Source organism: Nocardioides psychrotolerans, assembly GCF_943371775.1.
Classification (GTDB): Bacteria; Actinomycetota; Actinomycetes; order Propionibacteriales; family Nocardioidaceae; genus Nocardioides; species Nocardioides psychrotolerans_A.
This window is the reverse complement of sequence record NZ_CALRWD010000030.1, coordinates 1-45,822: the sequence shown is the minus strand read 5'-3', so window position 1 is coordinate 45,822 and position 45,822 is coordinate 1. Positions and strand designations below refer to the sequence as shown.

The 45,822-nt window shown below is 71.2% G+C and carries 36 protein-coding genes; 5 read left to right on the top strand and 31 right to left on the bottom strand.

Annotated features, from left to right (window positions below):
* Window positions 1–61: 61 nt before the first annotated feature.
* The 11 genes from AAG827_RS10710 to AAG827_RS10660 form a co-directional block, all read right to left on the bottom strand.
* Entirely contained in the window at window positions 62–3,250 is a 3,189-nt protein-coding gene (locus AAG827_RS10710) for a M12 family metallo-peptidase (protein ID WP_341925945.1), read from the bottom strand.
* Window positions 3,251–3,360: 110 nt separating this feature from the next.
* Window positions 3,361–3,669: a helix-turn-helix transcriptional regulator gene (locus tag AAG827_RS10705; RefSeq protein WP_309648046.1), complete on the bottom strand. Its 309-nt coding sequence runs from the start codon at window positions 3,667–3,669 to the stop codon at window positions 3,361–3,363.
* 44 nt (window positions 3,670–3,713) lie between these two features.
* Entirely contained in the window at window positions 3,714–4,223 is a 510-nt protein-coding gene (locus tag AAG827_RS10700) for a CinA family protein (RefSeq protein WP_341925944.1), read from the bottom strand.
* Between the two features lie 81 nt (window positions 4,224–4,304).
* On the bottom strand, window positions 4,305–7,181 hold the full coding sequence (locus AAG827_RS10695; RefSeq protein WP_341925943.1) for an ExeM/NucH family extracellular endonuclease: 2,877 nt from the start codon (window positions 7,179–7,181) through the stop codon (window positions 4,305–4,307).
* Window positions 7,182–7,277: 96 nt separating this feature from the next.
* A complete protein-coding gene (locus AAG827_RS10690; RefSeq protein WP_341925942.1) occupies window positions 7,278–9,653 on the bottom strand; it encodes a 5'-nucleotidase C-terminal domain-containing protein in 2,376 nt (791 codons plus the stop codon).
* Window positions 9,654–9,789: 136 nt separating this feature from the next.
* Complete coding sequence (gene pgsA / locus AAG827_RS10685) at window positions 9,790–10,404, bottom strand: CDP-diacylglycerol--glycerol-3-phosphate 3-phosphatidyltransferase (protein WP_341925941.1); 615 nt, start codon at window positions 10,402–10,404, stop codon at window positions 9,790–9,792.
* Complete coding sequence (locus AAG827_RS10680; protein ID WP_341925940.1) at window positions 10,401–11,882, bottom strand: radical SAM protein; 1,482 nt, start codon at window positions 11,880–11,882, stop codon at window positions 10,401–10,403. The genes pgsA and AAG827_RS10680 overlap by 4 nt, the downstream gene beginning before the upstream one ends.
* An 87-nt stretch (window positions 11,883–11,969) precedes the next feature.
* Window positions 11,970–12,386 carry a universal stress protein gene (locus tag AAG827_RS10675; protein ID WP_341925939.1) on the bottom strand — a complete coding sequence of 139 codons (417 nt, stop codon included), beginning with the start codon at window positions 12,384–12,386 and terminating at the stop codon, window positions 11,970–11,972.
* Entirely contained in the window at window positions 12,383–13,915 is a 1,533-nt protein-coding gene (locus AAG827_RS10670; RefSeq protein WP_341925938.1) for a tripartite tricarboxylate transporter permease, read from the bottom strand. Before AAG827_RS10670 ends, AAG827_RS10675 begins: the two co-directional genes overlap by 4 nt.
* Window positions 13,915–14,424 (bottom strand): tripartite tricarboxylate transporter TctB family protein, encoded by a 510-nt coding sequence (locus AAG827_RS10665; RefSeq protein ID WP_341925937.1) that lies wholly within the window; start codon window positions 14,422–14,424, stop codon window positions 13,915–13,917. The genes AAG827_RS10670 and AAG827_RS10665 overlap by 1 nt, the downstream gene beginning before the upstream one ends.
* Window positions 14,421–15,431: a tripartite tricarboxylate transporter substrate-binding protein gene (locus tag AAG827_RS10660; protein ID WP_341925936.1), complete on the bottom strand. Its 1,011-nt coding sequence runs from the start codon at window positions 15,429–15,431 to the stop codon at window positions 14,421–14,423. The genes AAG827_RS10665 and AAG827_RS10660 overlap by 4 nt, the downstream gene beginning before the upstream one ends.
* A 104-nt stretch (window positions 15,432–15,535) precedes the next feature.
* On the opposite strand from AAG827_RS10660, the gene AAG827_RS10655 reads away from it, so the two are divergent.
* Window positions 15,536–17,161 carry a sensor histidine kinase gene (locus tag AAG827_RS10655; RefSeq protein WP_341925935.1) on the top strand — a complete coding sequence of 542 codons (1,626 nt, stop codon included), beginning with the start codon at window positions 15,536–15,538 and terminating at the stop codon, window positions 17,159–17,161.
* Window positions 17,158–17,826, top strand: coding sequence for a response regulator (locus AAG827_RS10650; RefSeq protein ID WP_341925934.1), 669 nt, complete (start codon window positions 17,158–17,160; stop codon window positions 17,824–17,826). Before AAG827_RS10655 ends, AAG827_RS10650 begins: the two co-directional genes overlap by 4 nt.
* 39 nt (window positions 17,827–17,865) lie before the next feature.
* On the opposite strand, the gene AAG827_RS10645 is transcribed toward AAG827_RS10650, so the two are convergent.
* Together AAG827_RS10645 and AAG827_RS10640 are read right to left on the bottom strand one after the other, a co-directional pair.
* A complete protein-coding gene (locus tag AAG827_RS10645; protein ID WP_341925933.1) occupies window positions 17,866–19,428 on the bottom strand; it encodes a helix-turn-helix transcriptional regulator in 1,563 nt (520 codons plus the stop codon).
* Window positions 19,425–22,085, bottom strand: a complete 2,661-nt coding sequence (locus AAG827_RS10640) for a DNA translocase FtsK (RefSeq protein ID WP_341925932.1) — start codon at window positions 22,083–22,085, stop codon at window positions 19,425–19,427. The genes AAG827_RS10645 and AAG827_RS10640 overlap by 4 nt, the downstream gene beginning before the upstream one ends.
* A 243-nt stretch (window positions 22,086–22,328) precedes the next feature.
* Here AAG827_RS10640 and AAG827_RS10635 point away from each other — a divergent pair, with 243 nt between their 5' ends.
* Entirely contained in the window at window positions 22,329–25,418 is a 3,090-nt protein-coding gene (locus AAG827_RS10635) for a M4 family metallopeptidase (RefSeq protein ID WP_341925930.1), read from the top strand.
* 126 nt (window positions 25,419–25,544) lie between these two features.
* Here AAG827_RS10635 and AAG827_RS10630 read toward each other — a convergent pair whose 3' ends face one another.
* Genes AAG827_RS10630 through hisD form a run of 10 tightly spaced genes read right to left on the bottom strand, consistent with a single transcriptional unit; the run spans window position 25,545 to window position 34,668 of the window.
* Window positions 25,545–27,230, bottom strand: coding sequence for a ribonuclease J (locus AAG827_RS10630; protein ID WP_341925929.1), 1,686 nt, complete (start codon window positions 27,228–27,230; stop codon window positions 25,545–25,547).
* Window positions 27,231–27,246: 16 nt separating this feature from the next.
* Window positions 27,247–28,155 carry a 4-hydroxy-tetrahydrodipicolinate synthase gene (gene dapA / locus AAG827_RS10625; protein WP_341925928.1) on the bottom strand — a complete coding sequence of 303 codons (909 nt, stop codon included), beginning with the start codon at window positions 28,153–28,155 and terminating at the stop codon, window positions 27,247–27,249.
* Between the two features lie 58 nt (window positions 28,156–28,213).
* Complete coding sequence (locus AAG827_RS10620) at window positions 28,214–29,140, bottom strand: LLM class F420-dependent oxidoreductase (protein WP_341925926.1); 927 nt, start codon at window positions 29,138–29,140, stop codon at window positions 28,214–28,216.
* Between the two features lie 19 nt (window positions 29,141–29,159).
* Window positions 29,160–29,921: an imidazole glycerol phosphate synthase subunit HisF gene (gene hisF, locus AAG827_RS10615; RefSeq protein ID WP_341925925.1), complete on the bottom strand. Its 762-nt coding sequence runs from the start codon at window positions 29,919–29,921 to the stop codon at window positions 29,160–29,162.
* Entirely contained in the window at window positions 29,918–30,658 is a 741-nt protein-coding gene (gene priA, locus AAG827_RS10610) for a bifunctional 1-(5-phosphoribosyl)-5-((5-phosphoribosylamino)methylideneamino)imidazole-4-carboxamide isomerase/phosphoribosylanthranilate isomerase PriA (RefSeq protein WP_341925924.1), read from the bottom strand. The genes hisF and priA overlap by 4 nt, the downstream gene beginning before the upstream one ends.
* 40 nt (window positions 30,659–30,698) lie before the next feature.
* On the bottom strand, window positions 30,699–31,028 hold the full coding sequence (locus AAG827_RS10605; protein WP_341925922.1) for a hypothetical protein: 330 nt from the start codon (window positions 31,026–31,028) through the stop codon (window positions 30,699–30,701).
* A gap of 13 nt (window positions 31,029–31,041) precedes the next feature.
* A complete protein-coding gene (gene hisH / locus AAG827_RS10600) occupies window positions 31,042–31,683 on the bottom strand; it encodes an imidazole glycerol phosphate synthase subunit HisH (protein ID WP_341925946.1) in 642 nt (213 codons plus the stop codon).
* Window positions 31,680–32,288: an imidazoleglycerol-phosphate dehydratase HisB gene (gene hisB / locus AAG827_RS10595; RefSeq protein ID WP_341925921.1), complete on the bottom strand. Its 609-nt coding sequence runs from the start codon at window positions 32,286–32,288 to the stop codon at window positions 31,680–31,682. The genes hisH and hisB overlap by 4 nt, the downstream gene beginning before the upstream one ends.
* On the bottom strand, window positions 32,285–33,370 hold the full coding sequence (locus AAG827_RS10590) for a histidinol-phosphate transaminase (RefSeq protein ID WP_341925920.1): 1,086 nt from the start codon (window positions 33,368–33,370) through the stop codon (window positions 32,285–32,287). Before AAG827_RS10590 ends, hisB begins: the two co-directional genes overlap by 4 nt.
* A complete protein-coding gene (gene hisD, locus AAG827_RS10585; RefSeq protein WP_341925919.1) occupies window positions 33,367–34,668 on the bottom strand; it encodes a histidinol dehydrogenase in 1,302 nt (433 codons plus the stop codon). Before hisD ends, AAG827_RS10590 begins: the two co-directional genes overlap by 4 nt.
* Window positions 34,669–34,773: 105 nt before the next feature.
* Here hisD and AAG827_RS10580 point away from each other — a divergent pair, with 105 nt between their 5' ends.
* Both AAG827_RS10580 and ybaK read left to right on the top strand, forming a co-directional pair.
* Entirely contained in the window at window positions 34,774–35,439 is a 666-nt protein-coding gene (locus tag AAG827_RS10580; protein WP_341925917.1) for an LON peptidase substrate-binding domain-containing protein, read from the top strand.
* A gap of 13 nt (window positions 35,440–35,452) precedes the next feature.
* Window positions 35,453–35,944 carry a Cys-tRNA(Pro) deacylase gene (gene ybaK, locus AAG827_RS10575; RefSeq protein ID WP_341925915.1) on the top strand — a complete coding sequence of 164 codons (492 nt, stop codon included), beginning with the start codon at window positions 35,453–35,455 and terminating at the stop codon, window positions 35,942–35,944.
* Between the two features lie 16 nt (window positions 35,945–35,960).
* On the opposite strand, the gene AAG827_RS10570 is transcribed toward ybaK, so the two are convergent.
* The 8 genes from AAG827_RS10570 to AAG827_RS10535 form a co-directional block, all read right to left on the bottom strand.
* Window positions 35,961–37,796, bottom strand: coding sequence for a DUF3352 domain-containing protein (locus AAG827_RS10570; RefSeq protein ID WP_341925914.1), 1,836 nt, complete (start codon window positions 37,794–37,796; stop codon window positions 35,961–35,963).
* A 98-nt stretch (window positions 37,797–37,894) separates the two neighbouring features.
* Window positions 37,895–38,428, bottom strand: a complete 534-nt coding sequence (locus tag AAG827_RS10565; RefSeq protein ID WP_341925913.1) for a hypothetical protein — start codon at window positions 38,426–38,428, stop codon at window positions 37,895–37,897.
* Complete coding sequence (gene dnaE, locus AAG827_RS10560; protein ID WP_341925911.1) at window positions 38,425–41,976, bottom strand: DNA polymerase III subunit alpha; 3,552 nt, start codon at window positions 41,974–41,976, stop codon at window positions 38,425–38,427. The genes AAG827_RS10565 and dnaE overlap by 4 nt, the downstream gene beginning before the upstream one ends.
* A gap of 146 nt (window positions 41,977–42,122) precedes the next feature.
* Window positions 42,123–42,986 carry a DMT family transporter gene (locus AAG827_RS10555; RefSeq protein WP_341925909.1) on the bottom strand — a complete coding sequence of 288 codons (864 nt, stop codon included), beginning with the start codon at window positions 42,984–42,986 and terminating at the stop codon, window positions 42,123–42,125.
* A gap of 16 nt (window positions 42,987–43,002) precedes the next feature.
* A complete protein-coding gene (locus AAG827_RS10550) occupies window positions 43,003–43,698 on the bottom strand; it encodes a GNAT family N-acetyltransferase (RefSeq protein WP_341925908.1) in 696 nt (231 codons plus the stop codon).
* Window positions 43,688–44,626 carry an RluA family pseudouridine synthase gene (locus AAG827_RS10545; protein ID WP_309649384.1) on the bottom strand — a complete coding sequence of 313 codons (939 nt, stop codon included), beginning with the start codon at window positions 44,624–44,626 and terminating at the stop codon, window positions 43,688–43,690. Before AAG827_RS10545 ends, AAG827_RS10550 begins: the two co-directional genes overlap by 11 nt.
* Window positions 44,623–45,216, bottom strand: coding sequence for a signal peptidase II (lspA, locus tag AAG827_RS10540; protein WP_341925907.1), 594 nt, complete (start codon window positions 45,214–45,216; stop codon window positions 44,623–44,625). Before lspA ends, AAG827_RS10545 begins: the two co-directional genes overlap by 4 nt.
* The coding region (locus AAG827_RS10535) for a TraR/DksA C4-type zinc finger protein (RefSeq protein ID WP_341925906.1) at window positions 45,189–45,822 on the bottom strand (634 nt) is incomplete at its 5' end. The genes lspA and AAG827_RS10535, both read right to left, overlap by 28 nt.

Sequence of the window (45,822 nt, the reverse complement as noted above, 5' to 3'; positions counted from 1 at the left end):
ACGACACCACGAGAGGGCTGTTACGGACCGGGGAACGCGCAGACTCGTGGCCCCGGCAGGGTCAGCGGAGGAAGACCCCGAGGCCCTCGATGCGGACCTGCTTGCCGTCCAGCGTGCGGATCGTGATGGTGCCGTTGCGCGGTGGGGAGAACCGCTCGATCGGGATCAGCACCCGCCGCGTGAGCCGTGCGGAGTCGAGCGACACGCGGCCGATGCGACGCTCGCCGAGGAAGACCTCGACGCGGCCGAAGCCGGGACCCGTGGTCGCCACGAGCGCCACCCGGGTGGTGCGCTTGACGGCGTAGCGCAGCTCGAGGCCTGCCTTGCGGGTCACGACGTAGACACCCCGGTGGGCGCGGGCGTCCTGCTTCAGCGCCCACCCGGCGTCGCGCTTGAGCGTCGTGGCGCTCAGCGGGACGGAGAAGAGCCGCTTGGCGGGGGTGCGGTCCACGGCCCCCGTCGAGCTGGTGGCCGCCACGGCGAACTGGTGCATCCCGGGAGCCAGCTTCGTCAGCGCGACCTCCGCCCGGCCGCAGTCGAGGGCCTTGCGGTCCAGCGCGCACCGGAAGGTCGAGCCCGCGGTCGAGGAGGCGTAGCGCACCGTCGTGCGGTCACCCACGAGGAAGCCGTTCTGCGCCACCCCACCGGTGATGGTGGTCTGCGGCGCGGATCCACCCGGAGGCGGAGGCGGCGTGGCGCCACCGGTGATCGCGAAGTCCGCGTCGCTGAGGTCGAAGAAGTAGTTGTCGACGGCCTCGACCTTGATCCGGGCCTTGGTGGTCGACACCGACGGCCAGGTGATCTCCTCGGCGCCGTCGTTGGGCGTCGAGGCGGCGAGCACGGTCGGGAAGGTCAGACCGCCGTTGGTGGACAGCGAGATCTTCACGTTGGGCGCCAGGGTCTCGGCGTCGGTGCCGGCGACGTCCCAGGTGACCTCCTCCTTCTCCCCGGCCTTGGCTGCCACGCTGTCCGCGGCAGCTCGCGAGGTCACGAGGAACGGGCCGGCAGCCGGGTCGAGGGTGAGCGTGATGTCGTCGAAGGACGCTCCACCACCGCTGGGGTTGCCGTCTCGCGCCGTCAGGCGGAAGTTGAGGGCGCCGGAGAACTGCGCATAGGCCGCCGTCGGCAGGAACTCGGAGAAGCAGTCGAGAGTGTCTCCCGTGAGCGCATCGATCGGCAGGCCGACCGGGGGTGGGCACGCGCCCGTCTCCGCGTTGGTGGCGCCGGCCAGGATCTGCTGCACGTCGGGGAAGGTGCGCGAGGGGTTGCCGTCGGCGAGGTTCTGCCCCGGGGACGGAGACTCGAGCGCCGCCTCGGCGCTGACGTCGGCATCACGGCCGAACACCCGGAAGAGCGGGCCGTCCACCTTGAGGTTGTCGCCCAGCAGCGTCCCGAACAGCGGATTGATGCCCGGGTCGTTCTGCTCCCACAGGTAGGTCAGCGACGTGCCGGCATCCGCGTCCGTGCCCGAGCCCGTCAGCGTGAAGGGCGTCTGCACGGGGATCGTCTTGTCGGCCGGGGCGACGACCGTCGGAGCACGGTTCGTCGTGACCACGCGGGTGCCGCCGTTGGTCTCGGGACCGCCGTTCTGGATGACGCCCACGAAGCCCGTGACGCCACCGGTCGTGGTGCCGATGCCGAGCCGCTGCACGTCGGCGGTGCCCACGAAGTCGACGGTGAAGCCCTCGGGCCCCACCGCGCTGGCGCCGTCGTAGCCCGTGACCGTGCTGGCCTTGCCGGTGAGGGTCAGGATCGCGGCCTGCAGGCCGGCCGCGTTGTACGTCGTGCCCTGCGTGATCGTCACTGGCGTGACCCCGGGGTAGGTCAGCTGGAAGGTGTCGCCGGCGTCGAGCCCCTTGAGGTTGACGACCTGCTGCTCGGCGAGCATCCCTGGAGCGGCCGTCGCGACGGCCGTGATCTCGTCGATGCTGCGCTGGGAGAAGTAGGGGTCGGTGTGCGGCTGCAGGTCGTCGTTGAAGCAGATGCCGGCGTAGGCCTGGACCGACGAGCCGGAGCCCGGCTCGACCGAGGTCTCGGCGTTGCGGTTGATCCCGGCGCAGCTGCCGTTGGTGCCGTTGAAGGTGTGGTTGCCACCCATCTGGTGGCCGACCTCGTGGGCGAAGAAGTCGACGGCGTAGAAGTCGCCGTCGGGGGTGTCGAGGGCCGTGCAGCCGCCGGCCTTGTCGGCGCCCCCGACGACGCCGAGGTAGGCCACGCCGCCCGAGCCGGCACCGCTGCCGAAGTGGCCGATGTCGAAGTTGTCAGCGCCGACGATCTGGCCGGTGACGAACTTGTTGCGGTCCAGCACGTTGCCGCCGCAGGACTCGATCTCGTCAGCCGCGAAGCAGGCGTTGGCACCGCAGGGGCCGTTCACCCCGGTGGCCTTGGCCAAGGTGTCGAGGTTGAGCTTCTCGCTGCCGTTGACGAGGACGAACTTGATCGCCATGTCGTCGTTGTAGAGGTGGCTGGCCCGGTTGATGACCGTGACCTTCTCGGCGAGGACCCCGACGCCCTTGTCGGTGAAGTACTTGGCATAGCTCGGCTCGGTCACCCACGCCATCCGGTAGACGCGCTGCGCGACGACCTCTCCGGCTGCGGCCCGTTGGGCTGCCTCACCGGCAATGGCGTGAGCGCTCTCGTTGACGCCGATCTCGTTGTAGGTCTCCTCGTTGCGCGGCAGGTCGCGCGCGAAGTAGCTCACGTGCTCGGTGACCCCGCGGCCGTTGAAGGCCGGGTCGACGTACCAGGCCCGGTTGTGGTCGAGGTCGCGCACGGAGGCGTGGAAGCCGGCCGGGGTGAGGTCCATCCGGATGGTGCGGCTCGGGTCGACGGTGCTGCGCCCGGCGTAGGTCGTCAGCTCGGGGTGCCGCGCGGCGAGACCCGCCTCCATGACCGGGTCGGCGACGACCTCGAAGACCTCCACGGCCCCCTGGGGCGTGGGTACGCCGAAGCGCAGGGCCGGTGCGCCACCCACGGCCGCGCGGGCCGACGGCGCCCGCGAGAGCTCACGACGCGCCAGGTCGGTGTCAAGGCGCACCGCAGCGAACGCAGTGGGCGCCACACGGACCCGGTCGCCGGTCAGGTCGAGGTCCCGCAGCGTGGAGAAGACGCCGTCACCGGGAGCCAGTGGAGCCGCGGTCGGGCCCGGCCTCGCGGCCGAGGCCAGTGCTGCGGGCAGCAGCGCGAGGACGGCGGCCACCAGAGCCAGCACGAGGGAGAGGGCGATCGAACGGATGCGACGTGTGGACACGAGATGCTCCCAGGCAGGGCACGGAGGACGGACCTCGACGACCAAGGGGCCGTCGGGTGTCCAAACGACCCCGACCCGGAGCGGTTACGCGCAGGTGCTGGTGGACCTCGTCACGCAGCGGAGGCGACGACGTCGCCCTGGGCGGTGCGCACGTTGACCGAGATCGGGGTGGCGGCGAGTGCTGCCTCCTCGACGGCGACCGCCAGCGAGACCTCGCTCAGGACCTCTGACAGCGGGGCGTCGAGCGCTGTGCACAGCGAGGCGAGGAGCTCGGAGGAGGCTTCCTTCTGGCCGCGCTCGATCTCGGAGATGTAGCCCAGGCTGACCCGGGCCTCGGCGGAGACCTCGCGCAACGTCATGCCGCGCTGCATGCGGCGTGCGCGAAGCACGTCGCCCAGGAGCCGACGAAACAGCACCATGCGGGTCCCCTTCCCAGATCTGTGGCCGGTGAGTAGCCCCAACGCTACCGGAGAGGCGTTTCTTCCTGACGGAGGATCTCAGCAAGCGCCGACAATCCCTCCTCGCAGGTGCGTCGCTGCACGCTCGCACGCTCACCGGAGAGCTCCAGGGCGAGCACCTGGACCAGTCCAGGTCCGGCGACCGCGACGAAGACGGTGCCCGCGGGCTTGCCCTCCTGCTCCCCCGGACCGGCGACCCCGGTCGTCGCGATCGCGTAGTCCGCACCGGTCAGGCCGCGCACCCCGTCGGCCATCGACCGCGCACACTCCGCCGACACGACGCCGTGCCGGTCGACCAGCTCCTGCGCGACGCCGAGCAGCCGGACCTTGAGCTCGGTGGCGTAGGTGACCACGCCGCCGACGTACGTCTCCGAGGCGCCGGGGACCGCCGTGAGGCGGGCCGCCAGCTGACCGCCGGTCAACGACTCGGCGGTGGCCAGCGACGCGCCGCGCTCGCGGAGCAGCTCGTGCACGAACGCCGCGTCGTCCGTCCCTGTCCTGCGTCCGCGTGCCATGTCCTCGATCGTAGGAGCCGCGGAAGCACGGCGGGAGCCGACCCCGCAGGGCCGGCTCCCGTCGTACGTCGGGTGGTGCGGTCAGCGGACCACGCGGACCACGTGGGTCGTGGTGGTCTCCTCCACCTCGTCGTCACCGCTGTAGGTGATCGTCAGCTCCTTGTCACCCGTGCTGGCGAACTCCGGGAGCCGGACGGTGGCCGTGCCGCGCTCGAGCTGCACGGTGATGGGGTCGCCCTCGACCCCGCTGACCGTGATCGTGCCGGTGGGCCGGACACCCTCGGCAGCGACGGTGATCGTGAGCTTCGTGCGGGTCTTGTCGACCTTGACCTTCGGGGGCGTCTGCTTCACCGAGACCGTGGCGGGCAGCAGGACGGGCTCGTCGACCAGGTCCAGGCCCACGACGACGGGGTCGTGGTCGGAGGACCGGTAGGGACCGGGCTGGTGGAAGTTGGTCGCGTGGTAGTCGAAGCGGCTGTACTCCAGCGCCACGGACTCCCCCGAGTTGATGTTCCAGATGTCGGAGCCCGTGAAGCTGGCCTGGGCCGCGGTGTTGAGCAGCACGTGGTCGAGCGAACCCGAGAGACCGGAGAACGAGTACGAGTACTCGTCGTTGCCGCTCAGCACCTCGCTGTCGGCGTAGCCGGCGTCATAGAGGACCTGCATGGGGTCCTCCTGCGTGTAGGCGTTGAAGTCGCCCACGAGCAGGACCGACTCGGTGCCGGTCTCGTCCTGGACGGTCGGGACCCACGCCGCCAGGGCGGTGGCCTGCGCGACGCGGTCGGGGTTGGCGTTGCCCTGGCCGGTGCCGTCGTCGGCGCCGGAGCCCTTGGACTTGAAGTGGTTGACGACGACCATGAAGTCCTCGCCACCGCCCACGGGTGTGAAGGCCTGGGCGATGGGCTCACGGGCGTTGCCGAAGGCCTGGCCGTCCGCGCTCAGGGTGCCGAGCGCGCGCGCCTCGCCGAGCCGGGTGACCGCCGCCGTGCGGTAGATGATCGCGTTGGTGATGACGTCCTGCTCGGCGGGAGCGGGCAGCTCGGTCGAGGACGGGTTGGCCGCCCAGACCTGGGAGCCGGCCGCAGCGTTGAGCGCCGCGACGAGCGTGTTGGTGGCCTCGTCGGGGGTCTCCCCGAGTGCTGCGGAGTTCTCGATCTCCATCAGGCCGATCACGTCGGCGTCGAGGGCGTTGATCGCCGCCACGATCTTCTCCTGCTGGCGCTGGAGGTCGGCGGGGTCCCAGGCACCGCGCTGGTCGCAGCCACCGGCCACGTTGGTGCCGTCGCCGTCGCGGCCGTAGTAGCCCTCGCAGCCGGCGTCACCGACGTTGTCGTCGTCGGCGTCACCCAGGGTGGTGAAGTAGTTGAGCACGTTGAACGACGCGACCTGGATGTCGCTGGCGCCCTGGGCGTTCACCAGCGCCGTGTCGGGAGCTGCCGTCCGGGTGTCGGTGAACGTCGCGGGCGAGGTGGCGTTGTCCGGGCCGACGACGGTGGCCGTCGGCTGGAAGCGGTAGGTCGGCGCGGACGGCGAGCCGCCCTGGCTCAGGATCACCGGCGCGGTGATGGTCGTGGGGGCGCCCACGCGGACCGGCTCGGTGGTCGAGACGTACGGCGGCGTCTGGTCGCCGTTGAGCAGGCAGGGCGTGGGGCGGGTGCCACACGCGGCGGCCGAGAACGACTGCGCGGTGAAGTTGGTCGACGCGCCGTCGTCGAGCGTGATCGCCCGGGCGGCGTTGTCCGCGGCGACGGCTGCCGCCTCGGCGGAGCCCGCGTCGGCGACCTCGGTCGGCTGGATCAGCGGCTTTTCGCCGAGCGCCAGCCCGACCTCGCCGAACTGGTTGGTGGAGAAGGTGTTGGTGACCGTGAAGCCCGCGCCGGGGGCGTAGAGCATGCCCTCCAGCGACTCCTTCTGCGCGTTGCTGGCGGGCCATGCGGCGGTGGTGGCCGGGCTCGGCGCGACGGCCGGCTCGGTCAGCTCGACGATGTCGGCCGCAGCGCTGACGGTGACCTGCGTCAGGCCGGCGTACTCACCGGCGACACCGGTGACCTCGACGTGATCGCCGGGGGTGACGGTGACCGGACCGGCGGTGCGGTCCTGGTAGACGAAGAGGCCGTCGGAGGCGGTCTGCGTCGCGAGGTCGCGCGCGCCACCGGTGCCGGGGGTCTGCAGGTAGAACCCGAAGAAGCCGCCCGAGGGGTAGGCCGCGGTGACGACACCGCTGGTGATGACCGGGTCTCCGGCCAGCGGGGTGGTCGCTCCGGTGCCCTGGATCTCGGGGATCGTCTGCTCGGTCGGCTCCGCCGGGGGCGGCTCCTCGGCACCGGAGCCGCTGTTCTGCGGCGCGGGTGCCCCGACGGTGAACTCGGTGCTGTTGTCGTCGGCGTCGGCCTTGGTGCGGGCCGCCGAGGTCGTGCTGCCCAGACCGGCGGTCGGCGCCTTCTCGAAGGACGCCGCGCCACCGAAACCGACGAAGTCGACGATGCCCGCGCCCGTCGGCACGCTGCCGCCGGGAGGGGTGAGCGGCGCGGTCCCGTTGGAGAGCCACACCTGACCGGCGGAGCCGCTCATCGCGATGGTGCCTGTTGCGTCGGGGGTGGGCAGCGCCTGGGTGCCACCGGCGCCCTTGGCCTGCTGCACGAGGTAGTAGCCGCCGGGGGCGACAGAGCCCGACAGGGTGGTCACGGCGCCGGCGCCGGTCCCACCGGAGGAGCGGTACTGCACCGACCAGCCGTCCACGGAGACGGGAGCGCTGGTCGGGTTGTGGAGCTCGATGAAGTCGTGGGTCAAGGTGGCGCCGGAGTTGCCGCCGCCGCCGTAGACCTCGCTGATGACGAGGGAGGGGCTGACGGCCTGGGCCGGGGACGCGATCGCGAGGCCGGTGACGGCGACCGTGAGGCCGACGGCCGCGCCGAGGGCGCGGTGCGCAGTGGTCCTGCGCCTGAAGCTTTCGGGCATGACGAAGCCTTCCGAGGGAGATGGGGGGAGGTGCTCACCGACGAGGTGAGCAGGCCGAGGGGCCCGCCGGATCTCCGGCGAGCCCCTCGGGTGGTGCTACTTCCTGATGACGCGGATCTTGATGCCTTGGAACGAGCTGGACGTCGTGGCGTTGCCGAGGTACTTGATCGCGACCGTGACGACACCCGGCTGCTTGAAGATGCCGAGCTTGGCCGTGAGCACGCCGTCCTGGAGCTTCTTGGTGATCGACGTGCCGCGGTAGGTCATGCGCACGTTGCCCTCGGCCGGCATGCCGGCGGCCTTCACGACCACCTTGACCAGCGCGGCCTTGAACTGCTGGACGCTGCTGGGCGCGGTGACGGTCATCGTCGGCTTGGCCTGAGGAGCGGCCGCGACCGTGATCGGGACCTCCACCTCGGTGCCGGTGGCAGCGCCCTCGACGACGAGCTGGCGCACGCCGGCACCGACCGAGGCGGGCAGCGTGACGCTGACCGAGGCCGTGCCGACCTCGTCGAAGATCGTCGTCTTCGGGTCCTGGCCCTCGGCGAGGGCGGGCAGGGCGCTGTCGACCGGGAAGGTGCCGAGCGTGGTGCCGCCCAGGGAGACCGTGACGTTCTCGTCCTTGACGTCGGTGGCGTTGCTGAACGACAGCGACGACAGCTCGAAGGCGACCGTGTCACCGGGCAGGTAGGACGCCGGGGCTGCATCGCCGAAGTCGACACCGACGGCGCGCTGGTCGTAGTCGACCGCCAGCGGGGCGTCGGCGGCGAACTCCTCGAGGTAGTCGACCATCGTCTGCAGGTCGATCTTGCCCGTGTCGCGGCGCGCGGTGCCCTGGGAGAAGGCACCGAAGTTGTCGCCGCCGGATGCGAGGAACGAGTTGACCGTCACCGAGAAGGTCTCGGTCGCACCGATCGGGTCACCGTCGAGCGTCATGCTCGTGACACGGCTGCCCTCGGGGGCGGTCGGGTCGTAGGTGTGCTCGAAGCCCTTCGAGGCACCCAGGCGCAGGAACGGGCGCGAGGACGCGGCCGGCTGCCACTGCTGCTCGAGCGCGGACTTGATCTGCGCGCCCGTCATGGTCATGTTGACCAGCGTGTTGGCGAAAGGCTGCACGTTGGCGGCCTGGCGGTAGGTCAGCGCCGCCGGGTAGCCGTTCGTGTTGTTGCCGAGCAGGTCGGCACGCAGGCCACCGGGGTTCATGAACGCGATCTGCGCGTCGGTCTCCGAGCGCTGCACCTCGGCGACCAGGTTGCCGACGGTGGACTCACCACCGCGGTTGTCGACGAGGGCGGGGGCACCCTGGGCGTTGCGGCCGTTGGCCTTGGCCCGGCGGAAGTCACCGGCGAGGTCACCGAGCTCGACGGCGCCGAGCACGTTGGCCTCGGTGACCGCGGCCGAGACGATGTCGGTGGTGGGCTGGTCGGCGTCGTAGAGCGGCGTCCAGACGACCGTGCTGGCGTTGCAGGTCGTGCCACAGGTCGTGAGCGGCAGGATCTCGCTCTCGAGTCCGTCGATCGAACCGTCGGCCGGGTCGATGGAGTAGGTCAGCTGGTTGAGGTTGTAGCCGTACTGCCCCGCCGACACCACCGGACGCTCCTTGACGGCACGGTCGGCCCACCCTGCGACGGGGAAGGAGCAGTCGTAGGACAGGTGCGTGTGACCCGAGATGATCGCGTCCACGTTGGTGTTGACGCCGTTGATGATGCTGCCGAAGGCCGAGGTCGGGTCCGCGGCCATCGTGGCGCAGTCGGCGTTGGGCGCGCCCTCGTGCACGAGCAGCACGACGAGGTCGGCGCCGTCGGCGACGAGCGCGTCGGCCTCGGTGTTGGTCGCCTCGACGATGTCGGAGACGGTGATGTCCTGGATGCCCGCGGGCGAGACCAGGGAGGGCAGCTCCTCGGTCACGGCACCGACGAAGCCCACCTTCACGGCGCTGTCGCCGGTGCCGAAGGTCTTGGTCCAGCTGGGCTCGAGCACGGGGGTGTCGGCGGGCGCTGTGGGCTTGACCTCGACGTTGGCGCCGATGTACTCCCACAGGGCTCCGCCGTTGGCGGCCCCGTCGGGGATCACCCGCTCCATCAGGTCGTCGTAGCCCTGGTCGAACTCGTGGTTGCCCACGGCCGAGACCTCGAGACCGGCCTCGTTGAGAGCGTCGATCGTCGGCTTGTCCTGCTGGATGAACGAGTCGAACGTCGAGGCGCCGATCAGGTCACCCGCGGCGGCGAAGACGGTGTTGGGCTGCGCCGCTCGGATCTCGTCGACCGCCCCGGCGAGGACGGCCGCGCCGGCCTCCTGGCCGTTGGCCGCGATGCGGCCGTGGAAGTCGTTGATGCCGAGGATGTTGATGCTGACCGGGTCGGCGGCGTTGGCTGCGGGGGTGGCGAACGCGAGAGGCGTCGCCACGAGCCCGAGACCGACACCTGCCGCCAGCGCGCGCGAGCTCAGACGAGCCCGAGAACTGAAGAGCACGGGGTGACCTTTCGAAGGTGTTCAAGAGTGACCTTCAGCACCCTAGCCCTCCCAAGGAAGCACGACACCCCCCCGATCCGGCCCGCACGTTAACTCGAGGTGAAGTCCCCGCACGGGAGATCCTCCGGCGGGACGGTCAGGAGGCGGTTGCCGACGCACGCTGGCGTCGGACGTCGCGGAAGAACTCGTAGCCCGACCACATCGTCATCGCGACGGCACCGGCGAGCAGCACCTGCGAGACGTAGAAGAGGATCTCGCCCGGCACGTCCAGGGCTCCGTCGACCTGGCGCAGCGGGAGCGTCAGCCCGCCCAGGGCGAGGGCCTGGAGCGTCGTCTTGATCTTGCCGCTCTGGGCGGCCGCGATCACGACGTGCTTGAGGATCGAGAGGCGCAGGATCGTGACGCTCCACTCGCGCAGCAGCACGATGATGGTGACCCACCACCAGATGTCGCCCACGATCGAGAGACCGATGAAGGCCATGCCGGTGATCGCCTTGTCGGCGATCGGGTCGGCGATCTTGCCGAAGTTGGTCACCAGGTTGCGCGCCCGGGCGATGTCGCCGTCGATCTTGTCGGTGATCATGGCCAGCGCGAAGATCACGTAGGCGATCGTGCGCCAGAGCACGGAGTCGCCGCCGTCGACGAGGAGGGCCCAGCCGAAGAACGGGACCATCACGATCCGCAGCGTCGTGAGCGCGTTGGGGAGGTTCCAGTTGGAGCCGGTGGACATCTGCGGGTCGACGGCGCTCATCGGGTCTCCCCCTCGGCGATCAGGTCCACACCGTCCGTGGCCACCACGACCGCCGCGACGAGGTCGCCGACCTGGGTGCCCGGCGGGAGCTCGGTGACCGTGGTCGTGCCGTCGACCTCGGGGCCCTGGTGGGCACCGCGTCCCTCGGCCACGTCGCCGTCGAGCGACTCGACCAGCACGACGACCTGCTCGCCGATGCGCTCCTCGGCCCGCTGGGCGTTGAGCTCCTCGACGAGGCCGCTGACGTGCTCCACGCGGGCGCGCACCTCGTCCTCGTCGAGCTTGCCGTCGTAGGACGCGGCCTCCGTGCCGTCCTCGTCGGAGTAGCCGAAGACGCCGGTCACGTCCATGCGGGCAGCGACCAGGAAGTCGCAGAGGGTCTCGAGGTCGTCCTCGGTCTCGCCGGGGAAGCCGACGATCACGTTGGAGCGCACGCCGGCCTCCGGCGCGTGCGATCGCACCTGGTCGAGCAGGCCGAGGAAGCTCTCGGGGTCACCGAAGCGGCGCATGCGACGCAGCACCGTGGCACTGGCGTGCTGGAAGGACAGGTCGAAGTAGGACGCCACCCCGGGGGTGGTCGCGATCGCCTCGACCAGGCCGGGACGGGTCTCGGCCGGCTGGAGGTAGGACACGCGCACGCGGTCGATGCCGTCGATCGCGGTCAGCTCGGGCAGCAGCGTCTCGAGCAGCCGCAGGTCGCCGAGGTCCTTGCCGTAGGACGTGGAGTTCTCGCTGACGAGGAACACCTCGCGGGCGCCCTGCTCGGCCAACCAGCGCGCCTCGCTGATGACGTCGCTGGGGCGGCGGCTGACGAACGAGCCGCGGAAGGCTGGGATGGCGCAGAAGGAGCAGCGGCGGTCACAGCCGCTGGCCAGCTTGAGGGCCGCCATGGGGCCGGCGTCGAGCCGACGGCGTACGGCGCGCGGGCCGGTCGCGGGCCCGCCCAGGCCGACGGTGGTGACGTCGGCGACGTCCCCGTGGCCGGGGACCGCGGCGGTCGACGCCGCGCGCTCGACCGGGGAGATCGGGAGCAGCAGGCGACGGTCCGACGGCGTGTGGGGGTGGTGGACCTCCCCCGCGACGATCGAGCGCAGCCGCGCGGCGATGTCGGGGTAGTCGTCGAAGCCCAGCACGGCGTCGGCCTCGGGCAGCGACTCGGCGAGGTCCTTGCCGTAGCGCTCGGCGAGGCAGCCGACGGCGACGACGGCCTGCGCGCGTCCGCCCTGGTCGGCGGAGGCCTTGAGGTCGGCGGCCTGGAGCAGCGTGTCGACGGAGTCCTTCTTGGCGGCCTCGACGAAGCCGCACGTGTTGACCACCACGGTGTCGGCCATCGCCGGGTCGTCGACCAGCAGGAACCCGTCGGCCTCGAGGCGGCCGGCCAGCTCCTCGGAGTCGACCTCGTTGCGGGCGCACCCGAGGGTCACCATCGCCACGGACAGCAGGGGCGGGGTGGCAGCGGAAGTCGTCTCGGTCGTCATAGTCGCCTCCGAGTATGACGACCGGGCGGGGGCGACGCGAAATGCGCCGCCCCCGCCCGTGTCGTCATCAGCAGGCCTGCGGGGTCGTCAGTGACGAGCCACACGCGGTCGACTGCCCGGCTTGACCGCCAGGACGGGGCACTCGGCGTCGAGCAGCACCCGCTGCGCGACGCTGCCCATGAGCAGCTTGCCGACCGGCGAGCGGCGCCGGATCCCCAGCACCACGAGCGTCGCGTCGACCTCACGAGCAACCGTGAGCACGGCCTGGCCGACGTCCTGGGCCACGACCTGGCGCACCTCGACGGTGACGCCGCGACCCTCCAGGTCGGCGCGGACCTCGTCGAGCTGCTCGGGGCTGGCCCACCGCTGGTCGACGTAGGCGTCGCCCTTGGACCCGTTGACCAGGATCACGCTGCTGCCGGCCAGGGCGGCCTCGGCAGCCGCGTGCTCGACCGCCACGGCGCCGTACTCGTCGGGCGTCCACCCGACCACGATCCCGGTCATCGCTGCACCATCTCCTCGTCGCGCTCCTCGGTGTCGACCGGCTCGGTGCCCGTCGGGCTCATCCTGGACATCACGACACGGCCGACGAGCGCCAGCGCCAGGATCACGTAGACGATGACCGCGAGCGGCTCGTCGAGCAGCCCGGTCCAGTCGCCGCCCGAGATGGCCAGCGCCTCGCGGAGCTTGGTCTCCAGGATCGGGCCCAGGATGACGCCGAGGATCAGCGGCAGCACCGGCAGCCCGAAGCGGCGCATCGCCAGCCCCAGCAGGCCGAAGACCAGCAGGAGCGCGACGTCGAAGGGATCCAGGTTGGTGCTGTAGGCACCCAGGCAGGCGAAGAACAGGATGCCGGCGTAGAGCTGCGGGCGCGGGATGCTCAACAGCTTGGCCCACAGCGGCGCCAGCGGCAGGTTGAGCACCAGCAGCAGCAGGTTGCCGATCAGCAGGCTGGCCAGCAGCGTCCACACCAGGTCCGACTGCTCGGTCATGAGCTGGGGGCCGGGCTGGATGCCATAGCCCTGGAGCGCGGCGAGCATGACCGACGCGGTGGCCGTCACGGGCACGCCGAGCGCGAGCATCGGGACGAACATGCCGGCGGCCGAGGCGTTGTTGGCGGCCTCCGGACCGGCGACTCCCTCGATCGCGCCCTCGCCGAACTTCTCGCCGCCCTTGGCCAGCTTGCGCTCGGTCACGTAGGACAGGAAGGTCGGGATCTCCGCCCCACCGGCCGGGATCGCCCCGAACGGGAAGCCCAGCGCGGTGCCACGCAGCCACGGCTTCCACGAGCGGCGCCAGTCGTCTCGCCCCATCCACGGACGGCCGACCGGGATGATCTGGAGCGGCTGGCGGCGCAGGTGCGCGGCGACCCAGAGTGCCTCGCCGAGGGCGAAGATGCCCACGGCGATCACCACGATGTCGAGGCGGTCGACCAGCTGCGGCACGCCGAAGCTGAGCCGCGGCTGACCGGTGTTCAGGTCGAGACCGACCAGGCCGATGGTGAGGCCGAGGAACAGCGCGATCAGCCCGCGCAGGCGGGAGCTGCCGAGCACGGTCGAGGTCATCACCAGGGCCAGCACGATGATCGCGACGTACGACGGGGCGCCGATCTCCACGGCGACCCGGGCCAGCGGCGGCGCGAAGAGCGCCACCAGGACGGTGCCGATGGTGCCGGCCACGAAGGAGCCGATCGCGGCGGTGGCCAGTGCCTGGGCGGCCCGGCCGCGCTTGGCCATCTTGTTGCCCTCGAGCGCCGTCATCACCGACGCCGACTCACCCGGCGTGTTCAGCAGGATCGACGTCGTCGACCCGCCGTACATGCCGCCGTAGTAGATGCCGGCGAACATGATGAACGCCGAGGTCGGCTCGAGGCCGAAGGTCACGGGCAGCAGCAGGGCCACGGCCATGGCCGGGCCGATGCCGGGCAGGACGCCGACGAAGGTGCCGAGGACGACGCCGATCGCGGCGTACATCAGGTTCTCGGGGGTGATGGCGGCCTGCAGGCCGCCCCAGAGGAGGTCCAGGTCGCCCATCAGAGGATCCCGTCCAGGACTCCGGGGGCCAGCGGGATGCCGAGGCCGACGTAGAAGGCGTACCAGCTGCCGACGGCGAGCACGAGCCCGACGATGGCGTCGCGCACCTGGGTGCGGCTGCCGAGGGCCCAGGCGGAGCCGGCGAAGAGGATCGCGCCGGTGAGGGCCCAGCCCAGCCAGCTGACGGTCGCGATGGTCAGGACCAGGACACCGACCAGGCGGGCGACGGTGAGCCAGTCGGCGGCCACGCCGAGGTCGACGTCCTCGCCGCCCTCGACCTCGCCGCGGTCACCCGCGAGCGCCGAGATCGCCAGTGCGACGGCCAGGACGAGCATCACGGTGCCGATGACGTAGGGGAAGACCTTGGGACCGACGGGGTCGGCGAAGCCGACCTCCAGCCGGCTGGTGTCCCACAGGGTCACCAGGCCGATCAGGCCGAGCACGGCCGCGAGGCCGAGCTGCGCGAGGTCGCGGTCAGCGCCGACCTCCTTCACGTGGTGGGTGCTCACAGCAGCCCGACCTCCTCCAGCGTCGAGGCGACGCGGGCGTCCTGCTCTTCGAGGAACGCTCCGAACTCGTCGCCGGTCTTGAACTCGTCGATCCAGCCGTTCTTGGCGAGGATCGCCTCCCACTCGGGGGTCTCGTGCATCTCCTCGACGTAGGCGATCAGCTCGTCGCGCCGCTCCTCGGAGATGCCCGGGGGCGCGAGGACTCCGCGCCAGTTGGTGAAGACCAGGTCGATGCCCGACTCGGTCAGGGTCGGGGCATCCTTGACGGACTCCCCCGTGAGCCGCTCGTCGCCGGAGACCGCGAGGACCCGCAGCTTGCCGGCCGCGATCTGCGCCTCGAACTCCCCCAGCCCGGAGAAGCCGACCTGGATCTTGTTGCCCAGCAGGGCCGTCGTGAGAGGGCCACCGCCGTCGTAGGGCACGTAGGTCACGTCCTCGGGGTCGACGTCGACCGCCTCGGCCAGCTGCATCGGGAAGAGGTGGTCGGGACCGCCCGGGCTCGAGCCGCCGCCGACGACGACGCCGGTGGGATCGGCCTGCCAGTCCTCGACGAAGTCGTCGATCGTCTTGTACGGCGAGTCCGCCGGGACGAGCACGCCCTCCTGGTCCTCGATCAGCTGGGCGATCGGGGTGGCGTCGGTGAGCTTGTAGGGCAGCCCGAAGGAGTACGCCGACCCCACGACGCCCAGGCCCATCGTCATCAGCAGGTGCTCGTTGCCCTCCTCGCCGATGAGGCGGGTGAGCGCGACCGACCCGCCGGCGCCGAGGATGTTGGTGACGTCCATCGTGCCGCCGGTGATGTCCTGGGCCTCGAGCACGCCGACCGCGGCCCGACCGGTCTGGTCGTAGCCGCCGCCGGGGCTGTTGGGGATCCACATCGCGATGTCCTGGCTGTCGTCACCGCGGGTGACCCCGCAGCTCGACACCGCCAGGCCCAGCGCGACGACCGCAGCGCCCAGCGCGGGCCGGGACCCGATGCACCTGCGCCTCGTCAGTGCCGCCAGCATGTCTCTCCTGTGTCCGTCGGGCCCGGTCGTCCCCGGGCTGAGCACACCCTCGCGCGATGATGTGGCGTCGGTCACGCTTGGGTAAGCAAAGGAGGTTGTGCAACTTGTGGTCACGGCTGCGCCGCCCGTCCCGGATGAGTCTCGCCGGGCAGTTCCTGCTGCTCCAGCTGGCCGTCCTGGTCGTCGTGGTCGCCGTCGGCAGCGTGGTCTCGGTGCGCCAGAGCGACGCCGACTTCCGCGACACCCGCGGCGCCCGGCTCGCCGCGACCGCGGAGAGCCTGGCCAGCACCGACGCGGTCCGCGAGGCCATGGAGCAGCTCGACGGACGCGCCGAGATCGCGTTCTACGCCCAGCAGCGGTCCGACGACGTGGGCGCCTCGGCCGTCTACGTCACCGACCCGACCGGTGTCGTGGTCGTCGGCACCGACCCCACCCGCACGGGCGAGAGCGTCGACCTCGGCGACGGCGACGTGCTCGAGGGCCGGTCCTGGACCGGCGACGTCACCGACCGCGGCCGGCCCGCCATCGCGGCCATCGTGCCGATCCTCGCCGACAACAGGCCCGTCGAGGGAGGGCCACCTGCCGGCACCCTGGTCGGGATCGTGGTCGTGACCGAGGACTACCCCGCCCTCACCGAGCGCCTGGGGCGGACCCTCGACGACCTCGTGCTCTACCTCGGGATCGGCCTGGTGCTCGGCATCGCGGGATCCCTGTTGCTCTCCCGGCTGATCCGCCGCCAGACGCGGGGATTGGAGCCCGCCGAGATCGCCGCGCTGGCCGACCAGCGCGAGGCGGTGCTCACCTCGCTGCGCGAAGGACTCATCGCGCTCAACGCCGAGGGCCGCGTCACGCTGGTCAGCGACAGCGCACGCCACCTGCTCGACCTGCCGGAGGACACCTTCGGCCGCTCGGTCGAGGACCTGCCGCTCCCGCCCCGTGTCCTGGACCTGCTGCTCGGCGAGGACGACGTGCTCGATGCGCCCCTCGTGGTCGGCGGCCGTGTCCTCGTGCTGAACCGCAGCCAGGTCGTCCAGGACGGGAGGGTCGTCGGCACGGTCACGACGCTGCGCGACCGCACCGAGCTGCTGGCACTGCAGAGCCAGCTCAGCGCCCGGGAGAGCGTCACCGAGACCCTGCGCGCGCAGACCCACGAGTTCAGCAACCAGCTGCACACCATCTCGGGGCTGCTCCAGCTCGGTGAGCACGAGGAGGCCCAACGGGTGATCGGCACGCTGTCGCGCCGGCGGGCCGAGATCAGCGACGCGGTGCGGGCACGGGTGCAGGACCCGGCCGTGGCGGCCCTGCTGGTCGCCAAGGTCAGCCTGGCGTCCGAGCGGCGCGTCGAGCTGGCGCTGCACGTGGACAGCGGCCTGCCCCGTCTCTCCCCCGACCTCTCCGCCGACGTCGGCACGGTCGTGGGCAACCTGGTCGACAACGCGGTCGAGGCCGTGGCCGCAGGAGGCCGCGTGGACGTCCTGCTGACCTCCGAGGAGGGCGTGGTCGTCGTCCAGGTCGCCGACACCGGGCCCGGGGTCCCTGCCGGACGTCTCACCACCGTGTTCGAGCGCGGCTTCACCACCAAGCCGAGCGATGCCAGCGGCCGGGGTGTCGGGCTGGCGCTGGTGCAGGTGGTCTGCGAGCGGCGCGGCGGGTCCGTCTCGGTCCACAATGACCACGGCGCCGTCTTCACCGCACGGCTGCCCCACGACGAGCAGGAGACGGACCGATGAGCGACCTCCGTGTGCTGGTGGTCGACGACGACTTCATGGTCGCCTCGATCCACTCCCGCTTCGTGGAGCGGGTCGAGGGCTTCGAGGTCGTCGGCGTGGCCGCCACGGCCGCCACCGCGATCACCGAGGTCGAGCGCCTGTCCCCCGACCTGGTGCTGCTCGACGTACACCTCCCGGACGCCAGCGGCATCGACGTCCTGCGGCACCTGCGGGGGGCCGGCAACGACGTCGGCGTGATGGTCGTGACCGCAGCCCGCGAGGCCGACACGGTCCGCGCAGCGGTGGCCGGCGGTGCGGCGCACTACCTGGTCAAGCCGTTCGACTACGACGACCTCCGCACCCGCCTCGAGGCCTTCGCCCGCTCCCACCGGGCGCTGGCCAACGTCGGGTCGGCCGACCAGGAGGACATCGATGCCGTCTTCGCGCCGCTGGGCCGGGGCCGCGAGCCGCTGCCCAAGGGCCTGAGCCAGGAGACCGCCGACGCGGTCCTGGCCGCCCTGCAGGCCGGCGGCGAGCTCTCCGCCGGGGAGTGCGCCGAGCGCGTGGGCGTCTCGCGCGTCAGCGCCCGGCGCTACCTCGAGCACTTCGTGCTGCGCGGGGCCGTGTCCGCCCGGTTGCAGTACGGCGGCGCCGGGCGGCCGGAGCGTCGCTACCGGACCGTCTGACGCCGCCGTCGCCTTGCACGGGGCTCGTGTGGAGCTGCCTCAGTCGCGCACGACGAAGGTGTTCTGCGACTCCTGGCCCGTCGCGCCGAGGGCGCCACGGTCCTCGCCGTCGATGCTCACCGTGAGCGAGCCGTCGGTCGACTGGACCCGCACCGGCGGGGTGACCTGGAGCTCGACGGTCTGCATGAACGCCACGTCGCCGTCGAAGACGACCGCGCCGCTGCCGTCGCGCACCACGACCACCGCGCCGCCGCCGGTCGCGGTCAGGACGACCGGGACCTTGGGGCCGGCGTTGCTGGTGCCGTTGTTGATGCCGCTGGACTGGTTGAGGCGCGGGGTGTCGGCCATCTGGACCGGCCCGTCCATCGCGAGGCGGGCGATCGACCAGATCAGCACGACCGCCATGACGGCCGCGACCAGCACCGACCAGTTGGGACCGCCGCGGGTGCCGCGGATCGGGCCGTGGGCGCCGGTGGCCAGCTCGGCCTCGAAGACGCGGCGCGGGTCGACGGGGGCGTCGGCGTAGCGCTCGTCGTAGGAGGCGAGGAGCGGCGCGGCGTCCACGCCCAGCACGCGAGCGAGCGTGCGCAGGTGGCCGCGGGCGTAGAAGTCGCCGCCGCAGGGTCCGAAGTCGTCGACCTCGATGGACTCGATGACGTGCGGGCGGATGCGCGTGCGCTCGGCGAGCTGATCGACACCGAGGCCGATCCGCGTGCGGGCGGACGCGAGCTGCGGACCGACCACGGGGTCGAGCACAGGCGCCGACACGGTGTCGTCGATGACGATCGTCGCGTCGCTCTGCGGAGCAGCGTCGTCGGCACCGATCAGGTGCACGGTGTCGCGCCGCGGCTCCTCGACGACGGGCTCGGGAGCGGCCTCGCGGCGGCTCTCGGAGCGGGCAGCGTCGACCAGCTTGCGCAGCGGGCCCGGGGTCGGGCTCGCGAACGCCGGCGCCTTCTCGGCGACGGGCTCGGCTGCCACGGGCTCCTCGACGGGCTCGGGCTCGCGCTCGAAGGCCTCAGCCTCGGGCTCGAGCTCCGAGGTCGTGTCGGGCTCGTCGTCGAGGACCTCGTCCTCGACGAGGTCCTCGGCCGGCACCAGGTCGATCTCGACCACGTCGGCGGTCCAGTTGGACCGCTCGAGCAGCGCCTCGGCGAGGTCGTCGCCGGCACCCACGACGCGCGTCGCGAGCCCCAGGCGCACGGCCCAGTCGGTGCCGTCGTTGCCGATGACGTCCAGGCGTCCGTCGCGCAGCAGCCCGCGGCGGGCGAGGTGCTCGACCCGGTCGACGTCCGACCACGGCAGCCCGTGCCAGACACGACCGCGCCGCACTCGCAGTCCCTGCGCGTCGGCGACGAGCAGGGGCGAGCGGGCGTCGAGCAGCGCGGCGAGGTTGAGCCCGCCCACGACGGTCATCAGCGCGCACAGGGCCCAGTCGAGCGGGGCGCCGGTGCCCGAGGCGCGCACCAGGTAGGCGATCGCCAGCACCGAGGCCGTGATGCCCAGCCCCGCGGCCACGGGGACGTGCCGACGGACCTCGAGGTCCGTCGTACGGGTCGGCTCGGAGGTCTCGGCCTCGGGCACGTTCAGGGTGTCAGTCACAGCTCCCCCTGCAGGGTCATGATCACGGCGTCGATCTCGTCGGGCTTGACCAGGACGTCGCGGGCCTTGGAGCCCTCGCTCGGCCCGACCACGCCCCTGCTCTCCATGATGTCCATCAGTCGCCCGGCCTTGGCGAAGCCGACGCGCAGCTTGCGCTGGAGCATCGACGTCGAGCCGAACTGGGTCGACACGACGAGCTCGATGGCCTGGATGACCAGGTCCATGTCGTCGCCGATGTCGTCGTCGAGCTCACGCTTGGCGGCCGCGGGTGCGGTGACGTCCTCGCGGTAGGTCGGCTCGAGCTGTCCCTTGCAGTGCTGGACCACCTGGTGGATCTCTGCCTCGGTGACCCAGGAGCCCTGCACGCGCACGGCCTTCGAGGCACCCATGGGCAGGAAGAGACCGTCGCCCTGGCCGACCAGCTTCTCGGCTCCCGGCTGGTCGAGGATGACCCGGCTGTCGGCGAGGGAGGACGTGGCGAAGGCGAGCCTCGAGGGGACGTTGGCCTTGATCAGGCCGGTGACGACGTCGACCGAGGGACGCTGCGTCGCCAGCACCAGGTGGATGCCGGCGGCGCGGGCGAGCTGGGTGATGCGGACGACCGAGTCCTCGACGTCGCGCGGCGACACCATCATCAGGTCGGCGAGCTCGTCGACGATCACCAACAGGTAGGGGTACGGCGCCAGCTGGCGCTCGCTGCCGGCTGGCAGCTCGACCTTTCCCGCTCGCACGGCCTTGTTGAAGTCGTCGATGTGGCGGAAGCCGAAGTTGGCCAGGTCGTCGTAGCGCATGTCCATCTCGCGCACGACCCACTGCAGCGCCTCGGCGGCCTTCTTGGGGTTGGTGATGATCGGGGTGATCAGGTGCGGCACACCCTCGTAGGCGTTGAGCTCGACCCGCTTGGGGTCGACCATGATCATCCGGACCTCGTCGGGCGTGGAGCGCATCAGGATCGAGGTGATCATCGAGTTGATGAAGCTCGACTTGCCCGAGCCCGTCGCGCCGGCGACGAGCAGGTGCGGCATCTTCGCGAGGTTGGCGACGACGAAACCGCCCTCGACGTCCTTGCCGAGGCCGGCCACCATCGGGTGGTGGTCGGAGCGGGCCGCGTTGGAGCGGAGGACGTCGCCGAGGGAGACGATCTCCTTGTCCAGGTTGGGGATCTCGATGCCGATCGCGGACTTGCCGGGGATCGGGCTGAGGATGCGCACGTCGGCCGAGGCGACGGCGTAGGCGATGTTCTTCGACAGCGCCGTGACCTTCTCGACCTTGACCGCAGGGCCGACCTCGACCTCGTAGCGTGTGACCGTCGGGCCACGGGTGTAGCCCGTGACCTGCGCGTCGATGCCGAACTCGTCGAGGACCTGGGTGAGTCGACCGACGATGTCGTCGCTGGCAGCGGACTTGGCTTTGTGCACCGAGCCCGGCTTCAGGACGCCGTTCTCCGGCAGGGAGTAGGTGATGTCGCCCGACAGGGAGAGCTGCTCGACGCGCTGCGGGATCGGCGTGTGCGGCGGTGGCTCGAGGTCGGCCTTGTCCTCCCCCGCGGCGTCGGGGGTGACGGGCAGGACCGGCTGGCCGAGGGTGCGGGGGCGCACGATGTCGAGACCGGCGTCCTCCTCGAGCGCCACGTCCAGGGCGTCGGGGACCGCGATCGACTCCGCGTCTGCCTTGCGGCGACGCTTCGGCTTCTCCTCGATGACCGGGGTGTCGTAGGCCGGGTCACCCTCGGGCAGGAGGTCAGGGTCCTTGCGACCGCGGGTGCGCATCGGCTGCGTCGCGTCGAGACCGTCGCCGTCCTCCTCCAGGTGCCTGCCGAGGAGGTGGTCCCAGGTGTCGCGGAGCGCCTCGGGGAGCCGGTAGAGCGGGGTCCCGGTGATGACGAGCAGACCGAAGAAGGCCAGCAGGGCGAGGACCGGGACGACGACGTACGCCGACTGGAGCAGGTCGAGCAGCAGCGAGGAGACCACGAAGCCCACGGCGCCGCCGGCCTGCTGGAGGTTGCTGCTGTCGCCGACCTCGGGCTGGGGGTTGCCGTTGGCGATGTGGACGATGCCCAGGACGCCGAACGCGAAGGCCGCCCAGCCGATGACCTGGCGGCCCGCAGGACCGGTGCTCACCGGGTCCCGCATGAGTCGCCAGCCGGCGAGCACGATCAGCAGCGGCACGAACCAGCCGACCTTGCCGACCGAGCCCTCGACCACGGTCCGCGTGAGCTCCATGGCACCGCCGGGCAGCTGGAACCACACGGCGGCGGCCACGACGACCGAGACCGCGAAGAGGAAGAGCCCGGCGCCGTCGCGGCGCTGCTCGGGCTCGAGCTCGCCCGCGGTGTGGCCGATGCCGCGTGCCGTGGCGCCGATGCCGTGCGCGATGCCCAGCCACACGGCGGCAAGGCCACGGAAGAGGGCGATGAACATCCGGGCGACCGGACCGGTGCCGTTGCGCACGGCGCGAGGAGCCGGGCGGGCTGCCGGCTTGCGCGCGGCAGGGCGTTTGGGGGCGCTCTTGGGCGTGGACTTCGTCGGGGTCTTGCTGGGTGACTTCCGGGCGCGACTGGATCGGGTGCTCGAACCGCTTCGTCCACTACTGCTCGACCTGGAAGAAGACGTGCTCTTGCTCCGCGACCCCGGCGGGGAAGACGTACGGGTCGCCATACGACCAAACTAGGCCACAGTCCCACCCGTCACTTGCATCACAGCATGCGTGTCGCCCACGAGCTGGGTGGGCGGGGGCCCGAGCCCGCAGATCGTGCGGTCCGGCATCTTCGTTACACAGAATTTGCCGGCAAAACCCATGCAGTGCTGGACCATCGGCCCGCGGTTGCCTAGGGTCAAACGGTTGGTGTGCCAGATCACAAAGGCACACCACGTCTTGATTCCACTCGGAGGGAACAACAAGTGAAGATCATCACCACAGGGCTGAGCCTGGCCCTGCTCGGAGCCGGCCTCGCGGCCACGCCCGGGCTCCAGGCCTCGGCCGCTCCCCCGGCGCCTGCCGGGGAGTCGCTCGTCCAGCGCATGAAGGGCGAGGCGGCAGGAGCCGTGCAGATCACGGCTGACAGGGCGACCGGCAAGGTCGGCTTCGCCCGTGCGACCGGGAGCGAGGGCGACCTGCTCCCCGGACTGGACGGTGCCTCGGCCCGTGCGGCCACGACCAAGGCCCGTGCCTACCTCGACGAGTACGCCGGGGCCTTCGGGGCCACCGCCGCCCAGCTCGAGCAGTCGGGCGTCAACGCCGACCGCTACGGCTGGACCGTCGACTTCACCCAGCGCTACCGCGGGGTGGAGGTCTTCGGCTCGAAGCTGCGGGCCCACGTCGACAAGGACGGCGACCTGACCTCGGTCAACGGCTACGCCGCCCCCGCCCTGGACCTCAGCGTCACGCCGCGCCTCACCGCCGCCCAGGCCGCGACCCGCGCGCTGGCGATCGTCAGGACGAAGTCGGCGACGCCCGACGCCACCGTCAGCACGGCCGGCCTCAAGGTCGCCAGCAACAAGCTGATGGTCTACCGCATGGGCTCGACCCGCGGCGAGACCGGCGAGGCGGTCCTCACCTACGTCCTCGAGGTCACCAACGAGCGCACCGTACGCGACATGGTCTTCCTCGACGCCGAGAGCGGCAAGATCGTCAACCGCTACTCGATGATGGCGCACGCGCTGGACCGCGAGCTCTACGAGGCGTCCGTCAACGACCAGGGCACCGAGGACCCGGCCGACGACACGACCGACTACGACCTGGTCTACGAGGAGGGCGACGCGCTCCCCGGCGACCTGGACGTCGACCAGCTCAGCGAGGTCGAGGGCACGGGCGAGGCCTACTGGCTCTTCAAGAACGCGTTCGGCCGTGACTCCTACGACAACGCCGGCGCCACGATGGTCACGGTCAACAACGAGCCGTCGATCAACTGCCCCAACGCCAACTGGAACGGCTCGACGACCAACTACTGCGCCGGGGTCAGCTCCGACGACACGGTCGCCCACGAGTGGGGCCACGCCTACACCGAGTACACCTCCGGCCTGATCTACCAGTGGCAGTCGGGCGCGATGAACGAGGCGTTCTCCGACATCTGGGGCGAGACGGTCGACCAGCTCAACGACCGCTACAACGAGACCCCCAACACCCCGCGCACGACCGGCCTGTGCTCGCAGTTCACGCGTGGCGCGGTGGGTCTCACCATCAACTCCCCCGCTGACGTCGCGGGCGACTGCGACGCCGCCCCGGCGGCGTTCGGTCCTGTCTTCGACAAGACCGGCGTCACCGCCGACGTCGTCGTCGGTGCGCCCGTCGACGGCTGCGCGCCGTTCACCAACGCTGCCGCCATGGCCGGCAAGTTCGTCTACGTCGACCGCGGCACCTGCACGTTCGGCGCCAAGGCGCAGGCTGCGGAGGCCGCCGGCGCCGAGGGCATCATCATCGGCAACAACGTCGCCGAGCCGCCGTTCTCCCCCTCGGGCGACGCGGACATCTACGGCGTGATGGTCGGCCAGGACACCGGCACCAAGATCAAGTCGGCGACCACGACGGTCAACGTCACGGTCAAGGACATCGACGAGGCCGACAAGGACAACTCCTACCGCTGGCTCTCCGGCGAGGCCGACCCGGCCTTCGGCGGCGCCATCCGCGACATGTGGAACCCCACCTGCTACGGCGACCCCGGCAAGGTGTCGGACGCCGAGTACAAGTGCTCCACGGACGACAGCGGCGGCGTGCACAGCAACTCCGGCGTGGTCAACCACGCGTTCGCGCTGCTCGTCGACGGCGGCGCCTACAACGGCGTCACCGTCCCGGCGATCGGTCGTGACAAGGCCGCGGCCATCTTCTGGCGCTCGCAGAGCGAGTACCTCTTCCCGGTCGCCGACTTCAGCGACCTCTCCGAGAGCCTCGTCTCCTCCTGCACCGACCTGGTCGGCCAGGAGATCAACGAGCTGACCCTGGAGCCGGAGGCGACGCCGACCCTGGCGACGCCGATCACTGCCGCTGACTGCACCGCGGTCTCGATGGTGAGCGACGCGGTCGAGCTCAACCTGGACCCCAAGGCCCAGTGCGAGTTCAAGCCGCTGCTGGCCAAGGGCGCCCCGTCGCTCTGCGGCAAGGGCTTCACGGCCCGCACCGTCTGGTCGGAGGACTTCGAGGACGGCCTCAAGGGCTGGGACAAGACCGAGGACGTCGTCTTCGAGGGCGCTTCGGGCATCCCGTGGAAGACGGTCGCCAACGCGCCCGGCAACCACTCCTCCACCGTCGCCTACGCACCGGACCCGGCCGAGGTCGGCGACTGCTCGGGCACGGCGGACGACGTGTCGAGCCGCAACTCGATCACCAGTCCTGCCTTCGCGATCCCGGCGGGCCTCTCGCCGCGGATGTCGTTCGAGCACTACGTGGCCACCGAATACGGCTACGACGGCGGCAACGTGAAGTACAGCGTCGGTGGCAAGCCGTTCAAGGTCATCCCGACCAAGGCCTACGCCTTCAACGCCCCGGGCGCCCAGATGGAGGTCGCTCCCGGCAACACCAGCCCGATCGCAGGCGAGCAGGGCTTCACCGGCACCGACGGCGGCGAGAACCGCGGCTCGTGGGGCACCTCGATCATCGACCTCAAGAAGCTCGGCGCGAAGGTGGGCCAGAAGGTCCGCGTCCGCTTCGACATGGGTCGTGACGGCTGCGGTGGCCTCGACGGCTGGTACGTCGACGACATCAAGGTCGCGGTGTGCAAGGTCGAGACCAAGCTGCAGGCGACCCCGAAGGCGGGCGCGCCCGCCAAGGTCGTCGTCCAGGTCAAGCGCGACGGCTCGAAGGGCACCACGCCCCAGGGCGCGATCAAGCTGCTCAAGGGCAAGCAGGTCGTCGGCAAGGGCTACGCCAAGAAGGGCAAGGCGACGGTCAAGGTCCGCGGCCTCAAGCCCGGCACCTACACCCTCAAGGTGGTCTTCCCCGGCACCCCGGCCTTCGCCGCTGCCAGCGACACCGTGAAGGTCCGCGTCACCCGCTGATCCTCAGCACGCTGCTCCAGCACCACCCAGCACGACCAGGAGGCCCCGTCGGACACCCGTCCGGCGGGGCCTCCTGCTGCCGACGCCGAGTCGGCGCGATGTTGCACCACCTGCGCCGACGGCGGGTCAGGCCTCGATGACGACCGGGATGATCATGGGGCGCCGCTTGTGGGTGGTGTTGACCCAGCGGCCGACCACCCGCCGCACGGTCTGCTGGAGCTGGTAGGAGTCGGTGGTGCCCTCGGCGATCACCCGGTCGAGGGCGTCGATGACCGGCTGCTTGATCTCGTCGAAGCTCGAGCCCTCGAGAGCGTTGCCGCGGGCGTGGATCTCGGGACCGCTGGAGACCTTGCCGCTGACGGAGTCGACGACGACGATGATCGAGATGAAGCCCTCCTCGCCGAGGATGCGACGGTCCTTGAGGTCGGACTCGGTGATGTCGCCGACCGAGGAGCCGTCGACGAAGACGTAGCCGCAGTCGACCTTGCCGACGATCGAGGCGACCCCGTCGACGAGGTCGACCACGACGCCGTCCTCGGCGATCACGACGTTGTCGACGCCCGTGAGCCGGGCGAGGGCGGCGTTGGCCTGCATGTGCCGGATCTCCCCGTGGACGGGGAGCACGTTGCGGGGCTTGACGATGTTGTAGCAGTAGAGCAGCTCGCCGGCGCTGGCGTGGCCGCTGACGTGCACCAGCGCGTTGCCCTTGTGCACGACCCTCGCGCCCCACCGCGCAAGGCCGTTGATGACGCGATAGACGGCGTTCTCGTTGCCGGGGATCAGGCTCGAGGCGAGGAGGACGGTGTCGCCCTCGGCGATGTGTACGACGTGGTGGTTGCGCTGGGCGATCCGGCTCAGGGCGCTCATCGGCTCGCCCTGGGAGCCGGTCGAGATCAGCACCTGGCGCTCGGGCGCCAGCTGGGCGAGCTCCTTGAGGTCGACGATCACGCCCGGGGGCACGCGGAGGTAGCCCAGGTCGCGGGCGATCGCCATGTTGCGCACCATCGAGCGGCCGACATAGGCGACCTTGCGGTCGTGGGCGACCGCCGCGTCGAGGACCTGCTGCACGCGGTGCACGTGGGAGGCGAAGCAGGCCACGATGATGCGCTGGGCGGAGTCGCGGAAGACCTGGTCGATCACCGGGGTGATCGACGTCTCCGCCGGAGTGAAGCCGGGCGTCTCGGCATTGGTGGAGTCGGTGAGGAAGAGGTCCACGCCCTCCTCCCCCAGCCGTGCGAAGGAGCGCAGGTCGGTGATGCGACCGTCGAGCGGCAGCTGGTCCATCTTGAAGTCGCCCGTGTGCAGGACCAGGCCGGCGGCGGTGCGGATCGCGACGGCCAGCGCGTCGGGGATCGAGTGGTTGACCGCGACGAACTCGAGCTCGAACGGACCGAACGAGATCCGGTCGCCCTCGCGCACCTGGTGGTGGACGGTCTCCTGGAGCCGGTGCTCGCGCAGCTTGCTGCCGAGCAGCGCGAGAGTGAGCTCGGAGCCGACGAGCGGGATGTCCCGGCGCTCGCGCAGGAGGTAGGGCGTGGCCCCGATGTGGTCCTCGTGCCCGTGGGTCAGCACCAGCGCCTCGACGTCGTCGAGCCGCGCCCGGATCGGCTCGAAGTCGGGCAGGATCAGGTCGACCCCGGGATGGTGGTCCTCGGGGAACAGCACGCCGCAGTCGACGATCAGCAGCCGTCCCGCGTGCTCGAAGACGGTCATGTTGCGCCCGACCTCGCCGAGCCCACCGAGCGGGATCACCCGCAGTCCTCCGGAGGGCAGCTCGGGTGGTGCGGAGAGCTCGGGATGCGGGTGGCTCACGCGGGTGTCCTGTCGTCTAGAGCAGGCCGGACGCCGCCAGACCGACCCGGAGCGCGGCGACCTCGTCCTCGTCCAGCGGCACGAGCGGCGCGCGGACGTTGCGGTTGTCGAGCACCCCGAGCAGCTGCAGCGCTGCCTTGGCGGTGGTGGCTCCGTAGTTGGGGACGCCCATCACGGCGTCGATCGCGGGGAGCATCCGCGTGAAGACCTGGAGCGCCGTGGCGGGGTCGCCGGCGGCGAAGGCGTCGTACATCTCGCGCAGGAGCGGACCCGCGGCGTGGCCCGCGACCGACACGAAGCCGGCGGCGCCGTGGGCCAGCCAGCCGAGGTTGGCGACGTCGTCGCCGGAGTAGACGGCGTAGCCCATCTGCATGAGGCGTACGCCGCGGGCGTAGTCGCCGACCGCGTCCTTGACCGCGACGACGCTGTCCCACTCGATCGCGGCCGCGTAGGTCTCCATCGCGATCGTCGTGCCGGTGCGACCCGGGACGTCGTAGAGCATGACCGGCACGCCGCAGGCCTCGACGACGCTGCGGAAGTGGTGCAGCACGCCGGCCTGGCTGGGCTTGTTGTAGTAGGGCGTGACGAGGAGCAGGCCGTCGGCGCCGATCTTCTCGGCCTGGACGGCCAGCTCGACCGACGTGGCGGTCGCGTTGGTGCCGACCCCCGCGATGACCACGGCACGGTCGCCGACCGCGTCCTTGACCGCGGCCAGGATCTCGCCGTCCTCGGCGGTCGTGGTCGTGGGCGACTCACCGGTCGTGCCGGAGACGACGACGCCGTCGTGGCCGTGGTCGACGAGGTGGGTCGCGATGCGGGCGGTGCCCTCGAGGTCGACGGAACCGTCGTCGTGGAACGCGGTCGCCATGGCGGTCAGGACCGTGCCGAACGGGGTTGCCGGGGGGGAAGGGGGCGTCGCGCTCATGAGGTCAGGCTATCGCTCTTCGCCGGTCCCGCCGTGCGGGCGGCTCGCCGGTGGCACGTCACACGTGAGGCATCACGTCGGCCGCCACCAGGCGCAGGTGGTCGAGGTCGGCGAGGTCGAGGACCTGGAGGTAGAGACGCTCGCTGCCGAGGGCGGCATAGTCACCGATCCGCTCGACGACCTCCTCCGGCGTCCCCGCGATGCCGTTCTCCCGCAGCTCGTCCTTGTCGCGACCGATGGCGGCCGCGCGCCGCTCGACCTCCGCCTCGTCGGCCCCGACGCAGAGCACGAGCGCGTTGGAGTAGACGAGCTCGTCGGGGTCACGGCCGATCGCCTCGCACGCGGCGCGCACCCGACCGAACTGCGCGGTGGTGGTGGCCCGGTCGACGAACGGCAGGTTGAACTCGTCGGCGTACGACGCGGCGAGGGCGGGGGTGCGCTTCTTGCCGACCCCGCCGATCAGCACCGGGGGCTTGGCCTGGGTCGGCTTCGGCAGGCCCGGCGAGTCGGTCACCTGGTAGTGCTCACCGTCGTAGGAGAAGCCCGGTCCGTCCAGCGGGGTCGCCCACAGGCCGGTGATGATGGCGAGCTGCTCCTCGAAGCGGTCGAAGCGCTCCTTGGTGCTCGGGAAGGGGATGGCGTACTTCTCGTGCTCGGCCTGGAACCAACCGGCACCGATCCCGAGCTCGACGCGGCCGCCGCTCATCTGGTCGACGCCGGCGACGCTGATCGCGAGCGGCCCGGGGTGGCGGAAGGTCGCGCTGGTCATCATCGTGCCGAGCCGGATCGTGCTGGTCTCCCGGGCGAGCGCGGCCAGCGTGATCCACGCGTCGCTGGGGCCGGGGAGCCCGGGCGTGCCCATCCCGAGGTAGTGGTCGGAGCGGAAGAACGCCCCGAAACCGAGCTCCTCGGCCTCGAGCGCGACCGCCAGGAGGTCGTCGTAGGTGGCGCCCTGCTGGGGCTCGGTGAAGACACGCAGTTCCATGTCCATCACTCTGCCAGGCTCAGCGGACCGGGTGACCGGCTGCCTCGAGCGCTCCCTTGACGTCGCGGATGCGCAGCGTGCCGAAGTGGAAGACGGTGGCGGCGAGGACCGCGTCGGCGCCGGCATCGACGGCCGGCGCGAAGTGCTCGCTGGACCCGGCACCACCGGAGGCGATGACGGGCACCGTGACCTCACGGCGTACGGCGCGGATCAGCTCGAGGTCGAAGCCGTCCTGGGTGCCGTCCGCGTCCATCGCGTTGAGCAGGATCTCCCCCGCACCGAGCTCGCACGCGCGGGCGGCCCACGCGATCGCGTCGAGGCCGGCGGACTTGCGGCCGCCGTGGGTGGTGACCTCCCAGCCCGAGTCGGTCCCCGGGGCACGGCGGGCGTCGACGGAGAGCACGAGCACCTGGTTGCCGAAGCGGTCGGCGATCTCGGCGACCAGCTCGGGTCGGTGGATCGCGGCGGTGTTGACCGCGACCTTGTCGGCCCCTGCACGCAGCAGCCGGTCGACGTCCTCGACGGAGGCCACTCCCCCACCGACCGTCAGGGGGATGAAGACCTCCTCGGCTGTGCGCGACACGATCTCCATCGTGGTCGCCCGACCCTCGTGAGAGGCGGAGATGTCGAGGAAGGTCAGCTCGTCGGCGCCCTCCGCGTCATAGGTGCGGGCCAGCTCGACGGGGTCGCCCGCGTCGCGCAGCTCCCGGAAGTTGATGCCCTTAACCACGCGCCCGGCGTCGACGTCGAGGCACGGGATGACGCGGACGGCCAGGCTCATGCCTGGGCCTTCGGCAGGGTCAGGGTGAGCGCGTCCTCGAGGGTGAAACGGCCCTCGTAGAGCGCCGTGCCGATGATCGCGCCCTCGACCCCGAGGTCGACCAGACCCATCAGCGCCTCGAGGTCGGTCAGCTCGGTGATGCCGCCCGAGGCGACGACCGGCCGGTCCGTGACGGCGCAGACGTCGCGCAGCAGGTCGAGGTTGGGCCCCTGCAGCATGCCGTCCTTGTTGACGTCGGTGACGACGTAGCGGGCGCAGCCCTCCGCGTCGAGACGGGTCAGCACGTCGTAGAGGTCGCCGCCGTCGCGGGTCCAGCCGCGGGCCGCGAGCGTGCGCCCACGCACGTCGAGCCCGACGGCCACGCGATCGCCGTATTCCGCGATCGCGGCGGCGCACCACTCCGGCTGCTCCAGCGCGGCGGTGCCGATGTTGACCCGGCGACACCCCGTGGCCATGGCCGCGGCCAGCGACTCGTCGTCGCGGATGCCGCCGCTCATCTCGACCTGGATGTCCAGGGTGCCGACGATCTGCGCCTGGAGCTCACGGTTGTGGCCCCGGCCGAACGCCGCGTCGAGGTCGACCAGGTGCAGCCACTCGGCCCCGGCCTCCTGCCAGCGCAGCGCGGCCTCGATCGGGTCGCCGAAGCGCTTCTCCGACCCGGCGACGCCCTGCACCAGCTGGACGGCCTGGCCGCCCGCGATGTCGACGGCGGGCAGCAGCTCGAGGTAGTCGCTCATGGTGGTTCTCGTCTCCAGACAGGTGGGGTGAGGCCGGCGCTCAGCGACGGCGGAACAGCAGGGTGTGCAGGACAGGGGCGCCGAGGAGGCTGACGATGATCACCAGCAGCCGCGCGGCCCAGTGATCGAGGAAGGCCCACGCCACGAGGTTGACCAGCACGACGACCAGGATCGTCGCCCAGGTCTGGTGGCGCGCGCGCCGGGTCAGGACGCCCGCCGGGCGGGGACGCGGCTTGGGCAGGACCGACGTGAGCGACTTCTTGCGTGCCGCGCGACGCGCGGCGCGCTCGGCCTCCGCGGCGCGTGCCGCTGCCCGCACCGCCGCCTCGCGCTCGCGCTCCTCCCGGCGTCGGGCCCGCTCCTTGCTCATGCTCGCCCTGGCCTCACAGCGACGTCACCCAGTTGCGCAGCAGCGCGGCACCGGCGTCGCCGGACTTCTCCGGGTGGAACTGCGTGGCGCTGAGCGGCCCGTTCTCGACGGCCGCGACGAAGCGGTCGCCGCCGTGCTCGGCCCAGGTCACCAGCGGGGCGCGGGTGCGGTCGTTGGTCACCAGCGTCCACTCGCGCACGCCGTAGGAGTGCACGAAGTAGAACCGCTCGTCGCGGATCCCCGCGAAGAGCGCGGTCTCCTCGGGCACGTCGACGGTGTTCCACCCCATGTGGGGTACGACGGGCGCCTGCAGGCGCTCGACCACGCCGGGCCACTCGTCGCAGCCCTCGGTCTCGACACCGTGCTCCACCCCGCGGGCGAAGAGGATCTGCATGCCGACACAGATCCCGAGCACGGGGCGGCCGCCGGCGAGCCTGCGCCCGATGATCCGCTCCCCCTTGATGCCCAGCAGCCCCGACATGCACGCGGCGTAGGCCCCGACGCCGGGCACCACGAGCCCCTCGGCCTCCAGCGCACGGTCGAAGTCGCCGGTCAGCTCGACCGTCGCCCCGGCCCGCTCGAGCGCGCGGACGGCCGAGCGGAGGTTGCCGGACCCGTAGTCCAGGACGACGACGTCGGGGGCCGAGGTGCTCAGAGTGCACCCTTGGTGGAGGGGACCCCGGTCTCCCGCGGGTCGATCGCGACGGCGTCGCGGAACGCGCGGGCGAACGCCTTGAACTGCGTCTCCACGATGTGGTGCGGCTCGCGCCCGGCGAGCACCCGCACGTGCAGCGCGATGTGGGCGTGGAAGGCGATGGTCTCGAAGACGTGCTTGGTCAGTGAGCCGAGGTAGGCCGGCGTGGTGCCGCCGAGCTGGACGTAGACCTGCCCCTCGGGCTCACCCGTGTGCACGCAGTAGGGACGACCCGAGACGTCGACGACGGCTTGGACCAGCGCCTCGTCGAGCGGCACGGTGGCGTCGCCGAAACGGCGTACGCCGACCTTGTCGCCGAGCGCCTCGCGCAGGGCCTGGCCGAGCACGATGGCGGTGTCCTCGACGGTGTGGTGGGCGTCGATGTGGGTGTCGCCGGAGGTCTGCACGGTCAGGTCGAGCAGCGCGTGGCGGGCGAAGGCGGTGAGCATGTGGTCGTAGAACCCGACACCCGTGGAGATGTCGTGGCGGCCGGTGCCGTCGAGGTCGACCTCGACGAGCACCTTCGACTCGCTCGTCTGGCGCTCGATGCGTGCGGTCCTGCTCATGCCTGTCCCTCTTCCGTGACTGCTGTGAGTGCCTGCTTGAAGGCCGTCATCTCCTCGGTGGTGCCGATCGAGACCCGGAGCCACCCGTCGGGGCCAGTCTCGCGGATCAGGACACCGTGGTCGAGCAGGCCCTGCCAGACCGCGTGGCGGTCGGCGAACGTGCCGAAGAGACAGAAGTTGGCGTCGCTGTCGGCGACCTGGTGCCCCTGCTCGCGCAACCAGGCCACCGTGGCGTCGCGCTCGACGCGCAGCTGGTCGACCTTGCCGAGCAGCTCGGGCGCGTGCCGCAGCGCCGCGAGCGCGACCGCCTGGGTCACCGCCGAGAGGTGGTAGGGCAGCCGCACGACGCGGATCGCGTCGCAGATCTCCGGGGCGGCGGCGAGGTAGCCGAGCCGCGCGCCGGCGAGCGCGAACGCCTTGCTCATGGTGCGCGTGACGACCAGGTTGCGGTGCTGCGGCAGGACCTCGAGCGCGCTCGGGGTGCCGGCGCGGCGGAACTCGCCGTAGGCCTCGTCGACGACCACGATCCCGGTCTCCCCCACCGCCTCGCACAGCAGGCTGACCGCCTCGGGCGGCAGCGCGGTGCCGGTCGGGTTGTTGGGCGAGGGCAGCAGCACGACCGAGGGCCGCTCCCGCTCGACGAGCTCGCGCGCGACCTCGAGGTCGAGCGCGAAGTCCGTCTCGCGGCGTCCCTGCACCCAGGAGGTGTTGGAGTCGCGGGCGTACTCCGGATACATCGAGTACGTCGGGGCGAAGCTCAGCGCCGTGCGCCCGGGACCGCCGAAAGCCTGCAGCAGCTGCAGCATGATCTCGTTGGACCCGTTGGCCGCCCACACCTGCTCGGTGCGCACTCCGTGACCGAGGTAGTCGGCCAGAGCGCCCCGCAGCTCCACGAACTCACGGTCGGGATAGCGGTTGAGCGTGCGCGTCGCCGCGGCGACCGATCGGGCCACGTCGTCCACGACGGCGTCGGAGGGCGCGTAGGGGTTCTCGTTGACGTTGAGCTGGACGGGCACGTCGAGCTGCGGGGCGCCGTAGGGCTCGATCCCCCGCAGCTCCTCGCGCAGAGGAGGGAAGGTCACGAGAAGCGCACCCGCACGGCCGCGCCGTGGCCGGGCAGGTCCTCCGCCTCGGCGAGGGTGACCACGTGGTCCGCCACCTCGGCCAACGCACCCCGGTCGTAGTCGACGACGTGGATGGACTTGGTGAACGCGCGCACCGACAGCCCCGAGGAGTGGCACGAGCAGCCGCCCGTCGGGAGCACGTGGTTGGAGCCCGCGCAGTAGTCGCCCAGGGAGACCGGGGCGTGCGACCCGACGAAGATCGCGCCGGCGTTGCGCACGCGCGCGGCCCAGGCCGCGGCGTCGACGGTGTGGATCTCGAGGTGCTCGGCGCCGTAGCCGTCGACGACCTTGAGCCCCTGCTCGAGATCTTCGACGAGGACGATGCCGGACTGCGGCCCGCTCAGCGCGGTCAGGATGCGCTCGACGTGCTTGGTGGTCGAGATCTGCTTGTCGAGCTCGGCGTCGACGTCGGCTGCGAGGCGCTCCGAGGTCGTCACGAGGACGGCCGAGGCGAGGGGGTCGTGCTCGGCCTGGCTGATCAGGTCGGCGGCGACGTAGGCCGCGTCGGCGGTGTCGTCGGCGAGGATCGCGATCTCGGTCGGACCGGCCTCGGAGTCGATGCCGACCTGTCCCTTGAGCAGCCGCTTGGCCGTCACGGTCCAGATGCTTCCCGGCCCGGTGACCAGGTCGACCCGCTCGCACGGGCCGACGCCGTAGGCGAACATCGCGATTGCCTGGGCACCGCCGACGGCATAGACCTCCTCGATCCCGAGCAGCTCGCAGGCAGCCAGGATCGTCGGGTGCGGCAGGCCGCCGAAGGCCTTCTGCGGGGTCGAGCTCAGCGCGATCGACTCGACCCCGGCGACCTGGGCCGGGACGACGTTCATCAGCACGCTGGAGACCAGGGGGGCCAGGCCCCCGGGGACGTAGAGACCGACCCGCCCGACCGGCACCTTCTTGTGCGTCACGGTCGCACCGGGTCCCAGGTCGGTCACGGCGTCCTGCTCGAGCTCCTGGGCGCAGGTCGCGCGCAGCCGGCGGATCGACTCGTCGAGGCCGGCACGGATGGCGGGGTCGAGCTGCTCGAGGGCGTCGACGAGCGCCTGGCGCGGGACGCGGATGTCGGTCTGGGGCACCCCGTCGTGCTTCGCGGACATCTCGAAGATGGCCTCGAGGCCCCGGGTGCGCACCGCTTCGCAGATCGCGTGCACGGCGGGGATGGCGGCCTCGATGTCGAACTCGGCCCGAGGCACGGCAGTCCGGTAGTCGACGGGGCCGGTCTGGGCCGCCCCGCGGAGGTCGATGCGCCGAATCATGCACCGATTCTACGAAGGCGGCCCCACGACTCCCTCATCGGTGACCTGGGCTGGACAGTCCGGGGCCGCCGCCGTCCGCTCGCGGCACCGACTACGGTGGCGACCGTGACCCTGACGCTGCCGATGTTCCCGCTCAACTCGGTGCTCTTCCCCGGCGTCAGCGTGCCGCTGCGGGTCTTCGAGGACCGCTACCGCGCCCTGGTGCACCATCTGCTGCGGGTCGAGGACCCGATCGAGCGGGTCTTCGGCTCGGTGGGCATCCGCGAGGGCTACGAGGTGGGTGACCACGGGGCCCAGTCGCTCTACCGCGTGGGCTGCCGGGTGCAGCTCACCGAGGTCGAGTCCAACGCCGACGGGACCTTCGACATCGTCGCGGTGGGCCTGGACCGGATCAAGCTGGACCGCCTCGACACCACGGGGCTCTTCCCCGTGGGCCACGTGGCGGAGCTGGAGGACAACGACGACCCCGTCGCGGACGAGGTGCTCGAGCGAGCGCGTGCCACGTTCACGGCCTACCGGCAGGCCCTCTCCGAGATCGCCACCGACCCCTACTCCGGGAGCCTGCCGCGCGACCCGTCGTACCTCTCCTGGACGCTGGCCGCCTGCGCTCCCCTTCCGATGCCCGAGCGGCAGGCGCTGCTCGAGGCCGACGACGCCACGGAGCGCCTGGTGATGGTCACCGACCTGCTGCGCACCGAGCTCCAGGCCATGAACGTGATCCCGTCGCTGCCGGCCACCGAGGTGGCTCGCACGCGCTGGTCGCCCAACTAGCGCCGCACGCTCGATGGCCAAGAAGTCAGCGTCCGGAGGCACGCCCGCCACGCTCGCCCTGACCGCCGCGGGGATCGAGCACCGGCTCCATCCCTACGAGCACGACCCCCGGGCCGCCTCCTTCGGCCTCGAGGCCGCAGAGGCGCTCGGCCTGGACCCGGCCCGCGTCTTCAAGACGCTGATGGTCACCGTTGACGGCCGGCTCGCCGTCGGCATCGTGCCCGTCTCCGGCCAGCTCGACCTCAAGGCGCTGGCCCGGGCCCTCGGCGCCGGCAAGGCCGCCATGGCGGAGGTGAAGGCCGCCGAGCGGGCCACCGGGTACGTCGCCGGCGGGATCTCCCCGATCGGCCAGAAGAAGGCGCACCCGACCGTCCTCGACACCTCCGCCCTGACCCACCCGACGGTCTTCGTCTCGGGCGGACGGCGCGGGCTGGACGTGGAGGTGGCTCCGGCCGACCTGGTCGCGATCACCGGGGCGATCACGGCCGAGATCGGCCGGAGCTGAGAGGTCGGTCGTCGCCTCAGTCGGTGGTGACCCGCAGGACCACGTGACCGACCTCGTCGTCGAGCCAGCCGGTCAGGCCCAGGCCCTCGAGCGGCTCCAGGTTGTCGCGGACCTCCCCGTCGTCGCCGGCGAGACTCGCGAGCCAGCCGTCGCCCGCGTCGAAGTTGACGAACAGGATCGAGCCCGCGTCACCGACCTCGCGCACGACGTCCTGGAAGACGTCGCTGTCCCCCAGGCCACCGTCCTCGAGCACCTCGGCGCGGTAGTCGGCGTCGGGCCCGATCACGACGTAGTCACCCTTGCCGTCGCTGCCCAAGATGCTCGAGGCCTCGGGGTCGGAGGCGGAGGCGGACTCGACGAGCTTGTCGAGGACACCTTGGATCTCCTCGGCGTCGCCCTTGATCTTGACCGCGACCGGCACGTCGGTGCCGCCTGAGTTGAAGAACAGCTCGGGGTCGAAGGCGGGGCTGAGCGCCACGGCGACCGACTCCCCGGCCAGGGTCTCGGCATCCTCGGGGAGCGAGAGGCCGGTCTCCTCCTCCGCATCGGCGAGCAGGCCCTCGATGTCCATCTCGGAGCCCATGGTCGAGCTGACGTAGTCGAGGACCTCGTCGAACCAGCCCTCCTCGAAGCCCAGGCCGAAGGCGGCGGCGGTGTCCTCGGGCAGGGTCGCCATCGCAGCACCGCCCTGGTCGCTGCCCAGCAGCGTCGGCAGCCCGAGGGCGTCCGTGCCGGAGGCGGCCTCGACCTCGAGGGCTCCGTCGTCGAAGCGCACGGTGAGCGCACCGCCGCGGAAGTCCTCCAGCGCCGACATCATCTCGTCCGGCATCTCCGAGCCGCCGGTGTCGTCGCAGTAGCTGTCGAGCGACGGCAGCTCCGGGATCTCGCCGGACTCGGGGTCGAAGGGCTCCACCTCGTAGACGCAGTCGCTCGAGCCGCCGAACGGGAGGAGGCCGAAGCCACCGATCGCGTCGGCGATGACCGTGCCCGCCTCGGGGGCGGCGTAGGCAGTCAGGATGCCGGCATCGCCGGCCTCGTCGGTCCAGGTCCGGAAGTCCTCGTCGTCGGAGAGAGAGCCCTCCTCGGTCTTGGCGGCCACCTCGTCGGCGATCTCCTGGGTCTCAGCGATCACGGCCCACTCACCGTCGATCGACCAGCCGCCGAGCTCCTCGGAGGACTCCTCGTCGGAGGATCCCTCGCCCACCGCGCAGTCACGCACGGCGCTGAGGCCGACCTCAGCGGCGTCGCCGTCCTTGACCTGCATCACGAGCACCGGGGTCGGGGTGTCGTCGCCGAGGTCGACCGCAGCCACCGCGAAACGGTCGCCCAGCCACGGCTCGATGTCGTCGGCGTAGTCGAGGCCCGCGCACTCGGCCGAGCTCTGGATCTCCTCGAAGATCCGCTCGCGCAGGTCGTCGTCGGTGTCGAGGCCCACCTCGTCCCTGAACGCGGGGAACTTGCGCAACGTGCGGAGCGCCTCGATCTTCTGACCGCCGCTGGGGTCCAGGTCGACGCTGACGTAACCGATCGTGTCGGCCGGGAGGGCCTCCGACGGCTGGGGACCAGTGGCGAGGAAGCTCATCGCCGCCCAGACACCCGTGCCGACGGCGGCGAGGCCGACGACCGCACCCGCACCGATGAGGATCTTCTTGCGGCTGCCGGAGCCTGCGGGTGCACCGGGAGGCAGCGGCCGACCGCCGCCGGCCTCGAGGTACTCGGGTGGCGGCGGCGGACCGGACGGCGGTCCCCATCCCGGCGGCGGTCCGGACGGCGGCGGACCCGCGGGCGGGCCGGACGGCGGACCTGACGGGGGGCCCGACGGGGGGCCGGCAGGAGGTTGGTTGCTGGACACGGTGACCCCCAGGGGACGGGTGCGGATGTGCGGTCCAGCGTCGTGCGGACGGGCCGGGCCGTGCTACTTCGACGGCACTCTACCCACGGGCGTTGCGTTCAGTCGCGGGAGCGGATCCGCCTCGGCACGGTGGCGTAGGTGATGGCGAGGGCGGCCAGCGCGGTGCCGGGCAGCACCAGGAAGGGACTGCGCCCCGACACCTCGATCTGCCCTGGCAGCCGGTCCCCGTCGGTGGCCGCCTTGGCCAGCTCGCGGGGGTCGTCGGGACCGAGGAGCAGGCCGACCTGCCACATCAGGTAGGTCGCCAGGCCGACGCCCACCAGCAGCGCTCCCAGCGTCACGAGCTCGGAGCGGCTCAGGGCCAACGCGCAGAGCAGTCCGAGCAGCAGCCCGGCCACCGCCCCGACGACGACGAACCACCCCGTCGCGGTGAACTCGTCGCGCAGGCCCTGCTCGTCGAGGTACCACATGCCGTCGAAGACGACCCCGACCGGCGGGTCCCAGATCGTGAACCACAGCCAGCCGCACCCGGCACCCACCGCGGCGCACAGGGCGACCACCGCGGCAGCCTGTGCGACCTCCGGCCCGCGGGTGGCGCGCCCGAGCCGGTCGTCCACGGTCCCTGCCGTCATCCGGCCAGGCACCCGGGGCCGAGCAGGGCCTTGAGGTCGGCGAAGAGAGCCGGCGTGGGGGTCACCCGCAGCCGGTCGTCGAGACGCATCACCTTGGTGGCGTCACGGGTGAGCAAGCGCAGCTGGACCTCGGTCATGCCCGGGTGGGTGCCCAGGACGTCCTTGAGCTGCTCGACCACCGGCGCCGTGCACCGGGTCGAGGGCAGGCTGATCACCACCGGGCCGCTGGGGCCGTCGGAGAGGTCGGGGACGCTGACCTCCTGGCCGTGCAGCTCGGGGGTGTCCTTGCTCCGGCTCAGCCGCCCCTTGACGGTGATGATCGCGTCCTCGACGAGGTAGCCACTGGCCAGCTGGTAGGAGCTGGGGAAGAGCAGCACGTCGATCGCGCCGTCGAGGTCCTCGAGGGTCACCATCGCCCACGCGTCGCCACGCTTGGTGATCTTGCGCGCGACTGTCGTCACCAGACCGCTGATCGTCACCGTGGACCCGTCGGCGCGCTCCTCGTCGAGCATGAGCTGACCGATCGTGCAGTCGGTGCCGTTGGACAGGACGTGCTCGAGGCCCAGCAGGGGGTGGTCGGAGACGTAGAGGCCGAGCATGTCGCGCTCATGGCCGAGCAGGGTGGTCTTGTCCCACTCGTCGATGTCGGGGATGGCTACGGTCATGCCGAAGCCGCCCCCGGGCTCGTCCTCCATGCCGCCGAAGAGGGAGTCCTGGCCGATGGCCTCGTTGCGCTTGATGTCGACGTACTGGTCCACGGCGGTCTCGTGGATGGCGACCAGGGCCCGGCGCCGGTGCTTCATCTCGTCGAAGGCACCGGCCTTGATGAGCGACTCGATGACCCGCTTGTTGCAGACCGGAGCCGGCGCCTTGGAGAGGAAGTCGTCGAAGGACTCGTAGCGGCCCTTCTCGGTGCGGCCGGAGACGATGCCGTCGACGACGTTGGCGCCGACGTTGCGCACCGCGGTGAGCCCGAAACGGATGTCGTGCCCGACCGGGGTGAAGTGGTGGGAGGACTCGTTGACGTCCGGCGGGAGCACCTGGATCTTCATCCGACGGCACTCGTTGAGGTAGATCGCGGACTTGTCCTTGTCGTCCTTGGTGGAGGTCAGCAGGGCCGCCATGTATTCGGCCGGGAAGTTGGCCTTGAGGTAGGCGGTCCAGTAGGAGACCAGGCCGTAGGCGGCCGAGTGGGCCTTGTTGAAGGCGTAGTCGGAGAAGGGCAGCAGGGTGTCCCAGAGGGCCTTGATCGCCGCGGCGCTGTAGCCGCGCTCGGTCATGCCGGCGGAGAAGCCGGCGAACTGCTTGTCCAGCTCCTCCTTCTTCTTCTTGCCCATCGCGCGACGCAGGATGTCGGCCTGGCCCAGGGTGTAGCCGGCGAGCTTCTGCGCGATCGCCATCACCTGCTCCTGGTAGACGATCAGGCCGTAGGTCTCGCCCAGCACGTCCTCGAGCGCCTCGGCCAGCTCGGGGTGCAGCGCCTCGACCGGCTCGCGACCGGTCTTGCGACGGGCGTACTTGTTGTGGGAGTCGGCGCCCATCGGACCGGGACGGTAGAGCGCGCCGACGGCGGAGATGTCCTCGAAGCAGTCGGGCCGCATCGAGCGCAGCAGCGCACGCATCGGCCCACCGTCGAGCTGGAAGACGCCGAGGGTGTCTCCGCGCTGGAGCAGCCGGTAGGTCGCCTCGTCGGTGAGCTCGAGGTCCTCGAGCACCACGGTCTCGCCGCGGTTGGCCTGGATGTTCTTGATGGCGTCGTCGAGCACCGTGAGGTTGCGCAGCCCGAGGAAGTCCATCTTGATCAGGCCGAGCGACTCGCACGTGGGGTAGTCGAACTGCGTGATCATCGCGCCGTCGGCCGGGCGCTTGAGCATCGGGATGATGTCGAGCAGCGGCTCGCTCGACATGATGACGCCGGCGGCGTGGACGCCCCACTGACGCTTGAGGCCCTCGATGCCGATCGCGGTGTCGACGACGCGCTTGACGTCCTGGTCGCCGTCGTAGAGCGTGCGGAACTCCCCGCCCTCGCCGTAGCGCTTGTGGGCCGGGTCGAAGATCTCCTGCAACGGCACGTCCTTGCCCATGACCGCGGCGGGCATCGCCTTGGTGATGCGGTCCCCCATCGCGAACGGGTAGCCGAGGATGCGGCTGGAGTCCTTGACGGCCTGCTTGGCCTTGATCGTCCCGTAGGTGACGATCATCGAGACCCGGTCCTCGCCGTACTTGTCGGAGACGTAGCGGATGACCTCGCCACGACGACGCTCGTCGAAGTCGATGTCGAAGTCGGGCATGGAGACGCGATCGGGGTTGAGGAACCGCTCGAAGATCAGGCCGTGCTGGAGCGGGTCGAGGTCGGTGATGCGCATCGCGTAGGCGACCATCGACCCGGCGCCGGACCCACGGCCCGGACCGACCCGGATGCCGTTGTCCTTGGCCCAGTTGATGAAGTCGGCGACGACGAGGAAGTAGCCCGGGAAGCCCATCTGCGTGATGACGCCGACCTCGAACTCGGCCTGCTTGCGCACGTCGTCGGGGATGCCGGCCGGGTAGCGGTAGTGCAGGCCCTTCTCGACCTCCTTGACCAGCCAGGAGTCCTCGTTCTCGCCCTCGGGACACGGGAAGCGAGGCATGAAGGTGCCGTTGCCCTCGGTGAACTGCACGTCGCAGCGCTCGGCGATGAGCAGGGTGTTGTCGCACGCCTCGGGGAAGTCGCGCCACAGGTCCCGCATCTCGGCGGCGGACTTGAGGTAGTAGCCGTCGCCGTTGAAGGCGAAGCGCTGCCCGGGACCGTCACCGGCCGGGATGTCCATCGTCGAGCCGGAGTTGATGCAGAGCAGGTGCTCCTGGCTCTTGGCATCCTCCTGCATGACGTAGTGGGAGTCGTTGGTCGCCAGCAGCGGGATCTGCATGTCCTTGGCCAGGCGCAGCAGCCCGTCCTTGACCCGGGTCTCGATGTCGAGGCCGTGGTCCATCAGCTCGAGGAAGTAGTTGTCCTTGCCGAGGATGTCCTGGAAGTCGCCGGCGACCTGCTTGGCCGCCTCGTAGTTGCCGTGACGCAGGTGGACCTGGACCTCGCCGGACGGGCAGCCGGTCGTGCCGATGATGCCCTTGCCGTGCTGCGAGAGGAGCTCACGGTCCATGCGTGGGTGCTTGAAGAAGCCGTCGCGCCAGGCGCCCGTGGAGAGTCGGAAGAGGTTGTGCATGCCCTCGGTCGACTCGCTCAGCAGCGTCATGTGCGTGTAGGCGCCGCGGTTGGAGACGTCGTCGGGCCCGCCGCCGTAGAAGTTGACGCCCTTGCGCTCGAAGCGGGAGATGTTGGGGGCGAAGTAGGCCTCGATGCCGATGATCGGCTTGACCCCGGCCTGCTTGGCCTTCTTGTAGAACTCATAGGCACCGAACACGTTGCCGTGGTCGGTCATCGCGACCGCCGGCATGCCGAGGTCGGCCGCCCGCTGGGTCAGCGCGCCGAGCCGGGCGGCACCGTCGAGCATGGAGTACTCGGTGTGGACGTGCAGGTGGACGAAGGAGTCGGAAGAACCTGTCGTCATGTCTGCTTCGGGCTCCTCGCCGGTCGAGATAGGGCATGCTGCAGCGGCCACGACGGCCTCGAAGGAGGGCGCCGGACGTCTCGCTGGGGGAAGAGGACCAGCCTACGCGAACCGCTCCGGGCATGGTGGCAGGGCGCACCGACATCTCATCCGAGGACCAGCGCCGCGACCCCCGCGGTGACCACGACCGCGCCCACCAGCCGGCGCCCTCCGTGCGCCTCGCCGAGCCACCACCAGGCGGCGAGGCTGCCCACCACGATGCTGGTGCTGCGCAGCGGTGCCACGACCGAGACCGGCGCGAGGGTGAGGGCGACCAGCACCAGCACGTAGGCCACCGGGGAGAGCACCGCCACCGCGAGACCCGTGCGCCAGTGTCGGCGCAGCACGGCTCCCGCTCCCCCGAGCCGACCCGCGCACGCCAGCGTGAGCACGACGACCATCCACGCCCCGCCCACCGCGTAGTAGGTGACCGGGTCGACGCCCAGTCCGGCGACGGCGTGGGCGTCCCAGAGCGTGTAGCCGGCGATGGCGGCCGCGATCAACACCCCCCAGCGCAGCCCCGCGGCCCGACGGGCGCGCGACTCGGGTGCTGCTGCCCCGGTCGAGACCACGCCCACCCCCGCCGTGATCAACGCGATCCCGAGCCAGCCCAGGGCTCCCGGTCGCTCGCCGAGCACGGCCACGGCGAAGCCGGCGGCCAGCACGGGGCCCAGTCCACGGGCCACCGGGTAGGTGACGTTGAGGTCGCTGCGGGCGTAGGCGGCCTGGAGCGAGACGGCGTAGGCCGTGTGGAGCAGCGCGCTGACCGCCCCGGCGCCGACCAGGGTCCACGACACCTCTGCCCCCAGCAGCACCGCCACGAGGGCGGCCGGGGCGAGCAGGACCAGCGAGAGGACCGAGTAGACCCAGACGAACAGGCCGCTGTCCTCGGCGTGGGCCCGGCTGGCCAGGAGGTTCCACGCGGCGTGGGCCACGGACCCGGCCAGGGTCAGGACCACGGCGGTCAGCACCGGGGGTGCGCCGCGCTCACGTGCGGGCCGCGTCCAGGCTCTCGGTGATGATGGTGTGGACGATCCGCTCGATCCGCTCGGCCCCCAGGGCCGGCGCGCGGGCGGCCAGCGCCTCGGCGATCTGGTGCTCGCGGGCGAGGTCTCGCTGCGTGGGGTCGGCCTTGAGCGGCTGGACCGCGCGCGTCAGGGCGGCGCGGCGCGCGAGCAGGTCGCCGAGCTGGGCGTCGACCTCGTCGATGAGGCCGCGGAGGAAGGCGAGCGGGTCCGCGCCGGTCCAGGCCATCTTGATGTCGGGCGCGCGCTCCTCGTTGGCCGAGCCGTCCGTGCGCTCGAGCTCCACGAGCCCGTGGCGGGCGTAGAACGCCCGCGCCGGCGCGTTGCTCTCGAACACCCAGAGGCAGAAGCCGTCGGGACGCACCGAGGTGGCGACGTCGATCAGCGCGGAGCCGACGCCCTGCCGCGCGTGGGACGGCTCGACGTAGAGGTCGTCGAGCCAGGTGTCGGTCAGGCGCGCGTAGCCCACCACGACGCCGTCGTGCTCGGCCACCCAGACCTCGTCGGACTGCAGCCGGACGGCGAGCCAACGTCGTACGTCGTCGTCGGGATGCACGGCGGGCGGCATCGGCGCCGCACGCCGCGCGCGCAGGTGGACCGACGCGACGTCATGGGCGTCGATCGGCGTCGCCGGTCGGAGGACCAGGTCAGTCGGCATCGCGGATGATCTCGAGGGCACGGGAGAGGTCGTCGGGGTAGGTCGACTCGTACTCCACGTAGGCGCCCGAGTCGGGGTGCTCGAAGCCGAGCTTGACCGCGTGCAGCCACTGACGCTCCAGGCCCACCCGGCGCGACAGGGTGGGGTCGGCACCGTAGGTGATGTCGCCGACGCACGGGTGCTTGAGCGCCGCCATGTGCACACGGATCTGGTGGGTGCGACCCGTCTCGAGGTGCACCTCCAGCAGGCTGGCGAACCGGTGCGCCTCGAGGGTCTCGTAGTGCGTCACGCTGGGACGCCCGTCACCCATGACCGCGAACTTGTAGTCGGCGCGGGGGTGGCGACCGATCGGCGCGTCGATGGTGCCCTCGTGCGGGTCGGGGTGCCCCTGGACGAGGGCGTGGTAGGTCTTGTCGACCGTGCGCTGACGGAAGGCGTTCTTGAGCAGCGAGTAGCCGTGCTCGGACTTGGTGATCACCATGACGCCCGAGGTGCCGACATCGAGCCGCTGCACGATCCCTTGACGCTCGGGAGCACCGCTCGTCGCGATGCGGAAACCGGCACCGGCGAGGTGCCCGACCACCGTCGGTCCGGACCAGCCCGGCGAGGGGTGCACCGCGACGCCGACCGGCTTGTCGATCACGACGATGGAGTCGTCGTCGTGGATGATCTTGATGCCCTCGACGATCTCCGGGACGATCTCGAGCGGGTCGCCCTCGAAGGGGATCGTCACGTCGAGACGGGTGCCGGGCAGCACGCGGTCGCTCTTGGCCACCGCGGCGCCGTCCAGCGTGACCAGCCCGCTGGAGATCAGGTCGGCCGCCCGCGTGCGGGACAGGCCGAACATCTGGGCCATCGCGGCGTCCACCCGCTCGCCGGCCAGCCCGTCGGGGACCTGGAGACTGCGGTGGTCGACCTGCTGTGTCACGTCTGCTTCGCCTCGGGTTCGGTGCGCTCGGGCTCGTCGGCGCCCTCACGGGTGCCGTCGATGCGGATGCCGCGGAAGGCCTGGATGAGGATCAGTCCCGCGGCGATGTTGATCGCCACGTCGGCGAAGTTGAAGACCGGCCAGTTGGGCAGCATCAGGAAGTCGATGACGTGTCCACGCAGGGGGCCGGGGGCCCGGAAGATCCGGTCGGTGAGGTTGCCCGCGACACCCGCGAGCAGGAAGCCGAGCGCGGTGGCCCAGCCGGCGCTGCCGAGCCGGCGGCTCAACCAGAGGACCACCACGACCGCGATGATCGCGATGACGCTGAGCACCTCGGTGAACTGCGTGCCCGTGCTGAAGGCGGCCCCCGGGTTGCGGGTCAGGTGCAGGACCAGGAAGTCCCCCACCAGAGGGATGTCACGGTCGGCGAGCTCCTCGACAGCCACGATCTTGGTGAGGATGTCGACGAGGTAGACGACCAGGGCGATCGCTGCGAAACGGAGTCGCAGACGGCCACTCCCGTGGGTCGTGGACCGGGACTCGGGAGTGGCGTCGTCGTCGCTCAGCGACGTTCCTCGCGCTGCTTGCATGTCATGCAGAGTGTCGCACGGGGGAAAGCCATGAGCCGCATCTTGCCGATGGCGTTGCCGCAGGACTCACACACCCCGTAGGTGCCGTCGTCGATGCGGGCGAGGGCACGGTCGATCTGGGCGATCTTGTCGCGCTCGTTGTTGAGCACGGTCAGCTCGTGGTCCCGCTCGAAGCTGGTCGCGCCCATGTCGGCCTGGTCCTGGCCGGCACCATCACCGGCGTCACGCAGCAGCCCCGAGAGCTCGGTCTCCTGTGCCGTGACGATCCCGGTGCTGTGCGCGTGCTGCTCGCGCAGCTCGTCGAGCACCTCCTTGAGCTCGGCCTTGGTCCACGCGTCCTCCCCCTCCTTCACCACGAGGGCGGAGGCGGGTGCGTTCTTGGCGGGAGCGGGCTTCTTCACCGAGGGTGCCTTCTGTGCGGGGGGCGTCGTCTTCGTGGGTGCGGCCTTCGTGGCCGGTGCAGTCTTCTTGGCCGGTGCGGCCTTCTTGGCCGGTGCGGCCTTCTTCGCGGGTGCGGCCTTCTTGGCCGGTGCGGCCTTCTTCGCCGGTGCGGCCTTCTTCGCCGGTGCGGCCTTCTTCGCCGGTGCGGCCTTCTTCGCCGGTGCG

What these genes read in the sequence shown, in the direction of transcription:
- AAG827_RS10705 (WP_309648046.1), bottom strand. Translation starts at nt 3,669, where the DNA reads ATGGTGCTGTTTCGTCGGCTCCTGGGCGACGTGCTTCGCGCACGCCGC.
- AAG827_RS10700 (WP_341925944.1), bottom strand. Translation starts at nt 4,223, where the DNA reads ATGGCACGCGGACGCAGGACAGGGACGGACGACGCGGCGTTCGTGCAC.
- AAG827_RS10695 (WP_341925943.1), bottom strand. Translation starts at nt 7,181, where the DNA reads ATGCCCGAAAGCTTCAGGCGCAGGACCACTGCGCACCGCGCCCTCGGC.
- pgsA (WP_341925941.1), bottom strand. Translation starts at nt 10,404, where the DNA reads ATGAGCGCCGTCGACCCGCAGATGTCCACCGGCTCCAACTGGAACCTC.
- AAG827_RS10680 (WP_341925940.1), bottom strand. Translation starts at nt 11,882, where the DNA reads ATGACGACCGAGACGACTTCCGCTGCCACCCCGCCCCTGCTGTCCGTG.
- AAG827_RS10675 (WP_341925939.1), bottom strand. Translation starts at nt 12,386, where the DNA reads ATGACCGGGATCGTGGTCGGGTGGACGCCCGACGAGTACGGCGCCGTG.
- AAG827_RS10670 (WP_341925938.1), bottom strand. Translation starts at nt 13,915, where the DNA reads ATGGGCGACCTGGACCTCCTCTGGGGCGGCCTGCAGGCCGCCATCACC.
- AAG827_RS10660 (WP_341925936.1), bottom strand. Translation starts at nt 15,431, where the DNA reads ATGCTGGCGGCACTGACGAGGCGCAGGTGCATCGGGTCCCGGCCCGCG.
- AAG827_RS10650 (WP_341925934.1), top strand. Translation starts at nt 17,158, where the DNA reads ATGAGCGACCTCCGTGTGCTGGTGGTCGACGACGACTTCATGGTCGCC.
- AAG827_RS10640 (WP_341925932.1), bottom strand. Translation starts at nt 22,085, where the DNA reads ATGGCGACCCGTACGTCTTCCCCGCCGGGGTCGCGGAGCAAGAGCACG.
- dapA (WP_341925928.1), bottom strand. Translation starts at nt 28,155, where the DNA reads ATGAGCGCGACGCCCCCTTCCCCCCCGGCAACCCCGTTCGGCACGGTC.
- AAG827_RS10620 (WP_341925926.1), bottom strand. Translation starts at nt 29,140, where the DNA reads ATGGAACTGCGTGTCTTCACCGAGCCCCAGCAGGGCGCCACCTACGAC.
- hisF (WP_341925925.1), bottom strand. Translation starts at nt 29,921, where the DNA reads ATGAGCCTGGCCGTCCGCGTCATCCCGTGCCTCGACGTCGACGCCGGG.
- priA (WP_341925924.1), bottom strand. Translation starts at nt 30,658, where the DNA reads ATGAGCGACTACCTCGAGCTGCTGCCCGCCGTCGACATCGCGGGCGGC.
- AAG827_RS10605 (WP_341925922.1), bottom strand. Translation starts at nt 31,028, where the DNA reads ATGAGCAAGGAGCGGGCCCGACGCCGGGAGGAGCGCGAGCGCGAGGCG.
- hisB (WP_341925921.1), bottom strand. Translation starts at nt 32,288, where the DNA reads ATGAGCAGGACCGCACGCATCGAGCGCCAGACGAGCGAGTCGAAGGTG.
- hisD (WP_341925919.1), bottom strand. Translation starts at nt 34,668, where the DNA reads ATGATTCGGCGCATCGACCTCCGCGGGGCGGCCCAGACCGGCCCCGTC.
- ybaK (WP_341925915.1), top strand. Translation starts at nt 35,453, where the DNA reads ATGGCCAAGAAGTCAGCGTCCGGAGGCACGCCCGCCACGCTCGCCCTG.
- AAG827_RS10565 (WP_341925913.1), bottom strand. Translation starts at nt 38,428, where the DNA reads ATGACGGCAGGGACCGTGGACGACCGGCTCGGGCGCGCCACCCGCGGG.
- dnaE (WP_341925911.1), bottom strand. Translation starts at nt 41,976, where the DNA reads ATGACGACAGGTTCTTCCGACTCCTTCGTCCACCTGCACGTCCACACC.
- AAG827_RS10550 (WP_341925908.1), bottom strand. Translation starts at nt 43,698, where the DNA reads ATGCCGACTGACCTGGTCCTCCGACCGGCGACGCCGATCGACGCCCAT.
- lspA (WP_341925907.1), bottom strand. Translation starts at nt 45,216, where the DNA reads ATGCAAGCAGCGCGAGGAACGTCGCTGAGCGACGACGACGCCACTCCC.